We start from the raw sequence: 56,291 nt of genomic DNA, 5'->3' as shown, positions 1-56,291 counted from the left end.
TACGACTGGACACTCTCGCTCGCTTCCAGAAAATCCGCTCAATGGTGGCTCGCCTTCATCGCATTCATCGAAAGCTCGGTCTTCCTGGTGCCGGCGGATGTGCTGTTTCTGCCCATGGCGCTGGCGCGTCCCGAGCGCGCCTATCGTTATGCCCTGATCGCCACCATCGCCTCGGTTCTGGGCGGCATCGCCGGCTGGTATCTCGGCTACTACGCCTATGAATCCATCGCCAAGCCCGTCCTCGAAATGTACGGTAAGCTCGATACGTTCGAGAATTTGCGCGGCTCCACCAGCGCCGACGCCATCCTTTTGATGCTGATCACCTCGGGCCTCGCCCATCTGCCGCCGATCAAGGTGGTGACGATCCTGTCCGGCGCGGTGGGTGTCAATATCTGGCTGTTCATCGTCTCGGCCATCGTCGCGCGCGGCGCGCGTTTCTTCTTCCTTGCCTGGCTGCTCCGGCGCTATGGAGAGCCGATCCGCGAATTCATCGAAAAGCGGCTGGGGCTAATCGCCGGCATGATAGCGGTTGCCATCATTTTGCTGTTTGTCGCGGTGAAATACCTGAACTAACCATTCGAACCGGAAGGAACGGTCCATGTCTCTCGATATCGCCTCGCTCCGGGCGCCTGTGGGCCGCATCCAGGCAGTTGCCGCCGCGTTTCTCGCCGTGGCCATGGCCGCGACTGTCGGCGGGGCGCTCGGCTTCGAGCATCTGGGCGGCTTCCTCCCCTGCAAGCTCTGCCTCGAGCAGCGCACCCCTTATTATATCGGCGCGCCGCTGATGATTCTGGCCCTCCTTTCCCATGGCCTCAAATGGCCGGGCTGGCTGACACGCGGCCTTCTTCTCATCGGCGCGCTGCTGATGACCTATGGCCTTGCGCTGGCGATCTTCCATTCGGGCGTGGAATGGAAGTTCTGGGCCGGGCCAACCGACTGCTCGGCGGCAACCATGTCGATCACCACCGATGCCGGAAGTCTTCTGAGCGATCTCAATGCGGTACGTCCGGCCGCATGCGACACGGCGGCGGGGCGCTTCCTCGGCCTTTCCTTCGCCGGCTGGAATGCCGTGGCAAGCCTCATCCTTCTGATTGTCGGCTTCTACGCCGCCTTCGCCCGCCCGGACAAAAAAGCGTAAATATCAAGGCTCCAGTTCGACATCCCAGTAGAGATAATCGAGCCAGCTTTCATGCAGGAAGTTCGGCGGGAACGACCGGCCATTATTGTGCAGATCGTGCACGGTCGGCGGAAAAGGTTTCTGCCTCGGCCACATCTTGGCTTCGGCGGGCATCATGCCGCCCTTGCGCAGATTGCACGGCGAGCAGGCCGCCACGACATTTTCCCATGTCGTCTCGCCGCCATGACGGCGCGGTACGACATGATCGAAGGTCAGTTCCTCGTGCGAACCGCAATATTGGCATTGAAAACGGTCACGCAGGAAAACATTGAAGCGAGTGAAGGCCGGATTGCGCGATGGACGCACATAGGTCTTGAGGCTGACCACGCTCGGCACGCGCATGGCAAAGGAAGGCGAAGCGACTTCATGATCATATTCGGCAACGATATTCACACGGTCGAGAAAAACCGCCTTGATCGCGTCCTGCCAGGACCAGAGCGACAAGGGATAATAGCTAAGCGGACGGTAATCCGCGTTAAGTACCAGAGCGGGCAACCCGCAGGGCGAGACGGCGACCGTCAAAGAAACACCTCCTTTGGTCCAACCAGCCGACCCGGATAATGTAAGCTGGAGGTGACACTATTGTGAAGCGCAAAACGACGAGCGGGCCGCCAGGCATTTGAATCCCCCTGTTTTTGCGCTTTCACAGCAAGGGTGTGGCCTCCCTGCCGCGAATGGTCGCATAATAAGCCCAGAACAGGCGCGCCGCCACGCCCCGCCAGGGCGACCATGCCTCGGCGAAGATGCGCAGATCCGCCGCCCCCGGCCGTGATTCGTGGCCGAACGCATGCCCCACCGCGCTTTGCAGCGCCACGTCGCCCGCCGGAAACACATCCGGATGCCCCGCCGCGAACAGGAGATAGACTTCCGCCGTCCACGGGCCGATCCCCTTGATCGCCGTCATCGTGGCGATCGCCTCCGCCGCCGGATGGGCGCACAGGCCGAGAAGGTCGAGTTCTCCCTCAATCACCGCCTTCGAGACATGAACGAGCGTGCTCTGCTTGGGACGCGACAGCCCGGCGAGACGCCAGGCTTCCTCGCCGCATCCGAGATAATTCTCGGGCGTCAGTGGATCGACATGCGTCTTGAGCCGGGCCCAGATCGCCGCGGCACTTGCCGTCGAAACCTGTTGCGCCACAATGATCGAAGCGAGGCTTTCGAAGCCCGGTTGCGAGCGGCGCAGCGGCACTGCGCTTACCATGGCATGAATCGGCGCCAGCCGCGCATCGGTTGCGATCAGCGTCCGAACGCCTTCTTCTATGTCGTCCAGCGTATCGATGCGCCGCATTCGCCCTTCCTTTTCATTCGCCGCTTTTCGCTTTAAAGCGGAAAGCACCCTATCCACGGTCAGATGGAATGATCAACCGACCCGTTTTCCGCTTCGCACCCAGTCCTAACGGTCTTTTGCATCTGGGGCACGCCTATTCGGCGCTGCTCAACGCGCGCATGGCTGCGGAAAGCGGCGGGCGCCTTCTCCTGCGCATCGAAGACATAGACACGGCCCGCTGCACGCCGGAGCTGGAACGACGGATGATCGACGATCTGCGCTGGCTCGGGCTTTCCTGGGAGGAGCCGGTGCGCCGCCAGTCGCAACATTTCACGGATTATCAGGCAGCGCTCGACACGCTCATCGAAGCAGGATTGGTCTATCCTGCCTTCATGAGCCGGGGCGAGGTTCGCGCCCGCATCGAGGAATGGACGCGCGAGGGCCGCGAATGGCCGCATGACCCCGACGGCGTGCCGCTCTATCCCGAGGACGAGCGCACCATGTCGCAAAGCGCGCGCCGCCGCCGCATCGCCGAAGGCGGGCCCTTTGCCTGGCGCCTTAACGTGCCAAAAGCGGTGGCCCGCTACGGCAAGGATTTGTTCTGGGACGAAAGCGGCGCGGGACCGCAGGGCGAGACGGACCGCATCGCCGCCGATCCGGCGCGCTGGGGCGATGTCGTCATCGCACGCAAGGAAACCCCGACCAGCTATCACCTCTCGGTCGTGATCGACGATGCGCTGCAGGGGATCACCCATGTCGTGCGCGGCCGCGATCTCTTCCATGCGACGGCGGTGCACCGGCTCCTGCAGGAAATTCTTGGCCTGCCCGTGCCGCTTTATCATCATCACGACCTGATCCTGGATGAGCACGGGCGCAAGCTCTCCAAGAGCCGGGGCGACACCGCACTTGCCGCGCTGCGACAGGCAGGCATGCAGCCGGAAGACATCAGGCGGCAGGTTGGCCTGTGATGGGCGAAACGCCCTCTGCTCACTGGAAAGTTTTTCCGCCATGCGCTAACCCTTCTCGCGAAACAGGCGAGGAGCGATCGTGAAAGCGGATGCAGCGGCAGGCGGCGCGCAGGCGGGGGATGAGCGCGATGCGCTCTTTCTCGGCATAGACACCGGCGGCACCTATACGGACGCCGTTCTCTGGTCGCAAGCGAAGGGCGTCGTCGCCAAGGCCAAGGCGCTGACCACCCGCCACGATCTCGCCGAAGGCATCGCCAATGCTGCGGACCGCGTGATCGCAACGGCTGAAATCGATTCCGGCATCATCCGCCTCGTGTCGATGTCGACGACGCTCGCCACCAATGCGCTTGTCGAGGGCCAGGGCGGGCGCATCGCACTCATCATGATCGGCTTTGCCGAAGCGGACTTGGACAAATCAGGCCTGCGCCAGGCGCTCGGCTCGGATCCGGTCGTCTTCATCGCAGGCGGCCATGATGTGCACGGCCAGGCAAGGGCGATCGACATAAAAGCGCTGAAAGCGGTGCTACCGGACCTCGCCAAGACCGTATCGGGCTTTGCCGTCTGCGCCTATTTCGCAGTGCGTAATCCCGCGCATGAGCTGGCGGTGCGCGACATCATCAGGGAGAAAGCCGGCCTGCCGGTGACATGCAGCCACGAGCTTTCGGCCAAGCTCAACGGGCCGCGCCGGGCGCTGACCACGGTGTTGAACGCCCGGTTGATCGCCATGATCGATCGGCTGATCACGGCGACGGAAGGCTTTCTCGACAAGCGCGGCATTCACGCGCCTTTGATGGTGGTACGCGGCGACGGCGCGCTGGTTTCAGCCGCCTTTGCCAGAACCCGGCCGATCGAAACGATCCTGTCCGGGCCGGCGGCAAGCCTCGTCGGCGCGCGCCATCTGACTGGCCTCGACAACGCGCTTGTCTCCGATATCGGCGGCACCACCACCGATGTCGCGGTGCTCGACCGTGGCCGACCGCGGCTCGATCCCGAAGGCGCGACGGTCGGCGGCTTCCGCACCATGGTCGAAGCGGTGGCGATGCGCACCTTCGGCCTTGGCGGCGATTCCGAAATCGCGCTGAACGATCAGGCCCTGATACCGAAATTGAAACTGGGCCCGCGCCGGCTCGTGCCGCTTTCGCTGCTGGCGAAAAATCATGGGCCTGATGTCATCGGGCATCTCGAACGGCAGATGAAAGCGCCGCAGCCGGGCCGTCTCGACGGACGCTTTGCCTTGCGTACCGGCGTGCCGGCAGCACTTGCGGCTGGATTGACCGCTTCGGAAGCGGAGCTTCACGATCGCATCTCGCAAGAACCGCAGCCGCTCGACCGGCTGCTTTCCTCCACATCCCAGACCGCAACCCTCAACCGGCTGGTGGCGCGCGGCCTCGTGCATATTTCGGGCTTCACACCCTCCGACGCCTGCCATGTGCTGGGCCTCCAGCAAAACTGGGATGCCGATGCCGCCCGCCTTGGCGCAGCCCTCTTCATCAGGCGCAAGGACAGCATCGGGCGTCCCCTCGCCGAAACGCCGGAAGCGCTCGCCCGCCAAGTCCATGACGCCCTGATCCGCCGTTCGTCCGAAGTGATCCTCGAAACCGCCTTCGCCGAGAACGGGCTCGACGGCCCGCATACAGTAGCCAGTCCGCTCATCGAGCGCGCCCTTTCCGGAAAAAACGGCATCGCCGGCGTCAGGATCGCGGTCGACCGCCCGATCATCGGCCTCGGCGCATCGGCGCCGATCTATTATCCGGCAGTGGGCGAAATGCTCGGCGTCGAAGCGATGGTCCCTGAAGATAGCGACGTCGCCAATGCCATCGGCGCCGTGGTCGGCCAGGTCCGCGTTTCGCTCACGGCCGAGGTCAATCAGCCGGTGGAGGGCCGCTTCCGGGTCAGCGCCGGCGAAACGATCCGCGATTTCGACGACGAAGACACCGCCCTTGCCTTTGCCGCCGCGACATTGCGCGAACAGGCCGCCGCCCGCGCCGCGCAAGCCGGAACCGATGAAGCCGAGATCACCGTCAGTCACGACATCCGCGCCGCCACCGTCGAAGACAAGCGCGTATTCGTCGAGGCGACCCTGACCGCGACCGCCAGCGGCCGCCCACGCATCGCGCATTGAAGCTTGAGGGTCTTTTCCCCGGCGTTGAAAATGATATCCATTTTTGACGGATTGACGAAACGCGTGCAACGGGTTTCAACCATGCATAATTCATGAGACAAAAGCCGGACCAAGGAGTACCTGCCATGAGCAAGCGCATCGAGATCGACGGACTGAAGGTCGCGAAGGAACTCTATGATTTCATCAACAATGAGGCGATCCCCGGCACCGGCGTCGAGCCTGCCGTGTTCTGGTCGGGCTTCGCTGAGATCGTGCGGGATCTTGCGCCCAAGAATCGCCAACTTCTCGCAAAACGTGACGCGTTTCAGGCCAGGATCGATGCCTGGTACAAGGCCAAGCGCGATACCGGCTATTCCCCGGCGGAATATCAGGCCTTCCTGAAAGAGATCGGCTATCTCCTGCCCGAAGGCGAGAAATTCTCTGTCTCCACCGCCGATGTCGACCCCGAGATCACGGTAACGGCGGGCCCGCAGCTCGTCGTTCCCGTGATGAATGCCCGCTATGCGCTCAACGCCGCCAATGCCCGCTGGGGCTCGCTCTATGACGCGCTCTATGGCACCGATGCGATTCCTGAGACGGATGGCGCGGAAAGAGTCAAGGGCTACAATCCGAAGCGCGGCGAAAAGGTCATCGCCTGGGCCAAGGCATTTCTCGACGAAAGCGCGCCGCTAGCCTCGGGCAAATGGCAAGAGGTTTCCGGCATTGCCGTCGAGGATGACACGCTGGCCCTCAAGCTTGCCGGCGGCCCGACCACGCGCCTTGGGGATATCGGCCAGTTCGCCGGCTATCGGGGCGAGCCAACGTCTCCTTCCGCGATTTTGCTGGTCAAGAACGGCGTTCATTCCGAGATCGTCATCGATGCGGCCCATCCGATCGGCAAGACCGACCTGGCGCATATCGCCGATATCGTGCTCGAATCCGCCCTGACCACCATCCAGGATTGCGAGGATTCCATTGCCGCCGTCGATGCCGAAGACAAGGTGGTCGTCTACCGCAACTGGCTCGGCCTGATGAAGGGCGATCTGGAGGATACGTTCGAGAAGGGCGGCAGGCAGATGACCCGCCGCCTCAACGCCGACCGGGACTATACTGCGCCGAATGGCAAGCCTCTCGCCCTCCCCGGCCGCTCGCTGATGCTGATACGCAATGTCGGCCACCTCATGACCAATCCGGCGATCCTCGACGCCGACGGCAATGAAGTTCCCGAAGGCATCATGGATGCCGCGTTCACTGCGCTGATCGCGCTGCACGATGTCGGAGCGAATGGGCGTCATAAAAACTCCCGCGCGGGCTCCGTCTATATCGTCAAGCCGAAGATGCACGGGCCGGAGGAAGTCGCCTTCGCCTCGGAACTCTTCGCGCGTGTCGAAAAGCTGATCGGCATGAAGCCCAATACGCTGAAGATGGGCATCATGGACGAGGAGCGCCGCACCACGATCAATCTCAAGGAAGCGATCCGCGCCGCGCGCGAACGCGTCGTCTTCATCAACACCGGCTTCCTCGACCGCACCGGCGATGAAATCCACACCTCGATGGAAGCCGGCCCGATGATCCGCAAGGGCGACATGAAGCAGGCCGCCTGGATCAGCGCTTATGAAAACTGGAACGTCGATATCGGCCTCGAATGCGGGCTTTCCGGCCATGCGCAGATCGGCAAGGGCATGTGGGCGATGCCCGACCTGATGGCGGCGATGCTCGAGCAGAAGATTGGCCATCCCAAGGCCGGCGCCAACACCGCCTGGGTGCCGTCGCCGACGGCGGCAACACTCCACGCCACCCACTACCACAAGGTCAATGTCGCCGAGGTGCAGGACAGGCTGAAAAGCCGTCCCCGCGCAAAACTCGACGATATTCTCTCCGTCCCCGTGGCGAGCCGCCCGAATTGGACGCCGGAAGATATCCAGCATGAGCTCGACAACAATGCGCAAGGCATTCTCGGCTATGTCGTACGCTGGATCGACCAGGGCGTCGGTTGCTCGAAAGTGCCCGACATCAACAATGTCGGCCTGATGGAGGACCGCGCCACCTTGCGCATCTCCTCCCAGCACATCGCCAACTGGCTGCACCATGGCGTGGTCACGACTGAGCAGGTGATGGAGACGATGAAACGCATGGCCGCTGTCGTCGACAAGCAGAATGCGGGCGACCCCGGCTACCGCCCGATGGCCGGTAACTTTGACGGCTCGATCGCCTTCCAGGCCGCCTGCGATCTGGTGTTCAAGGGCCGCGAGCAGCCGAACGGCTATACCGAGCCAGTGCTGCACGCTCGCCGGCTGGAGTTGAAGGCGAAGAACCCTGCCGCCTCGCCCAACGCCTGACGGGAACATCATGCCCCGCATCCGCCATGCAACCGAAGCCGATCTGCCGGCCATTCTCGCCATCTATAATGATGCGGTGGAACACACGACAGCCATCTGGAACGAAAAGCTCGTCGATCTCGAAGACCGGCGCGCGTGGCTGAAAACGCGGAACGAAAGCGGCTTTCCCGTCCTCGTCGCGGAGCGCGACGGCAGGACGATCGGCTATGCCAGCTATGGCGCATTTCGCCCCTTCGACGGCTATCGCCATACTGCGGAACTCTCGCTCTATGTCGACAAAAGCGCGCGTGGAGGTGGTGTCGGTCGCCTTCTCCTGAGCGAACTGATCGAGGAAGCAAAGCGGCGCAATGTGCATGTGCTGGTTGCCGGGATCGAAGCCGGCAATGCCGCTTCCATCGGCCTCCACACCTCCCTCGGCTTCAAGGAAACCGGACGCCTGGCCGAAGTCGGCCGCAAATTCGACCGCTGGCTCGACCTCGTCCTCATGCAACGGATTCTCTGATTCCCGACGCAGCCATGCATTCCCGTATGGATATGCTGCGTCTTCGCATATTGACTTTTCACGGCAGCGGATTAAATTTAGAATAATTCTAAACTGGAATTCCGCATCATGTTCAGCCGCTTTTTCCGCATGGGGCGCCGCCCGTTCGACACGCTTTCCGAACAGGAGATCCTGGCGCTCGCCATCTCATCCGAGGAGGATGACGGCCGTATCTATCTCGCTTATGCCGACGGCCTGAAGGACGAGTTTCCGCAGACGGCGCAGATTTTCGAGGAGATGGCGGCGGAAGAAAACACCCATCGCGAGCGGCTGATCGAGATGCACCGCAAGCGGTTCGGCGATCGCATACCGCTCATCCGGCGCGAGCATGTCAGCGGCTATTACGAACGCAAGCCCGACTGGCTGGTGCGACCGCTTGGCATCGACAAGGTGCGCGAGACGGCCGAAGCCATGGAGGATCAGGCCTACCGCTTCTATATCGAGGCATCCAAACGGGTCAGCGACGCGTCGATCCGCAAGCTGCTCGGCGATCTCGCCATGGAGGAAAAGCAGCACGAATCGCTTGCCCACCGCCTCGGCCTGAAATTCGCTCCGACTGATGTCAGGGAAGAGGAACGCGAGACCGAACGGCGGCAGAGGATCCTGACCTATATCCAGCCGGGTCTTGCCGGGCTGATGGACGGTTCGGTATCGACGCTCGCGCCGATCTTCGCCGCCGCCTTCGCGACGCAGGATACATGGCAGACCTTCCTGGTCGGCCTGTCGGCGTCGGTCGGCGCCGGCATCTCCATGGGCTTCACCGAAGCGGCGCATGACGACGGCAAGCTCTCCGGGCGCGGCTCACCGCTTAAGCGCGGCATCGCCAATGGCACGATGACCATGCTCGGCGGTCTCGGCCATGCCCTGCCCTATCTCATCCCGGATTTCTGGACGGCGACGAGCATCGCCATCGCCGTGGTCTTCGTCGAGCTCTGGGCGATCGCCTATATCCAGAACCGCTTCATGGAGACCCCCTTCCTGCGCGCCGCCTTCCAGGTGGTGTTGGGCGGCGCACTGGTTTTCGCAGCCGGTGTTCTCATCGGCAATGCGTGAAGGGGTCAGTTCCGTCATTTCTGCAAGATAACGTTGCTCTCGCCCTTTTTGACCTGGTCAATAACCAGCAATTTGACGGGATCGGAGCCGATATTGGCTCCTTTGTGCCATTGATTGATTGATTCAATGATGAAATCGCCTGGCTTGAAGACCTGGGTTTTTCCCGTATCCTCGTTGGAAACACGCAGCGTACCTTCCAGAACATAAGCATAACGCGGGTAGAGATGCTTATGCACCGGCAATGTCGCTCCCGATGCGATCTCATACTTGGAGACACTGACTTGCACATCCCCCTTCGGCAACGTGATCGGCTGTCCCGTTATCGTTTGTTCGGATTTCAGGACGGGCGTTACCGTCACATCTTTGTCCTGCTTCATCTCCTTGGCCTGAACCGAATATGCCAAGGGGATGAGCGCGAAAGCCAAAATGGATCTCTTCATGGGAACAACTCCTGCCCAATGCAGCACGTCTCAACAAATAGTATTCCAGACAGCTCTTTTCTAGCTATGGCTGTTTAGTGGGCGTTTGCCGTTCCCCGATTATGCGTCCGCTCGTAAAGCGTGCGGATGATTCCACTTGCCGTCTTTTCGAACAGGAACGGCAGGAGCGCATGGATCATTGCAGCGAAGGCAGCGGCAAAGAGCTTGGCCGAGAAACCCGCCGCAAAGGCCATGTGCTCGAAATAGGTTTCGTCCACGGATGCCGGATGCTCGGTAAAAAGGCGGCTGATGCGCGTCGTCATGATTGTTCTCCCTTTGATCCCTCTGAAACGTTGATTTTTTGAATTTTAGCAATGAACCGCGAGCGATATGTCCCAAACTGTCCTTGAAAATCAGCAAAATTTGGGACAATCATCCCAACATGATCGTAGAAATCGATGAGCTTGACCGCAGGATTCTGGCTGAGCTGCAACGCGACGGCACGCTGTCGGTGGATGCGCTCTCGGAACGGGTGAACCTGTCGCGCAATGCCTGCTGGCGGCGCATGAAGCGGCTGGAAGAGGAAGGCGTCATCATGGGCCGCGTGGCGCTGGTCGATGCCGACCGCGTCGGCCTCGGTCTTTCCGTCTTTATCCTGGTGAGAACATCGAACCACGATCCCAACTGGCTGAAGCAGTTCCGCGAGGCCGTCTCCTCGCTGCCGGAAGTGGTCGGCGTCTATCGCATGACCGGCGATCTCGATTATGTGCTGCGCGCCCGTGTCGCCGACGTGAAGGGTTATGACCGGCTCTATCAGCGGCTGATCGCCAAAGTGCCGCTTTCCGATGTCTCCGCCTCCTTCGTCATGGAGGAGATCAAGGAAACGACAATCGTGCCCTTGGAAATCCGGTGACTGTCCTTTATTGCGGTTGACGATTTCAAACCGCTGGTGAAAAAGTCCCCGCATGTCCACCATATCGAATTCCGATTCCGCTCCGCGCCTTGGCATCGTGCGTCTTCAGCATGGCGAGGGTCTCGATCTTCCTTCCTACGAAACCGCCGGCTCGGCGGGGCTGGATCTGCGCGCCGCAGTTCCCGAAGACCGGCAGATCGTGCTTCTGCCCGGTCGCCGCGCCCTGATTCCGACCGGGCTGATCTTCGAATTGCCCCCAGGTTACGAGGCACAGATCAGGCCGCGTTCCGGCCTCGCCTTCAAGTACGGCATCACCTGCCTCAACACCCCCGGCACGATCGATTCCGATTATCGCGGTGAGATAAAGGTGCTGCTGATCAATCTCGGCGACGACGATTTCCGCGTCGAGCGCGGCATGCGCATCGCCCAGGCCGTCATCGCGCCGGTGGCGCAGGCAACCATCGAGGAACGCGACAGCGCCGGCGAAACGGTGCGCGGCGCCGGCGGTTTCGGTTCGACCGGAACGGCCTGAAAGTCTGCCATGATGGAACCGCTCGGAGTTGTCGATATGCATACCGGCGGCGAGCCGGTGCGCATCGTCACCGGCGGTTATCCGGCCCTGCCGGAAGGCACTATCCTGGAAAAGCGCAGATATGTGCGCGATAATCTCGATCATCTGCGCAAAATGCTGATGTTCGAACCACGCGGCCATTTCGATATGTATGGCGCGCTTCTGGTCGAGCCCGATCTGCCCAATGCCGATCTGGCCGTCCTCTTCATGCACAATGAGGGATATTCCACCATGTGCGGTCATGCCGTGATCGCGCTTGGCCGCTATGCCGTCGATCAAGGTTTCGTGGCTGCGGTGGAGCCCTTCACCACCGTCAATATCGAGTGCCCTTGCGGCATGGTCGTCGCCACCGTCGAGGTGAAGAACGGCAAGGCGGGCGCTGTCTCCTTCGAAAGCGTTCCCTCCTTCCTGTTTGCCGCCGACCGCATGGACATGTTCGAGAAATACGGTTCCGTGCGCTTCGATATTTCCTATGGCGGTGCGTTCTATGCGCTGGCCGATTGCCGCCAATTCGGGCTGGAGTTCGGGCGCGATCCGGTAAGCGCGTTCGTCGAGGCGGCGACCGCTTTGACCGAAGCAGCCCGACAGGGCGTACCGCTTTCCCATCCCGATCATGATGACCTGGCTTTTCTCTATGGCTCCATCCTCACCGACGGCGCCGATGCATGGTCGCCAGAGCCGACCCGCAATGTCTGTGTTTTTGCCGATGCGCAGGTCGACCGGTCACCCACCGGATCGGGCGTCACGGCCCGCCTCGCTGCCATGCATGCCAAGGGTGAGATCAGGGAGGGCCAGGTGCGCGTGTTCGAAAGCATCGTCGGCTCGCATTTCCAGGGCCAGGTCGCATCCGTCACGGCGGCGGGCAACCAACCAGCGATCATTGCCCGCGTCTCAGGCCATGCCTGGTATTCCGGCAAGGCCGAATTCATGGTCGAGGACGGCGACCCGCTCGCGCCGGGATTTCTGGTACGTTAGAGCCAATCGACGTTCCCCCATCCTTCCCAAGCTCGCCGCAATCCGTGCCTAAAAAATTTGTAATTATTATTCAGTAGGGTCCGCCGTCTACTATATGCCACACGGATCATATTCTTCACTTTACTTTGACGGTAGACGATACAGATGCCCCAGACCGCCCCAGAGCCCGAGAACGACGCCAAAACCCCGCAAAAGGCGCAGATCACCGTGCTTCCCGGTTCGGCAACGCCACCCCGTCGCAAGATACGCAGGCGTATCTGGCCCTGGCTGGCCGTTGCCGCCGTACTGGCGATTGCCGCAGCCTTCGTGATCGTCCCGCGCCTGCAGGGCCAGGAAACCGCAAGTTTCCTCAGCGAGCCGGTCACCCGCGGTGATATCGAAAACGCCATCACCGCCGTCGGCACGCTCAGCGCCATCAAGGACGTCAATGTCGGCGCACAGGTTTCCGGTCAGCTCAAATCGGTTCTGGTGGAGATCGGCGACAAGGTGAAGGAGAACCAGCTCATCGCCGAGATCGATCCTTCGTCCATTCAGACGAAGGTGGAAATCAGCAGCGCCCAGGTCGACAACCTCAAGGCGCAGCTCATCAGCAAACAGGCCCAGCTCGTTCTCAAGCGCGCCAATGCGGATCGCCAGCGCAAGCTTCTGGCGACGCGTGGCGTCTCGCAGGCGACTGTCGATCAGGCCGATGCCGATCTCACGGCCGCGCAGGCGGATGTGAAGGCGCTCGACGCGCAGATCAGGATGCAGGAAGCGCAGCTTGCCGGCGACAAGGTCGACCTCGGCTATACCAATATCTACACGCCGATGGCTGGAACCGTCGTCAATCAGACGGCGAAGGAAGGCGAAACACTCAACGCCAACCAGTCGACACCGACCATCGTCACGGTCGCCGATCTCTCGACGATGACGGTCGAGGCGCAGGTCTCGGAAGCCGATGTCGGCAAGCTGAAGATCGGCATGCCCGCTTATTTCACGCTGCTCGGCCAGCCGGGCAAACGCTTTACCGGCACGCTGCGCCAGATCAAGCCGACACCCGACACCACCAATAATGTCGTGCTCTATTACGCGCTTTTCGATGCGCCCAATCCCGATGGCGATCTGATGATCGACATGAGTGCACAGGTCTATTTCCTTCTGGATTCGGCAAAGGATGTTCTGCTGGTGCCGACGGCGGCCATCCACACCACGCGTGGTGCGAACGGCAAGCCGCAGACGACGGTCAAGATCGTCAATGCGTCGGGTGGGACCGAGGACCGCGTCGTTGAAATCGGCATCCGCAATCGCGTCCAGGCAGAGATCAAGAGCGGCCTCAAGGAAGGCGACCGCGTGGTCGTCACGTCGAGCACGGACGGAACGCAAAGCCAGGCGGGTGGCGGTTCACGCCGCATGCGCATGCGGATGTTCTGAGCATGACCAATCCGCTCATCCGGCTGGAAAACATCCATAAGACCTATTTCAACGGCGATCTCGCGGTCGAGGTGCTGCATGGCCTGTCGCTTGATATCGAGGCGGGCGAGTTTGTCGCCATCATGGGCGCGTCGGGTTCCGGTAAATCGACGCTGATGAACATTCTCGGCTGCCTCGACAGCGCCACCGGCGGCCGTTACCTGCTCGACGGCGAAGATATATCGGACCTCGATACCGACGAACTCGCCGCATTGCGCCGCCGGACCTTCGGCTTCGTTTTCCAAAACTACAATCTGATCTCCACCTCGACCGCGCAGGAAAATGTCGAGGTCCCGGCCATCTATGCGGGAACGCCCGCCGCCGAGCGTCAGGCCCGCGCGGCAGAGCTTCTGACGACGCTCAAGCTTGGCGACCGTCTGGATCATCGCCCGAGCCAGCTTTCCGGCGGGCAGCAGCAGCGCGTCTCGATCGCCCGCGCGCTGATGAACGGCGGGCGCATCATTCTCGCCGACGAGCCCACCGGCGCGCTCGACAGCCAGAGCGGCGAGGAGGTCATGGCGCTTTTGCGCGCGATGCATGCGGAAGGTCATACCATCATCGTCATCACCCATGCGCGCGAAGTCGCCGAGCGCGCCGATCGTCTCATCGAGATCCGCGACGGGCAGATTCTGTCCGACCGCACCAAGCGGCGGATACCCGACCAGACCGCCCCTCAAAGGCTGAAGCAGAATATCAGCGAAGGGGCTGCGGCTATCGCCGATTTCTCTGAAGCCGTAAAGATGTCCTTCCGTGCACTACGCGCCAATCTTTTCCGCACCATCCTGACGCTGCTGGGCATCATCATCGGCGTCAGTTCCGTCGTCGCCATGCTCGCCATCGGCACCGGCGCGCAGAAATCCATCCTCGACCGTATCAATGCCATGGGGTCGGACCTGCTCCTGATCCGGCCGAGCATGGCGAATTTCCGTGGAACAGGCTCGATCGTCACGCTCGTGCCGGAGGACGCCGACGCCATTCTGGAATTGCCCAATGTCGCGACTGCCGTGCCGGAAGTCACGGGATCTGTGACATTGCGCTACGGCAATGTCGATTACCAGTCGCAGGCCGACGGCACTGTTCCCGCCTTCACCATGGCAAAGTCGTGGCGGGTGGAGCGCGGAGACTTCATCAACCAGAACGACGTCAACACCTACGCGCCGGTTGCCGTTCTCGGAACGACCGTGGCAAAGACGCTCTTCCCCGACGGCGCCGATCCGATCGGCAAATATGTCCTCGTGCAGAAGATCCCCTTCCAGATCATCGGCGTAATGGAATCGAAGGGCGCCAGCGGTGGCGGAAACGATCAGGATGACGTGGTGATCGTGCCGCTCTCCACCGCCAATCTCAGGCTCTTCGGGCAAAAGCATGTGCGCACCATCACCGTGCAGGTCAAGGACGGCGATCTGATCGACACCACGCAGGACCAGATCCAGGCGCTGCTCGACAGGCGGCACAAGGCCGACGATACGATGATCACCAACATGTCCTCCATCCGCGAGACCGTGACAAAAACATCCAACACCATGACGCTCTTTCTCGGCTCGGTGGCGGCCATCTCGCTTCTCGTCGGCGGCATCGGCGTCATGAACATCATGCTGGTCAGCGTGACCGAGCGCACCCGCGAGATCGGCGTCCGTATGGCGACCGGCGCCCGCACCCGCGACATTCTCATTCAGTTCATCACCGAAGCGCTCGTCGTCTCGGCCATCGGCGGCGCGCTCGGCGTGGTTCTCGGATTGGGAATAGGCGTCATCGCCCGCACTCTCGGCGCGCCGATCAATTTCAGCATCGCACCGGTAGCGCTCGCCTTTGCCTGCGCCTTCGCGACAGGGCTTATCTTCGGCTTCCTGCCCGCCCGCAAGGCCTCCAGGCTGCAGCCGGCGGTCGCGCTGTCGTCGGAATAGGAATCGCCTGCCGCTCGATGGCTTATTTGAAGCGGATCGGAATGGTGAGGGACATCCGCGCCTTGGCGAGCGCCGGCGGAGGCGCCGGAAGCGGCGACGCCCGCTGCACCATTTCGACCGCCAGCCGATCAAGGGCCGAATTCCCGGAGGATCCCCGCGCCGAGAGCACATTGCCGGAAGGATCGATGCTGAAGGTCAGGCGTACCGTGCCCTTGATGCCCGGCGTACGACGCTCCAGATAACGTCTCTGGCGGTTCAGATGCGCCTGCACCTTGGCCTGCCATTTGTTGGAGCTCACCCCAGGTGAACCTGCCGTCTCGCTGTTCCGACGCGCGGCAACTTTCGGCCCGCTCCGGGCGTCCACCTGAGGAGCAGCGGCCTTCTTCTTCGGCCTGGACTTTTGAACCTTCTTTGGCTCCGCCTTCTCGACCACCTTGGGCTTTTCACGTTTTGGCTTCGGCTTTTCGACGCGTTTCGGCTTCTCGACCGGTGTCGGGATGACGACATCGGGCTTTTCCGCCTCGACGACATCAGGAACCGGCTCCTCCGGTTGTTTCATCTCCTCGACCGGCTCTACCCTGGCAATCTCTTCGGGCGGCGTTTCCGGCTGGACTTCTTCGACAGGCTCGATCGCTTCGGCCTCTTCAGTCTCGACGGGCTCTTGCGCCAGTTCCTCGGTCTCTGCCTCGGGCACCAGAGCGGCCTCTTCCACGGCCGGTGCGATCGGCTCCGGCGCAAGCTCCATCATGATGGCGGCCGGCGGCGAGCCATCCGCCTGAACGGGGGGCTGCAGATGGTGGATTGCATAAGCGCCGGCGGCATGGGCCACCAGCATCACGATACCCGCCCCGCCCCACAGCGCGACATCGCGCCAACCCGTGCGCTGCAGATCGGGAGAATGCGCCTGGATCGGAGGATGGTCTTGCGGCAGTTCGGAACGCGGGGAACGGGTCATTGTGCAGGCGCGCCTCCCGAGGCTGGCGCCGCAGCGGGTTGCATGCCGGGTGTCGCAGTGGCGTCGGCATCCGGTAACGTCTCGAGCCCGACCAGCGCTATCTTCAGATAACCCGCATGGCGCAATGCGTTCATCACATTCATCAACTCGCCATAGCCGACGGCCTTGTCGGCGCGCAGGAAGATGCGGGTATCCTTGTTATTCCCGGACAAGCGGTCGAGTGTCGCCCCGAGCGCTTCGCGCGCCACAGCGTCATTGCCGACATTGAGCACCAGATCCTGCTTCAGCGTCACATAAAGCGGCTTGTCGGGCCTTGGCTGCGATGTCGCCGAGGAGGTCGGCAGATCGACATTGATATCGACCGTCGCCAATGGCGCCGCCACCATGAAAATGATCAGCAGAACCAGCATGACATCGATGAAGGGCGTCACGTTGATCTCGTGGTTTTCCTCCAGCTCGTCACCGGCGCTTTCGCGTATCCTGCTTGCCATGACGTCTACTCCGCGGCCGAGGCTTTGCTGTCATGCGCCGCCGGCATGGCATGGATCCCGGCGGCACGGAAATCGAGATCACGGCTCACCAGCCTCTCGATGCCGGCAGAAGCATCGGCCAGAAGCTGGCGGTATCCAGTGATCGAACGGGCGAAGACGTTATAGATCACCACCGCTGGAATGGCGGCGACCAGTCCGAGCGCCGTGGCCAGCAGCGCCTCCGCGATACCTGGCGCAACGACGGCGAGATTGGTCGTCTGCGCCTCGGAAATGCCGATGAAGGAATTCATGATGCCCCAGACGGTTCCGAACAGGCCGACGAACGGGGCGGTCGAACCGATCGTTGCCAGAACGCCAGTTCCCTTCGTCATGCGCCGTCCGGCGGCGGCCTCGATGCGCGAGAGGCGCGAGGCCACGCGCTCCTTCAGCCCTTCGCCGGCGCCCTTGACCGCACCCGCCGAAAGCCGAACCTCCTCTTCAGCCGCGCGCACCAGCAGCGCGCCCGCTCCCTTGCGGGCGTGCAGCGTGCGGAATGCCTCGCTGAGGCTCTTCGCCCCGGTGATTTCCTTCAGGGCCCGCTTGGCCAGGACGCGCGCACCTGCCAGTTCCAGCGATTTGGCAAGCCACACGGTCCATGTGACGAGCGATGCGAAGGCAAGGCCGAGCATGACAGCCTTGACCACCCAATCGGCGGCCATGAACATGCCCCATGGCGATAGATCATGCGGCAGTTGCAGCTCGGCGCCTTCAACCTGATCGCCGGTCGGAGCCTGTGCCAGAGGCTGCTCCTGTACCACCGAAGGCGGGGCGGCAGGCTGGGTAGGAGCCTGCACGGCCGGCGCTTCGGGGGCTGTTACGCCGGGCTGCGGAGCCGCCGGCCCCTCCTGCGCCACGCCGGAGGCTGGAATACCGATGAGCGTAAGGCATCCGAATGCCACCGCAATGAACTTCGCCTTGAACACTTCTAAGCCCTCTTTCAACCGGTCTAGTGGAAAAGCCGGGCAGATGATGGATGCCCGCTATCGAGATTTCCCGGCAAGCCTGCCCGCGACTTGTTGGGAGGACTCTTAACCGCGCATAAGATGATAATGCAAGTCATGTTTTATGTTTAGCCCGTGACGGCGTTTTTTTATGAGACGAGATACTTGGCAGGTTCCTTGCGTTCATGTCGCAGCTTCCATATTGCGTCGCAACAGCGCGACGCCGGAAAATGACCGTTCCGCTTCGTTTTTGCGGCAATGCCTTTGTCGCGCCCGAACTATTGTGTCGCCAAACAAGGTTTGAACATGCCCGGAGGATATATGGTCGATCATTCTTACATCCTGACGCTCTCATGCGAGGATCAGCCGGGGATTGTCGCGGCGGTGACGACGGAGCTTGCAGGCGTCGGCGCGAACATCGCGGAATCCAACCAGTTCTGGGACCGCCGGACCAACCGCTTCTTCATGCGCATCGCCTTTACCGCCCCCGACAACGTTTCGAAGGACGACATCGAGCGTGGCATCAAGCCGGCGGTCGAGCGCTTCGCCATGAAGACGGCGATCGTCGACCAGGCACGCCGCCCGAAGATCATCATCATGGTGTCGAAATTCGACCATGCCCTTTTGCATCTCATCTACCAGATCCGCGTCGGCTGGCTCGATGCCGAGGTCGCGGCCATCGTCTCCAATCATGAGGATGCGCGCCGAACCGCCGAACTCGAGGGCATCCCCTATCATTGCTGGAAGGTGACCAAGGACAACAAGGCCGAGCAGGAGGAGAAGCTGATCGCCCTGGTCAAGGAGAGCGGCGCCGACCTGGTGGTGCTTGCCCGCTACATGCAGGTGCTGTCCAATACGCTGTCGAAGCGGCTCTACGGCAAGGTGATCAACATCCACCACTCCTTCCTGCCGTCGTTCAAGGGGGCCAAGCCCTATCACCAGGCCTTCGAGCGCGGCGTCAAGCTGATCGGCGCCACTGCCCATTATGTGACGCCGGATCTCGACGAGGGCCCGATCATCGAGCAGGAGACGGAGCGGGTGACGCATGCGATGAGCGCCGATGATTTCGTCGCCACCGGCCGCGACATCGAGGCCCGCGTACTGGCCCGCGCCGTCAAGCAGCACCTGGAAAGCCGCGTCATGCTCAACGGCCACAAAACCATCGTCTTCGGCTGAGGGGCAAATTTGTGATAGCCTTGCAGACGGCCGGCAAGCAGTAGCGAGCGTTGCCACGCCCGCTTTTCGCGTCTGGCCATTGAGAAAGAACGCCCCGATCCGGGAGTGGGAAGACGGGCGGTCTTGCGAACGCTCGTATGAAATAATTTGACTGCGGTCACAGGACCGCCCGTCCGGCGATTTCTGTCTCTGTCCGTTGCCTTAAGTGCTCTTTCGGCACATACCGAGCGTAGTCTCGGCAGGGTGAACCAGGACGCGAGCCTCCCCGGGCTCGCCGCTACGTCAGCGGCGAGGCGGAGGCGCCGGTTCCTCCCGCGAGACCCGCCGTCGCGAGCCGCGTTCCCGCCAGGAAGAACTGAGGGGAAGGATAAAGGCAGAGTGGAGATGGGGGATAAGTTTTTGGGAGAGTGTGTTGTGGTTGGTTTTGCCGTTCCGGAATGGATCATCGGATCAAGTCCGATGATGACGGGTTTTACGCTGCTACCAATCGCAGGCGCTGGTGCTGGTCGCAAGCGAAGGCCACCCTCGCCCGTCACGTTGGGAGCACCCGTCTTCCTCATCACCGCCCCCTTTCGTCATCATCGGACTTGATCCGATGATCCATTCCGGAACGTCACATTTCCCATCCAACCTGTCCAAATCTCTGCCCAGCCCTCGACGGCAGGACATCTTCCAAGGAACCAATTGTCTATAGGACGACGAGCAAGCGGCAATACCCCGATAGCCCTCATGGGTGGGTGCGCGGGTGGAGCAAGCGGAACGAAGCCACGAGGGCGCTTGGCGCCTCAGCCCAAAACCAATATCGCGCGCAAATCGTTGACATTGGTTCCCGTCGGCCCCGGGACAAAGAGATCGCCGATCGCATCGAAGGCGGTCCAGGCGTCATTGCCGTTCAACAGCGCCGCGCCGTCCTTATCCGCCGCAAGCAGCCGCGAAACGGTGGTACCGTCGGCGAAGGCGCCCGCATTGTCTTCCGAGCCGTCAATGCCATCCGTATCGGCGGCGAGCGCCGTGATGCCTTGCGTACCGTCGATATCGAGCGCGAAAGACAGGAGAAACTCCGTATTGCGCCCGCCCTTGCCCTTGCCGCGCACCGTCACCGTGGTCTCGCCGCCGGACAGGATCACCACCGGCTTTCTGAATGGCCGGTCTTTCGACAGCACCTCTTTGGCAATTGCCGCATGGACATGCGCGACTTCGCGCGCCTCGCCCTCGATGGCATCCGACAGGATGACCGCCTCGAAACCCCTGCGGCGAGCTTCCGCGGCAGCCGCTTCGAGCGAAACGGCGGCGGAGGCGATTACGCGCGCCTCGTGGCCGGAAAAGCACGGATCATCCGGCTTCGGCGCATGTGCCGCATCGCTCCGGAGATGCCTGAGGACAGCTTCGGGCAATTGCAGCCGATAGCGCTCGATCACCTTGAGCGCGTCGTCGCGCGAGGTCGCATCTGGAACCGTCGGCCCGGAGGCGACGAAAGCCGGGTTGTCGCCGGGAATGTCGGAAACGATGAGCGAGACGACCTTGGCCGGATGGGCGGCGGCGGCAAGCCTGCCCCCCTTGATGGTGGAGAGATGCTTGCGCACGGCATTCATCGCCGAAATCGGTGCCCCGGAGGCAAGCAGGGCCTTGTTGACGGTGATCTCGTCTTCGAGCGTCATTCCATCCGGCGGCGAAGGCAGGAGCGCCGACCCGCCGCCTGAAATCAGCGCCACCACCAGATCGTCCGCGGTGAGACCCGAAACCGCTGCAATCAGCCGTTTTGCGGCGAAAAGCCCCGCTTCGTCGGGAACCGGATGCGATGCTTCGATGATTTCGATATCGCGGCACTCGGTGCCAAAGCCATAGCGCGTCACCACCACGCCATCGAGCCGACCGTTACCTGCCTTTTCCCATGCCCTCTCGAAAGCCCGCGCCATCTGCGCCGATCCCTTGCCAGCGCCGATGACGATGGTACGCCCTTTCGGCTTTCGCGGCAGATTGGCGTCAATGACATGTTCGGGATCGGCAGCGGCAACAGCGGCATTGAAGAGAGACGTCAGAAAGGCTTTCGGATCGGTGACGGTCATCGGGCTCCTCGAAGGCAGGACATGACGGGCCGAGCGACGAGAAGGAACAGCCTCTCCCCCAGGGCCGGAATGCTCAAACACGCTTTGCCTAGTCGCACGGAAGCCGCCCCTTGTCCACAGAAGCGAACGGCCAGCACGTATCGGCGCGCATTATGCACCACAAGTGACCGGGAGGAACCAAATGTTCATCACCGGCGTTGATATCGGCCACAACGAGGGGATGATGCGACACGTTCAACCGAACCCGGCTTTCGTCAGGCTACCGCCAAAACTGGATGTCGGGGCCCTGCTCGCCATCTCCGCACGCCTGTCGATCGTGCTCCTGGCGACCATCGCGATGGTCGTCGCTCTCCATCTTGGCCGCTACATCCTTTCACCGATAGCGCTCGCCATCGTCATCGGCTTGATGTTCGGCCCCGTTGCGACCCGCCTTGAGGATCATCACGTGCCCAAGGAACTGGCCGCGATCCTCGGCGTCATCCTCTTCTTCGCGCTGATCGCCATCGGCGCGGTCATGTTTGCCGTACCGCTTTCGGTTTGGGCGGAAAAGGCGCCGGTGGTCTGGCAGGAACTGCGCCAGCAACTGATCGCATTGAAGCAGCCGCTGGAGATGCTGGGGACGCTCCAGGACCAGATCCGCAATATCACAGGCGCCGCAAGCGCTATGGCGGTGAAGGTGGAAGACGGCAGCACCGTGCAGAACATCGCCCTCCTTGCGCCGGCGATCCTCGGGCAGGTGCTGATCTTCCTGGCCAGCCTCTATTTCTTCGTCGCCACGCGCAACGAGATCAGTGCCGCCATACTGTCGATGTGCGTCGGACGGCGGATACGCTGGCGCGTCGCCCATGTCTTCCGTGATGTCGAAGCCGATGTCTCCCGCTATCTCCTCTCGATCACCGTCATCAATGCCGGCATGGGCGTCGCCGTAGGGCTCGCCATGTGGCTGGTAGGCGTTCCGTCGCCAGCCCTGTGGGGCGGACTGGCCGCGATCCTCAACTATGTCGTCTATATCGGTCCGGCGCTGATGACCGCGATCCTCCTCGGCGTCGGCCTTGCCACGTTCGACGGCTATGCCGTCTTCCTGCCGGCCGGCGCCTATCTTCTGGTCGAACTTCTGGAAGGCCAGTTCGTGACGCCCCACGTGATCGGGCGCACCATGACGCTCAACCCCTTCATGGTGTTTCTGGCGCTCACCTTCTGGCTCTGGATATGGGGTCCGATCGGCGGCTTCATCGCGGTCCCATCGCTGCTGGTGCTCTACGCGGTGACCCGCAATATCCTGCCTCATTACAGGCAGAAGCCCGCCAAGCCATTCATGCCACGCGCCCCATGAGACGGAAGCTTGATGCACAACGGAGGATCCGCCGCTCAAGGCGGATAGCATGTCAATGAAAATTCATTTGCATTGCAGCCCCAAATCACGGTCAGATAATCCCGCATCTGATCCCGGCAGGGCCCAAATGGACCTAAAATGGGAAATGTGGAGGACACGCCATGATGCACAAGGATATTCAAACGCTGGAACACGCCGCACGAACCGCGATGGCCGGCGCCTATGAGCCCGCACGGATGGACGCGCCTTCGTCGCGCGCCGCCTATATCTTGGCGGGCATTGCCGCGTTGGCGGCCGCTGCGTATTTCATGTTCGCCTGACAATGTCTGTTCGACAAGGGAACAAAAACAAAAGTTTAGGGTTAGCCTCCTGGTACAATCCGGGAGAGGAAAATGTCTCTTACAACCATTCTGATCATCATATTGATCCTGGCGCTGATCGGCGTCTTTCCGTCATGGCCCTACGCACGCGGCTGGGGCTATGGGCCAAGCGGGATAGTAGGACTTATTCTGGTGGTCCTGCTCATTCTGGCGCTGCTCGGCAGGATCTGATGTTGCGCTACCATTTCTCTTTATCCAACGTTTGACCTTCAGCCTTGCTGGAATTTAACCGCCCCTGGAGGCGAGGTGGAATTATCTCCAGGGGCTGGAGATATTCGTGGTATGGAACCCAAGCGGCAACAGGCCGTTACATCAGGCATTCAAGTCTCAATTTGCCCTAACCCCCGAAGGAGAAGCATCATGGCCCGTGCATCGACGACAATCCGCCAGCCGGAAGATATCCTCAAGGATGAGGCGTCGGATGATCTTCAGGCCCAGATCATCCGATTAAAGGAAGATATCGCCGGCATTGCCGCAACAATCGCCAATATGGGCTCGGAAAAGGTGCGCGAAGCCAAACACGGTGCAAGCGACACCTATGACAGCGCACGTCAAAGCGGCGAGGACGCCATCGGCGAACTTCGCGACCAGATCGCCCAAACGGCGCGTGACCGGCCGTTGACGACAATCGCCGCGGCGGCCGGCGTTGGTTTCCTGCTGGCATTGATGGCCCGCCGCTAAGATGCTGCGTCTCCTTCTTCCGTTCCTGACGGGCGCCGTAACCGGCGAGGTCGGCACCGCGATACACCGGACAAAACGCCGGGCCGCCACCATGCTCGCCATCGGCTTATTCGCGCTGGCGGGAGCGGCTTTCCTGCTGGTCACGATCTATTTCGCGCTCGCCCGCTACTTTGGTGACCTTTACGCCGCGCTGATTGTCGCTCTCGGCTGTTTCGCCGTAGCGATTATTGGCCTGATCGTGATGAAAATCTCCGATGCCTACGACAAGCGGCGCATGCGGGAGCGCAAGAATTTCGATGGATCGACCATTCTCACGGCAACGGCTCTGGCCGCTCTCCCTGTGCTGGCCAAACGGCCGCTCATCGCAGCCGCTCTCCCGATCATCGGCCTGGCCGCTTATGCGCTCATGTCCGACGGCACGGCTGGTGCAAAGGGTAAAACCCGCGGTGGCCCATCTGAAGACTGATCGGTTGACCTCATGTCTTGGGTAATTCGGGCACATCACTCCTTGGCACCAGGACCTTGAGCGAGCCCGGATGGATGACGATCTCAACAATTTCATCCTCGAGCGGCACCAGTTCGCCATCCACGACGGCATTCGCGTTCCTGCGCAATCGAGGGAACCGCAGAGTGACTTCCCTGGCCGTCATCTCTTCGATGTCCTTGTTGCGGCGCCAGCGTCCAAGCAGGATATCGGCCATCAGTCGTATGTAATTTTCAGAAGGAAGTGCTCGGGCAACATAGACGCCGAGATATCCGGTCTCGACATCCGGTGCATAAGGCAGCGGCGCATCGCCATAGGGATTATTGGAAAAGGCAAGAGCCGAGACATTGCGCGGCATCGTCTTTCCGGCAATCGTCAGTTCCACGGGAAAGGATGGCGGGTCGTTGATGACCATTCGGATCGCTCGCACGCTTGCGAGCATTTTGCCCAGGCGCGACTCGTAGCGAAAGTTTTTCCGGACCCTCACCATGCGCGGATGAAATCCGATCGCGAATTGGTGCACGAACGGACGGCCGTTGGCGGTGGCGATGTCGACATTGCGGATTTCCCCTGACGCCAGCGCCTCCAGGGCGGCCGTAAGCGCCAGCGGCACCTTGAGCGACCGGGCGAAGAGATTCATGGTACCGGCTGGCAGCACCGCCAGGGCAGTATCGGTTTTCCAGGCGATCTCGGCTGCCGCCGATACCGTACCATCGCCGCCGCCGGCCATCAGGACATCGCCATCGCCTTTTGTCGCCGCCTGTTCCAGTGCGGCAACGATGTTCTCCGCCGAAGTCGGACGGCAATCGATCTCATGGCCTTGACGCGTGAAGATCTCCGTTGCCGAAGCACAGAATCTTTCAATGTCCAGGGAACGGAACGTTCCGCCTTCACGATTGAGAACGGCGATGATTTTCATGCGGGACCATCCCTGGTTTGGAAGGCCACCCGCCAATCCATCAATGTTCTGACAACGCTCGGATACGGCAGAACGTTCCTGCTCGCTCTTCTCTCATTTCCGGACTTCCAGCGACGGAAAGCGGACCACCGCTCTAGTGCCGGCCCTGGTATAGGCATTGCTATCGGCATCCCCGTTGCTGCCGTAATGCGGCGTATCGCCGAATTGAACGCACAACTGCTCGATGACCAGCATTCCGAGGCCCTGGTGGCCGAGACCCTGCTGATCGTTCTTCCAGTTCCCTTGACCGACGCCGTCATCGGCGACGGTAAGAGCCAGAACCCCGTCTTCGCCGCGGCCGAAGGTGACGGATACCGTGCCCCCGCGATTATCGGGAAATGCATGTTTGACGGCATTGGTGACGAGTTCGCCGAGGATGATGCCCATCGTGGTGACGTCGCGCGCATACAGGCTGAGCGGCGCAAAGGCGGTTTCGAAGCTGATCCTGTCGCCGGACGTGAGAGAAGCCCTGATATCGTCGATCACGGCCTGCAGGAATTCATCGGCCCGCGCGGTTTCCATGTCCTCGCCAAGCCGCAAGCGGCGGTGCGCCGTCGAGATCGCCTGCACGCGGTCGCGTGCGGCGATGAGCACCCTTCGCGCATCCTCGTTGGTCGCCTGGCGCAATTGCAGCCCCAAGAGCGACGAGACGGTCGCCAGCGAGTTGCCGATGCGATGGTTGCTGTCCTGCAGCAGCACCTCGACGCGCTGGCGTTCGCGTTCCGCAAGCGCGCGCGCATTCTCCAATTCCACCGTCCGTTCCTTCACGCGCTGTTCCAGAAGGACATTTTCCGACAAAAGCGCGGACTGCCCTTCGCTAAGCTGCTTCACATAGCGCTGGACCCGGCTGAACAGGAGAGATGCAAGCATCACCGCGCTGGCGAGGGCCGCAAGGGCCGCAATCGTCAGCCAGTTGCGGGTCCGGTTTATTCTTTCGTTGCGTTCGATCAGCCGCCGGTCTTCCTCATCCATGAAGCCGCGAACCGTCTCGCGCAACTGATCCATCAGCACCTTGCCTTGATCGCTGCGGATTTTTGCAAGCGCTCTATCGAGATGACCGCCTATCGCCAGTTCGATCGTCTGTTTCACTTCCGCCTGTTTTTGTGCGGTAAGTGTCTCGATTTCCCTGACACGCGCCTCCTGTGACGTATTATCCCGCGTCATCGCCGCCAGTTGCTGCAGGGATTCGTCTATCGACAGAGAAGCCGCCCGATAAAGATCCAGATAGGAACTCTGCAAGGTCAGGAGATAACCCCGCTGGCTCGTCTCCATATTGGTGACAAGCAGCAGCGTTTTGTCCGCCTGTTGGAGCAACTGATAGGTGTTGGACACGTCGATCAGCTGTTTATTGACACCACGCGACAAAAAGACGGTGGATGCCGCCGTCAACAGCACAAGGCAGAGCGATATGATGACCGCGAGCTGCCGCCAATAGGCCCGGTGCGTCCGAAAAGCTGGCAAAGATCGCGAGGTATCGCTCATTTGAACCGCAAATTGCAAAAAGAGGCTTGTCTACGGATCAAATCATACGCTTCCGAACGTGGAAACTGAAATCCCACATTTTTGGAACGGCGGTAAAATTACGTGAAGCCATCGGTGCCTGAAGAGGCAAGCGGTCAGGCGAATGAACGTGTCGTGGTGGGTGCGGAAGTGGCGTCGGGGCCATAATCGGATTCGCCGCTGACACCCAGCAGTTCCTGGAGCCGTGCACGTGCACGGCTGACGCGGCTTTTTATGGTTCCCACCGCACAGCCGCATATCTCCGCCGCTTCCTCATAGGCAAAGCCCGACGCGCCGATCAGAATGATCGCCTCGCGCTGATCTGGAGGAAGCTGGTCGAGCGCCTTGCGGAAGTCCTGAAGATCGAGGGCGCCATATTGCGCGGGATGTACGGCGAGCTGGTTGGTAAACGTACCCTCGCTGTCCTGGACCTCGCGGCCGCGCTTGCGCATCTGGCTGTAGAATTCGTTACGCAGGATAGTGAAGAGCCAGGCCTTTATGTTGGTCCCCATCTCGAAGGATTCCTGCTTGGCCCATGCCTTCATGATGGTGTCCTGAACGAGATCGTCGGCCTTGTCCTGCTGTCCGATCAGCGAAACGGCGAACGCGCGCAAACTGGGAAGCGCCGCCAGAAGATCTCTTTTGAACTCGGTCGAGCCGTCAGCCATGGCGCTGCTCCCCATGGTACCACTCATTGACTGGAAGGATCAGGATTGCTGCGTTCAGCCTGATCGAGCTTTTCGAGAAGGTCGAGAAACCTGTCGGGAATGGTTTCTTCTTGTATCGAGGTATAAAGCGCCCTCAGTTTCGAGCCAAGTTCACTATTGGCGCCCAATTCGTCTCGGTGGGAAGAACGGTCTTCGGTTGATCCGCCGCGGCCCGCTCTCGGACGAAGATTGGATTTTTCAGTCATATTTTGTCCCAGCTATCCTTGTCTCAGCCAGCTAGCCCTGGCGTGGAATGCGCCGCACAGTTTATGCCGCATTTTCGGTCGATAATGCCGGCGAACATAAAAAGTTCCATCATTTGCGGAACTTTTTTTCCGATGTTGCGTTTCGCAACGGCTGTACCGTAACTCTTACGGGACTGAAGGGAGCTCAAAAACATGTCATTATCGACGCGTATCGCGCCGCATCTTCCATATCTGCGCCGTTTTTCTCGTGCCGTAACCGGGTCCCAGACGTCCGGTGATGCCTATGTGGCAGCAACGCTGGAAGCGCTCATCGCGGATGTTACCATTTTTCCGCAAACGTCGTCCGACCGGATCGGACTTTATCGGCTTTTCTCCGGCATGTTTGAATCCACCACGGTCCGCGTTCCCGAGCCGATGTCGGAATTCGCTTGGGAAGCACGTGCCGCAGCCAATTTATCGGCCGTCGCGCCGAGGGCAAGGCAGGCATTCCTGCTGGTTTCCGTGGAGGGCTTCAGCGAGCGGGAGGCAGCCGAGATACTGGATATCACTGAAGATGAACTTTCCTCCCTGCTCGCAAATGCCTCGCTGGAGATCTCACGGCAGGTCGCCACACGGATCATGATCATCGAGGACGAGCCGCTGATCGCCATGGATATCGAACAGATGGTGCAGAGCCTCGGCCATGAGGTCGTCGGCATCGCACGCACCCGGCAGGAAGCACTCGAACTCTATAAATCCACCAAGCCGCGCATGGTGCTCGCCGATATCCAGCTCGCCGACGGAAGCTCGGGCATCGATGCGGTGAACGACATTCTACAAAACGACACCATACCGGTGATCTTCGTCACTGCTTTCCCTGAAAGGTTGCTGACCGGCGAACGGCCGGAACCGACATTCCTCGTTACCAAGCCGTTCAACCCGGAAATGGTAAAGGCACTGATCAGCCAGGCGCTTTTTTTCGAGGAAAGTTCGAAAGTAGCGGCATGAACCATCACTTCCCCTAGGGAGAACTGGTTCTTCCCCCTAGGGAGAACTGGTTCTTCCCCCAGGGGAGAACTGGTTCTTTCCCGGGGGGAAATCCGATAGCTTCGGGGAGGCGCGCTGAGAGAGAAGAAGAACGTGAGATAAAAGGAACCTATCCTCCCCCTCGGCGTTTCGTTGAGACGAACGAGGAGGAGATTGGAAATGCTTTACTATGCACTTGTTTTTCTGGTCGTGGCGCTGGTGGCCGGCGCACTTGGTTTTGGCGGAATTGCCGGCGCATCTGCGGGTATCGCCCAGATTCTGTTCTTCGTTTTCCTCGCTCTTCTGGTCATATCGCTGGTGGCGAGCTTTATCCGCCGGGCATGAGAAACCAGAAGTGGGTGATGCTGAAGATGGAGGACAGATCGAAGCCGCTGTTCCCATGAGATTCCGGCCGCACGGCCAGCGACGCGAAACCATTGCAGGAAAAGAAAAGGCAGCCCGTGGTTTCACGGGCTGCCTTGATTCATTCCGGGCAGTTTTCCTAAGGATGATCCCCGGCGTCGCAATTATCCTCCGACCACAATTCGAGATATGACCAGCTCCATACCCACCCGTGAGCCCGACCGGAGAGATGCGAGCAGGTTGCGCGCTCTCTTGCGGGCCATACGCAACAGCAATGTCTGCGTGCTGTATCAGACTTGCGATCTGGGCTATCTGTGGGCTGAAAACCTGCCGGGTATTTGGGCGGATGCATGGCATGTGGGCGTCCATGACCACGAATTCATGCAGGACGCCATGGCGACCGAGCTCGTTGCCGCCAAACGGTCGGTGTTGGAGACGGGCGAGCAGCAAAGCGTGGAAATTGCGGTGCCGGACGGCAACCAGCTCCGCTGGTTCGAGCTTTCGATCGATTGCGACCGCGACGATGCCGAGACGATCATCGGCGTGGTGACGACGGCGGTGGATGTAACGGAGCTGAAACGCCGCGAGCAGGTTCTCAAAACCCTGTTGCGCGAGGTCAGCCACCGCTCCAAAAACCTCCTCGCCATTATCCAGAGCATAGCCATGCAGACCGCCCGCTTCACCGGAACGGTCGATGATTTCCTTTTCAAGTTCCGCGGGCGTGTGCAGTCGCTGTCCTATTCACAGGATCTGGTGACGGATTCCAACTGGCGCGGCGCTCAGCTACATGAACTCGTCCGCTCGCAAATGCAGAAATACATAGACGTCTCGGACCGGCGCTTCACCCTATCAGGGGATGATCCCTATATCTTCCCCAGCGCCGCCCTCCATATCGGTCTTGCGATCCATGAGCTGATCGTCAACTCGACATCCTATGGCGCATTGTCGAACGGTGAAGGCACCGTCGCCATATCAGGCAAGCTCGAAAATATCGGTACCGACAGGATGTCGCTGCGGATAAAATGGGACGAGAAGGTTCCCGGTGCCCTGAAGGAGCCGGATCTCAATGGCCGCTTCGGCAGCGCCGTTCTCGAGCGCATCGTGCCGATATCGGTAAACGGCACCTCCACCTACACATTAGAACATGACGGCGTGACCTATTCGCTGGACGTTCCCCGATCCCAGTTCGATCTTTGAATACGTCGCTTCGACGCATAAAAAGATCGCCACAGGGCTGGCCCATGACGATCACTGGAACTCGCACACCGTCTATATCAGGACCTGTGCATCCCTTTGCGGTGTACGATGGCCGCAAGCATTGGGGGAATGACTTACGACCTCGGTGCCCGGCATCATGAGGGGGCGGGGTCCGCCAGGCACCGATACGTCCTAAACGCGGTCAAAGGCGAAAAGTTCCGTAAAAATCAGAGGTCCGCGAGTTTTTACTCGGATATCTGCATCTTATACACGCAATCGTGAGTACATATTGAGTGGGAGCCTGCAGAACGCCTCCTGAATCGGAACCGATTAAAGAAGAATTGCGTAAAAGATTCAATATTTTATAGCGTATTTTATGAATCCTAAGGGACACCCCGCGTTGTAGAGCGGCAAACGGAACTATTTTGCCATTTTCTCCATTGATTTTGTCAAAGGAGACAGGCCATGGAACAGTTGGCTGCCATTATGCTCTTGATTACATGCTCCGACGATCTGGCCGTATGCAAGGAACGGCCGGCGCCGACCGTGTCCTATGAAACGATCGCGACATGCGAAACGGCATTGAAACCGGCTGTCCGCAATCTCGCTGCGGAAAGCTCGAAAGTCTTCGGCAAATGCGTCGAGGTCGATCCGGAAATCATGGAGCGCGATGTCGCCATTTATTGGGAAATCGATCCGAACGACGAACTCAAGATCACCATCCGTGAGGAACACGAGGACGAAAACCCTACGATAACCGCGGAAAACCACCCGCAAACGGGCACGATCCGGGCTCAAAATTAAAGAATTGACGGATTCCGCTTTCAGGAAACATCGATCCAGTTCCTGTCGCGGAACGAGCGTGCCATGGCATGGACTGTGCGTTCGATGCGAAACCCCGTTTCAAAATCGATGATATGCGCTTCCCTGTCGCCCGAAATGCAGCGGATCAATTCCCGGCATTCGATGATCTTGAGATCATTGAAACCCAGCCCATGCCCCGGCGCCGGTATGAACCGCCCGTAAGGCTCGTGCTGCGGACCGGTCAGAACAGTGCGAAACCCCTGCTCGGTGCCGCGGTCGCTGGTCAGGTAGAGCTGGAATTCGTTGAACCGTTCCTGATCGAACAGGATCGAGCCGCGCGATCCGAATATCTGCAGCGCGATACGCCCCTTGCGCCCCCACGCGGCGCGGTTGAGCTGCAACGTGCCGGAAGCGCCGTTCTCAAGCCGGATCAATACATTGGCGACGTCATAGGTCTCGACCTCGCGCTCCCCGCCATCCCCCGTCTTCCGCCGCTCCTGCGGTTTCATCATATCGCATATGACGCTTGCCACGGGACCGAGCAACGTCGTGATCAGCGATAGCGGATGGACGCCGAAATCGTCGAGCGCGCCATAGCCCGAAGCGGCCTCGTGCTTGTCGGAGAACGGCGCGTCGGGGTCCGCCATGAAATCCTCGTCCATCTCGACGCGGACATGATTGACCCTGCCGATGGCGTTCTCGCGCAGCAACCGGCCGATATGGCGGATGGCAGGGTTCTGGATATAGTTGTAGCCAAGCACGGCCACCTTGCCGGATTGCCTTGCCGCCTCCAGCATCGCCTCCGCATCCCCGAGATCGGGCGCCATTGGCTTCTCGCACCACAGATGTTTGCCTGCCCGAAACGCTGCAACGGCCATTTCGGCATGGAATTTGTTCGGCGTCGTCACCGAGACGACATCGACCTCCGGATCCTCGACAACCCTACGCCAATCACCTGACGATCTGGCGAAGCCGAACTCCGCCGCCTTGTCGCGCGCCAGTTCCTCGTTCGCCTCGCCCAGATGCACCAGAGCGATATCGGGTGTGTCACCAAAGACCGGCTTGACCGCATTCCAGGCAAGGGCATGGCATTTGCCCATATAACCCGTGCCGATCAGACCGACGCCGATCTTCTTCATGCCATTCCCTCCCAATGGGCCAATTCGGAACGATTGGCCCATACCAATAATAATTGGAATTTTTATTCCATCTCCGCCATAGTCCGTCAAGCACTGCGTATGAGCCGGGGATTTTCGAGGTAGCGGCTGGCAGCGTAAGGGCCAAAATGCAAGAACTGCCGAGGGAGGCGGAGAGACAGGATGAACATGAACAACGGCGTCAACACGGGCGACGCGCCAAGGAATTTCCATAGCCTGCGCGAACGCATTCTGGAACGGCGCGATCTCTTTCCGAAACGCCTTTCGCAGGTCGCGGCCTTCGCTCTCGACAATCCTGACGAAATGGCGTTCGGCACGGCGGCGAGTATCGCCGCGCGCGCCCATGTGCAGCCTTCCACGTTGGTGCGCTTCGCCCAGAGCATCGGCTATGCCGGCTTTTCCGATCTTCAGGCGGTGTTTCGCGAGCGCCTGCGCGAGCGCCCCTCGACCTATGACGAAAGACTGGAAGCCCTGCGCAACGACGCCAATCGCGATTCCAGCGCCGCGATCCTCGGCGGCGTCATCGCCGCCGCGCAATATTCCGTCGAGAGCGTTTCTTCCGCCATCGGCAGCCAGCCCTTTGAAAAGGCGGTCAAGACGCTTGCGGCAGCCGAGACCATCTTCCTCGTAGCGCAGCGCCGCTCATTCCCCATCGCGTCCTATCTCGCCTATACGCTCGGCAAGCTGAAGGTGAAAAACCAGCTCGTTTCCTCGCCCTTCGGCATCGAAAGCGAGCAGATGGCCTTCGCCACTCCGCGCGATGCGGCGATCGCCATATCCTTCTCACCCTATGCGGCGCCCAGCATGGAACATGCGCGCGTGCTGTCGCAGGCCGGCGTTCCGGTGGTCTCGATCACCGACAGCGCGTTCAGCCCCCTCGTGCCGCTCTCGCAGCACTGGTTCGAAATCGCCGAAGCCGACTTCGCCGGCTTCCGCTCGCTTTCGGCCAGCATCGCATTTGCCCTGGCGCTCGCCATTGCCGTCGGCGAAGAACGTACACGGACAAAGAAATAATCAGGATATCAGCCGAGTTTCACCGGTCTGCCCGTCTGATGCGCTGTCGTTGCCGCATCAGCAAGCCGCTGCGCCTCCAGACCGTCCCGGCCATTCGGGCGCGGCTGTCTGCCCTCGGCGATCGCGTCGATGAACGCTTCGACCTCCCGGGCATAGGCTTCCGCATAGCGCTCGAGGAAAAAGTTCTGCACTGGATCGGCGGTGATGCCCCTCTTGGCGGCAAGCCGCACCGTCGTTTCGTGCACATTGCCCGCCGAAATCATGCCCTCGGACCCATGCACTTCGACCCGCTGGTCATAGCCATAGGTGGCGCGGCGTGAATTGGATATCTGGCAGATCTTGCCCGAAGCGGTCTTGAGCAGCACGGCAGCGGTATCGACATCGCCCGCCTCGCCAATCGCTGGATCGACCAGCGATGACCCGACCGCATGGACTTCCACCACCTCCTCGCCGAGAAGGAAGCGCGCCATATCGAAATCATGGATCATCATGTCGCGGAAAAGGCCGCCCGAATGCTTGATATAGGAGACCGGCGGCGGCGCCGGGTCGCGCGACAGGATGGTGACGAGTTCGACCGTCCCGACCGCACCCGCGGCCACACGCGCCTGCAACGCCGCGAAATTCGGATCGAACCGGCGGTTGAAGCCGATCATCAGCGGCACGCCTGCCTTTTCGACAGCCTTCAGCGTTTCCTCGATACGCGCTGAAGAAAGATCCACTGGCTTTTCGCACAACACCGCCTTGCCCGATTTCACCGCCCGGTCGATGAAATCCGCGTGCGTATCGGTCGGTGTGGCGATCAGCACCGCGTCGATATCCCCGGCCGCCAATATGTCGTCCAGCGTGCGCACCGATGCGCCCGTCGCCTCGGCCAGCGATTCGGCCGCGCCCGGCATCGGATCGGCAATCGCCGCTAGTACCGCACGTTTCGACGCGGCAATGTTTCTCCCATGGATCTGGCCGATGCGGCCAGCCCCCAACAACCCGAAACGAACCATAATCTCCTCCAGAAAACGCTGAAAAACACCTCGACCCCGAAACGGAACATACATTCTGAATTGACTATTAAACAGAATTTATGTTTCATTTTCGAAATTCATAATAGCGTTTGCGCCGATCGTCCATCCCTTTTGCGGACGTGAACAGAAGCGGGAGAAAAAAGATGCCACGCCCACCGGAAAAAAAGCTCGATGTCATCACCATCGGGCGTGCCTCCGTGGATCTTTACGGTCAGCAGATCGGCTCGCGGCTGGAGGATGTGGCGTCCTTCGCCAAGTCGGTCGGCGGATGCCCGGCGAACATCGCCATCGGCACAGCCCGGCTCGGGCTGAAATCGGCGCTGCTCACCCGCGTCGGCAAGGAGCAGTTCGGCAATTTCCTGCGCGAGCAATTGCTGCGTGAAGGTGTTTGCGACAAAGGCATCATCATCGATCCCGCACGCCTCACCGCGCTCGCAATCCTTTCCGTCGAGAACGACAAATCATTCCCGTTGCTTTTCTATCGCGAAAACTGCGCCGACATGGCGCTCGATCCCGACGACATCGACGAGGAATTCATCGCTTCCGCCAAGGCGATCGTCGCCACCGGCACCCATTTTTCCAGGCCCAACACCGACGCGGCCCAGCGCAAGGCCATCAGGATAGCCAAGGCCAATGGCGGCAAAATCGTCTTCGATGTCGATTTCCGTCCGAACCTGTGGGGGCTGGCCGGGCATGCCGAGGGCGACAATCGCTACGTTGCCTCAGCGGAAGTGTCCAACCGGCTCAGGACCGTTCTCGCCGATTGCGACCTGATCGTCGGCACCGAGGAGGAAGTGCTGATCGCGTCGGGCGAAAGCCATCTTCTCACGGCACTCAAGACCATCCGAGCGCTCTCACCCGCCACCATCGTCCTCAAGCGCGGCCCGATGGGCTGCATCGTCTATGAAGGCCCGATCAGCGATGATCTCGAAGACGGCATCGTCGGCAAGGGTTTTCCCATCGAGGTCTATAATGTTCTGGGCGCCGGCGACAGTTTCATGTCCGGCTTCCTGCGCGGCTGGCTCGGCAGCGAGAGCCTTGAGACCGCCGCGACATGGGCCAATGCCTGCGGCGCCTTCGCCGTTTCCCGCCTGCTCTGCTCGCCGGAAATCCCGACCTTCGAGGAACTGCAATATTTCCTGAAGCACGGCAGCCCGCATCATGCGTTGCGCAAGGACGAGGATATCAACCACGTTCACTGGTCCACGACGCGGCGCGGCGATATCCCGTCGCTGATGGCGTTCGCCATCGATCACCGCATCCAGCTCGAAGATATCGCCAAACGGGCCGGTGCCGATCCCGCGCGCATTTCCGCCTTCAAGGTGCTGGCGGTGAAGGCTGCCGCGCGGGTGGCGGATGGCCGGCCAGGCTACGGCATGCTGATCGATGAGAAATTCGGCCGCGACGCATTTTTCGAGGCGGCGAAGCACGGTTTCGACTGGCTGGGCCGTCCTGTCGAGCGCCCGGGCTCGCGCCCGCTTCGCTTCGAGTTCAGCCAGGATATCGGTTCGCAACTGGTGGAATGGCCGGTAACGCACACCATCAAATGCCTGTGCTTCTATCACCCCGACGACCCCGAGGAATTGAAGAAGGAACAATCCGAAAAGCTGCGCACGCTCTACGATGCGGCTCGCAAGGTCGGCCGCGAGCTTCTGGTCGAGATCATCTCCGGCAAGCATGGGGCCCTCGATGGCAGAACCATCGCCCGCGCCCTGACCGAGCTCTACGATCTCGGCATAAATCCCGACTGGTGGAAGCTCGAACCGCAGGCCTCAACCGAGGCGTGGCGTAGTATCCAGAACATCATCGCCACGCGCGATCCCTGGTGCCGCGGCGTCGTGCTGCTCGGCCTCGAAGCGCCGCACGACGAATTGGAGGCGGCCTTCGCCGCAACTGCCGGGATCGACGTCGTCAAGGGCTTCGCTGTCGGCCGCACGCTCTTCGCCGACCCGGCGGAAAAATGGCTCGCGGGGCAAATCACCGACGACGAAGCCATCGCCGATATGGCTGCGCGGTTCGAAAAGCTGACCCGCGCCTGGCTTGACTCCAGAGGTCGGAAGGCTGCCTGAATCCGGATAGATTATACGCGGCAGAATAGATCGCGCAGGGAGGAAATGAGATGACGAAGACGATAAGACTGACCATGGCGCAGGCGCTCGCCCGCTTCCTGACGCGCCAGATGACCGTCATCGATGGCAAGACCGTACCGATCTTCGCCGGCGTCTGGGCGATTTTCGGCCATGGCAATGTCGCGGGCATGGGCGAGGCGCTCTATGCGGTGCGCGACGAACTGCCCACCTATCGCGCCCATAATGAGCAGGGCATGACCTTTGCCGCCACGGCGTTCGCCAAGGCGTCATTCCGCCGCCGCTTCATGGCCTGCACCTCGTCCATCGGCCCCGGCGCGCTCAACATGGTGACGGCGGCGGGCGTCGCCCATGTCAACCGCCTGCCGCTCCTGCTGCTTCCAGGCGATGTCTTCGCCAGCCGCATCCCCGATCCGGTTCTCCAGCAGGTCGAGAATTTCGCCGACGGCACCGCCTCCGCCAATGATTGCTTCCGTCCCGTCTCGCGCTATTTCGACCGTATCACCCGCCCCGAACAGCTTATCCCCGCACTCGCCCGCACCATGCAGGTGCTGACCGATCCCGCCGATTGCGGCCCCGTTACCCTGGCGCTTTGCCAGGATGTTCAGGCGGAGGCCTTCGATTACCCCGAGGATTTCTTCGCCGAGCGCATCTGGACGCCGCGACGCCTGCGCCCGGCGCTGGACGAACTTGAAATTGCCGCCGCCGCGCTCGCTGAGGCGAAGAAGCCCCTGATCATCGCGGGCGGCGGCGTGCTTTATTCCGAGGCGTCGGAAACCCTCAGGCAATTCGCCGAAAAGCACGCCATACCGGTCGCCGAAACCCAGGCTGGCAAATCCTCGCTTCCCGCCGACCATCCGCTCAATCTCGGCTCCATCGGCGTCACCGGCACCTCCGCCGCCAATGAACTGGCTGCGGAAGCCGATGTCATCCTTGCCGTCGGCTCACGCCTGCAGGATTTCACCACGGGCTCATGGAGCCTTTTCCGCAACGATGCCAAGACCATCATCGGCCTGAACGTCCAGCCCTTCGACGCCGGCAAGCACCGGGCCTTGCCGCTCGTTGGCGATGCCCTCACGGGACTTGGCGAACTCGCGCAGAAACTTGGATCCTACGCCGCCCCCGCCTCATGGCAGGACAAGGCCAAGACGGCGCTCGCCGCATGGAACGAGGCGGCCGACAAGGCGACTGCGCCCACGAATGCGGCGCTTCCCTCCGATGCCCAGGTAATCGGCGCGGTGCAGCGGCAATTGACCGCTGACGCAACGGTCGTCTGCGCTGCCGGCAGCCTGCCGGGCGAATTGCACAAGCTTTGGCGTCAGGGCGCACCCGGCTCCTATCACCTCGAATATGGCTTCTCCTGCATGGGCTATGAGATCGCCGGCGGCCTCGGCGTCAAGCTCGCCAAGCCCGATAAGGAGGTGGTCGTCATGGTCGGCGACGGCTCCTACCTCATGCTCAATTCCGAGATCGCCTCCTCGGTCATGCTCGGCGCAAAGCTTACCATCGTCGTGCTCGACAATCGCGGCTATGGCTGCATCAACCGGCTGCAGATGGCGACAGGTGGTGCGAACTTCAACAATCTGCTGCGTGACACCCATCACGAGACATTGCCCGATATCGATTTCCGAGCACATGCGGAAAGTCTCGGCGCCGAGGCGGTCAAGGCCTCGTCTATTGCCGAACTTGAAACCGCGCTCGAACGCTCCAAGACCGCGACGCGCACCACCGTCATCGTCATCGACACCGATCCGCTCATCACCACCGACGCCGGCGGCAACTGGTGGGATGTCGCCGTCCCCGAGGTGAGCAGCCGCAAGCAAGTCGAAGCGGCGCGCAAAGAATATGAGGAGGCCCGCTGGCTCCAGCGCATCGGTAATTGAAAACGAATTTCATAATCCATTCCCAAAGACGGAGAAAACATATGATCCGCATCGGCGCCAATCCGATCGGCTGGTCGAATGACGACATGCTGGAAATCGGCGGCAATATTCCCCTTGAGCAGTGCCTGACGGAAGCCAGGGCCGCCAGCTTCGAGGGCATGGAGCTCGGAAACAAATTCCCGCGTGAGGCCGAGAAGCTGAAACCGATCCTCGACGCCCATGGCCTCGCTCTCGTCGGCGGCTGGTATTCGACCGAGCTTCTGCTGCGCGATGTCGCCGACGAGATGAAGAACGCGCGCGCCCATATCGATCTCCTGAAGGCGATGGGCTGCAAGGTCTTCATCGCGGCGGAAACCTCCAACGCCATCCACTCCGACAAGAGCCTGCCGCTCTCCGCCCGCCCGGTTCTGGAAAAGCAAGCGTGGAAGGAATTCGGCGCGCGCTACACGCAATTCGCCGAGCTCTTGCGCGAGGAAGGCCTGCAACTCGTCTACCACCATCACATGGGAACGGTGGTGCAGAGCGAGGCCGAGATCGACCGCCTCATGGAAGTGACCGGCGAGGCGTTCCACCTGCTGCTCGACACCGGCCACGCCACCTGGGGCGGCGGCAACCCGGCGCGCATCGCCCGCCACTATCGCGACCGCATCAGCCATGTCCATTGCAAGGACATCCGCGAGAAGGTCATGTGGCAGTCGCAGAGGGGCGACTGGTCGTTCCTCGACTCGGTTCTGGCTGGCGTCTATACGGTTCCCGGCGACGGCTTCATCGATTATGTGCGCGTGCTGAAAGAACTGCCTGGTTATTCCGGCTGGGTCGTGGTCGAAGCCGAGCAGGATTCCGAAAAGGCCGATCCGGCGACCTATGCTAGACTGGGCCGCAAGAATCTTGCCGGCTTCATCGAGGAAGCCGGGCTATCCCAATGAAAGAGGCAAACTTGAGCCAGAACAATTCCCATACCTTTCTCGACCCGCTGTGGCGGCGCATCGTGCTCGTCGGCTTCTGCGCCGCCTGGAGCCTCTACGAATGGACGAACGGCGAAGCCTTTTGGGGCACGCTTACCGCGGGGATGGCCGCCTATGGCGCCTGGTCCTATCTGCTGAACTACGAGCCGAGCAGCAAAGACCCTGACGAAAAAGGAGAGTAACCCGATGTCGAAACTGCACGTCAAGCCGTCCGCCGGCACCGGCCGCATTATCGACATCACGCCGCAATCGGCGGGCTGGACCTATGTCGGCTTCGCGCTGCACCGCCTCGCGCCCGGACGCTCCGCCAGCGGCAGCGAGAGCGATCGCGAGACCTGCCTCGTCTTCGTCACCGGCAAGGGTAAAATCGTCGCCGACGGAAAAGATCTCGGTGTGCTGGGCGAACGCATGTCACCCTTCGAAGGCAAGCCCTGGTCGGTCTATATTCCCGCCGGCGCGTCATGGACGGTGGAAGCCGCCACCGACCTGGAACTCGCCGTCTGCACGGCGCCGGGCAGGCCGCACAGCCATGCCGTCCGGATCATCGCCCCGCAAACGCTCGGGCAGGAAACCCGCGGCAAAGACACCAATGTGCGCCATGTCGTCAACATCCTGCCGGAAACCGATCCCGCTGCCGATTCGCTCCTCGTGGTCGAGGTCATCACCCCCGGCGGCCATACATCGAGCTATCCCCCGCACAAACATGACAAGGACGATCTGCCGCGCGAATCCGAACTCGAAGAAACCTATTACCACCGCCTCAATCCACCCCAGGGCTTCGCCTTCCAGCGCGTCTATACCGATGCGGATGAAACCGGCAGGCGCAGGCTCGACGAGGTGATGGCGGTCGAGGATGGCGATGCAACGATGGTGCCGGAGGGCTATCACCCCTGCGCCGCCATTCACGGCTATGATCTCTATTATCTCAACGTCATGGCCGGACCGAAGCGAACATGGAAATTCCACAACGCGCCGGAGCATGAATGGCTCATCAAGGGCTGATTGCAACAGTTAGCAGCGCGGATTGAAGCGGGAAGCTCCGGAATGGATCATCGGGTCAAGCCCGATGATGACGGAGAGAGGAGCGTCTTCGCGCTTCGCCAACATTGGCGATTGACGACCGCATCAAAACAGCCGTCATCATCGGGCTTGACCCGATGATCCATTCCGTAACGTGTCCAATACCGCTACGGCCCAGAAATTCCGCGATCCTTATTTTGCCTGGCGCTTGCGCCCGTAAAGTTCGAGCCTGTGGTGCACGATATCATAGCCGAGCGAGCGGGCGATTTCTTCCTGCAGCTTCTCGATACGGTCGGAGCGGAATTCGATGACGTCGCCGGTTTCGATATCGATCAGGTGATCGTGATGCGCGCCGCTCGCCTGCTCGAAACGCGACGGCCCGCCATTGAAGGCATGGCGGTGGATGGTGCCGCGCTCCTCCAGAAGCTTCATCGTGCGATAGACAGTCGACAGTGAGATGCTGCTGTCGACGGAAACGGCGCGGCGGAAAATCTCCATCGCGTCCGGGTGGTCTTCCGTCGCGGTCAATATGTCGAGGATAACACGCCGCGGCCGGGTGATCCGAACGCCGGCGTCGCGCAATTCCTTCTCATAATCGGGCTTGTGATTCATCGTTGTCATAGAGCCGATTATGCGCCAGTTGACAAGCATTTGCAAAATTTTGCGGATGAATGGCGACGTTAATGCCCGGCCAAATAGCGATGGCGGTCAGCCGGAAGCCGTCGTGACTTTCTTGCGGGATGCTTTTGGCGGAGTTGGCGCCGGTGGCACTCCGAAGAAGAGCGTGCTTGCCACGCCCGCCGCAATGTCTAAAGCCGCTTTCCATGCCGGCTTTGGTTCGGGATGCTCCGGCAAGTCGGCCTTTTCCCGGATATCGGCCAGCAGATCTTTCGCGGCTTCATAGTCGCTATCGATCACCATGACCGGGATACCGCCAAACGCGATCATCATGTGGGGAGCATTGTTGGCAACTTCTGTCGGCGCGAAGGCATAAATTCCATGTGCCTGCAGCATCGAGACACAGATCTTGGCTTCGATGAGACTGTAATAGACCGTTACCGTGACGAGTTCTCGATCCATTTCAACCTCCTGACACTATTATGGCTGTCACGAGATGAACGAGAACTATGGCTTCCGTTCGACCGGCGCCAGCTATTTCGAAACCAGGCAAATACTGGCACGCCCAAGGGGAATCGAACCCCTGTTTCCGCCGTGAGAGGGCGGCGTCCTGGACCGCTAGACGATGGGCGCGCGGCAGCGCCGATATAATCAAGCGCTGATGAAAGCGCAATGATTATTCGGGAAAATAATGCGCCATGGCCAAAAACCTTGTCTGGCGCAGGAAAACCGCATCAATCGAGGCTGCCGAGACGCATGCGGGCGACGATGCGGGACTTGCGGAAATCATATATGACGATCTCGGTGCCCCCGTCCGGCAAAAGCGTCTCGAGCGAAACATGATCGCCGGAAAGGCTCTGCGACAAGAGACGGGTGCCGGCTGCCAGCGGAACCTCCGATTCGATGACAGCAGGCGGAATATCCTGACCGGACGCATCCTGCCCCGGGATTTCCGGGTGGGGCAGCGAGGTTTGCGTCTCGTCGGGGCGGGTGACCTTGTAGACAACCGCCGCCAGCACCGCCATAAGACCGATAAGCATGACACCGATCGAAACCGCCAGAAGCCTCATCATCTTGCGGCGCACCCGCTCCATGGCGGGATCCAGCGGCGGTTCCTCCGGATCGGCGCCGGGATAGGCCTGGCGATCAGGATATCCCTGATGATATCGGTCCTGCATCAAATGTCTCCGGTTCATACTGGGTGGCGTGATAACGAAGGGAAGAGACGATTGAAAGAGCTAATTGCCGACGCGGATGCCGCGGGAAAGCGCCTCGACCAGTGGCTGGCGGCGCAGCTTGCCCCGGATCTGTCGCGCAACCGCATCCAGTCGCTGATCGCAGGCGGGCAGGTTACGGTGGACGGTAAGCCCGTCCACGAACCCAAGCACAAGCTGCGTGAAGGCGCGTCGATCCTGCTGGAAATGCCGGAGCCCGAGCCGGCCGAACCCGAGGGCGAGGACATCCCGCTCGACATCCTGTTCGAGGATGATGATGTCATCGTCATCAACAAGCCGGCGGGGCTGGTCGTCCATCCTGGCAATGGCAACTGGACCGGCACGCTCGTCAACGCGTTGATCCATCATTGCAGCGATACGCTTTCGGGCATTGGCGGCGTCAAGCGGCCGGGCATCGTCCACCGCCTCGACAAGGAGACGAGCGGCGTCATGGTGGTGGCCAAGAACGACCGCGCCCATCGGCACCTGAGCGAGCAATTCGCCGATCATGGCCGCACGGGCGATCTCGAGCGCGCCTATCTGGCGCTGGTCTGGGGCACCACGGATCGCGCCACCGGAACGGTCGATGCCACGCTTGGCCGCTCGCACCGCGATCGCACCAAGCAAGCGGTGGTCAGCGACAGCCGCGACGATGCCCGTCATGCGGTGACGCATTATTCCGTGATCGAGCGTTTCGGCGCGAAAGAAGACGCGACCGCCCTCGCCTCGCTGATCGAATGCCGCCTGGAAACCGGCAGGACCCACCAGATCCGCGTCCATATGGCTCATATCGGACATCCCCTGGTTGGTGATATGGAATATGGCAGCGCGTTCAAGACCAAGGCCAACAAGCTGGCCGAACCCTTGAAGCAGGCAGTGACCGACTTTCCCCGGCAGGCCTTGCACGCAAGGCTGCTGAGTTTCGCCCATCCTGCGGATAATGCCGTCATGCGCTTCGAAGCGCCGCTTCCGCAGGACATGGCCGATCTGGTCGCAGCGTTTCGAACCCACGCTGGTTAAATGCGGTTCTCATTTACTGGCATCGCCGGATTTGGGCGCGATGCCGATGCAACGAACCGCTTTTGTCTAAAAGTGAAAGACCTGAGGACCAGAAAAGCCGTTCGGATTTGATTTTATTTGTTTCGGTAAAAGTGAAACTTTTCGCACCGAATTATCGTTCACTTTGATGTGACAGATTGTTTCGCGCCTTAAAGGATCGTGTTTTCGCCTAAATGATGATTATATAGGTCATCTTACGCCCGAGGTGCGAAGGGCAATCGGGCGCAACGGGTCTGCCGCGTTGGAGATCCGATATCTAAAGAGGAGGGTGCTATATGGCCCAGAGTCTTCCAAGTCTTGTTTCCGGTGATGGCGGTCTTACCCGCTATCTCGAGGAAATCCGCCGTTTTCCCATGCTTGAGCCGCAGGAAGAATACATGCTGGCCAAGCGTTATCTCGAACATGCCGACCCGCAGGCCGCGCACAGGCTCGTAACCAGCCATCTTCGTCTCGTGGCGAAGATCGCCATGGGCTATCGCGGCTATGGGTTGCCGATCGGTGAAGTCATCTCCGAGGGCAATGTCGGCCTGATGCAGGCGGTCAAGCGTTTCGAACCGGAGCGCGGCTTCCGCCTGGCCACCTATGCCATGTGGTGGATCAAGGCTTCCATTCAGGAATACATCCTGCGTTCGTGGAGCCTTGTCAAAATGGGGACGACCGCCAATCAGAAGCGTCTGTTCTTCAACCTGCGCAAGGTGAAGAGCAAGATCCAGGCGCTCGATGAGGGCGATCTCAACCCTGAACAGGTCAGCGAAATCGCCACCCGGCTGAATGTCAGCGAGGAAGAGGTGATCTCGATGAACCGCCGCCTCTCCGGCGATGCTTCGCTCAACGCGCCGATCCGCGCGACTGAGGGCGAATCCGGCGAATGGCAGGATTGGCTCGTCGACAAGAGTTCAAGTCAGGAGCAGATCCTGATCGAACAGGACGAGTTGGAAAACCGCCGTTCGATGCTGACCGGCGCCATGGCTTCGCTCAATGATCGCGAACGCCGCATCTTCGAGGCGCGCCGCCTCTCGGATGATCCGGTGACGCTCGAGGATCTGTCGACCGAGTTCGGCATCAGCCGCGAGCGTGTGCGCCAGATCGAGGTCCGCGCCTTTGAAAAGGTGCAGGATTCGGTGAAGGCGGCGGCGATCAGCCAGCAAAAGGCACTGGTCCATACCGGTGCTGCTCAATGATAAGATAACAGCCTGACACGGTTGATAAATGAAGAGGGCTCCGTCAGATAGACGGAGCCTTTTTTGCTGGAGCGGCGGCTAATTTGATGCAATCGCTTGGCCTTGCATCGTTCTGCACCGCCAGAACTATGGAACTGGCGAGACATGGATTCCTGTGACAAGCACAGGCCCGGGCACAGGAATCCATACCTCGACGATGCCGCCCGCTGCTACGGTTGGAATATGGGTACGACTGTCAAGTTCGATCAGCAGAAGCTTTCACCTGGACCCAGTGAAAGGTTCAGGTCCGGTTGACGGACACGCCGCCATCCGTAGAAAAATGAAAAGGCCCCGCAATAATAAGCGGAGCCCTTTCATTTTCTGCAAGTTTCAAGCAACCGTCGCAGGCGCGGTCGTCAGCCTCCGGTATTGCCGTCGCCGTTGCCCGTGTTGCTCCAATCCTTCAGCACCTCGTCGAAAACCTTGTCGCCGGGCACGCCCTTTTCAACGGTGATGAGCGCGCGGCGACCCGTCCGGTAGGTGATCGGGATGTCGATCCATTGCTGGCGGCGCATGAGCGTCATGTTGGTATCCACGGCGGTGCGTGCATCGTTCAGCGCCACGATGAAGAAATTGTCGGCGATCTTCGCTGGAATGGCGATCAGCGGGCTTCCGGCGGACTGTTCGGTGTCCTTGAACGTCACACGCTGCACATTGTCGATCGCACCACCGGCAAAATCATCCGGCACGGTGAAGATCATTTCAATCAGATGGCTCGCCGGCAGCGACTTGTCGGTATTGCGGCGAATGAGCATGCGCAGGTTGAGATTGCCTTCCGGCACCGTGACATCGGCCCGGATCGCCGGCTCTTCCGGTTCACCCTCACCGGGCGATTCCTGCACGACGGACCAGACGACGGAACCCTTCTTCGCCGAGCCCGCGTCCTGGCCACTGCGTTCCTCATAGAAGAAAGCCTGCTGCCCCACTGGAACCGCAGCGGGCTTTTGCGGCTGCGCCTCATCGCTGGATGCGGTAACCGACGTCCCCTCGCCCACTCCGGGCTTGTCGCCCGCCGGGCCCGGATCGACTTCCGAACCATCCGGCATCAAGCGCTGTGTCAGCTTCGGCTGTGCCGCTGGCTGCTGGCTGGCGTCGTTTTCCGGGGGCGGCGCAGGTGTTGTGTCTGCCGGCGCTGGCTGCTGCTCCTCTGCGGGCTGCCCCTCCGAGGCCGCCGGCGCCGGTTCGTTGGCGACGTCACCACTTCCGTTGAACCGGTCCATGATACCAGTCATATAGGTCTGCAACTGTTCCGTGTTGCTCCAGGCGGCATATCCGATACCGCCGAGCACAAGCAGCGCGATCAGACCGAGGATCAGCCCCCGGACCGGCCCGCGCCGTTCCTCATTGACTTCATATGGTGCAGCGCGTGCGAAAGCGTCTTCCTCCGCACGATCCTGGCGCCATTCGTCACGCTCGCCGCGATCGATCGAAAGCACCGGGTCATCCTCGTGCGAAACCGGTAGTCGCGATGCCGCTGGGCCTTCCGCGGTGAAATCCGGCATCGTATGGGAGGAAGGTATCGGGGCAGGCTGAGCACCCCTCAGGAACTCCTCAAGCGGATCGGAGGACTGTTCCGCCTCACCGACGGGCTCGGCTTCCGGCACGCTCGTTTCTTCCGCAGCGGCGGTTTCTTCTACGGGATTTTCTTCGACAGCAGGCTCTTCCGCGACAGGTTCCTGCGGAATGACCTCGGGCGCCTCATCTATCTCGGGCGTCTCATATTGAGCTTCGACTTCGCCAATGGCCTCTTCCAGCGCCTTGCGCTGACGGTTGGCGACAGCGGCCGGCGCATTGGCGGAAACGAGCTTCTGCTCGATCGTCGCACGTGCCTTGGCATAGACGCGCTGCCGCAATTCGGGCGTTGGATGCGCCTGTCCGTCTATGGTCTTTTTCAGTACCGCTGCGAAATCTGCCATGCCGTAGTGCTCGTGATCTGCTAATAAGTGTCGCTATTAAAGTGCTCAATAATCACAATAATCAAGCAAAAGCAAAATTTCCGGGATGATTTCCCTTCCATAAGCACCCACGCGTTCGGCGGCTGTAAAGATCAATCCTGGAAGGGATCCGTCACCAGGATCGTGTCCTCGCGTTCCGGGCTCGTCGAAAGCATCGCCACCGGAGCCCCAATCAGTTCCTCGATGTAGCGGACATATTTGACCGCCTGAGCCGGAAGCTCGTTCCAGGACCGCGCCCCCGCCGTCGTCTCGGTCCAGCCGGGCAGCGTCTCGTAGATCGGCTTGACACGGGTCTGCGCGCCCATCGAAGCGGGCAGATAGTCGATCCGCTTGCCGTCCAGCTCATAGGCGACGCAGATCTTGATCTCTTCAAGCCCGTCGAGAACATCGAGCTTGGTCAGCGCAATGCCGGTGATGCCCGATGTGCGAACCGTCTGGCGCACGATGACCGCGTCGAACCAGCCGCAACGACGCTTGCGGCCCGTCACCACCCCGAATTCATGGCCGCGCGTGCCGAGAAAATTGCCGATCTCGTCATCGAGTTCGGTCGGGAACGGCCCTTCGCCGACGCGCGTCGTATAGGCCTTCGTGATGCCCAGCACATAGCCGATCGACGTCGGTCCAAGCCCAGAACCTGCGGCGGCCTGCCCGGCAACCGTGTTGGACGAGGTCACGAAGGGATAGGTGCCATGATCATTGTCGAGCAGCGCGCCCTGAGCACCCTCGAACAGGATGCGATCGCCCGCCTTGCGGCGCTCGTCGAGCACGCGCCCGACCTGATCGATATAAGGCAGGATCTCGCCCGCCACCGAGGTCAGCTCCTGCATGATGGCTTCGACCGCGATTTCGTCCAGCCCCATGCCGCGACGCAGCGCGTTGTGGTGGGCGAGCAGGCGCTCCACCTTCGGCTGCAACGTTTCCGGCTCGGCAAGATCGATGACGCGGATGGCGCGGCGGCCGACCTTGTCCTCATAGGCAGGACCGATGCCGCGCTTGGTGGTGCCGATTTTCAGGCCGGAATTGGAACCTTCGCGTATCGCGTCGAGGTCACGGTGCAGCGACAGGATCAACGGCGCGTTCTCGGCAACCCGCAGCACATCGGGCGAAATCTCCACCCCCTGCGCCCGCAGCTTGACCACTTCGGCGACGAAATGATGCGGGTCGACCACCACGCCATTGCCGATGACGCTGAGCTTGCCGCGCACCAGGCCGGACGGCAGCAGCGAAAGTTTGTAGCTGACACCGTCGATCACCAGCGTATGCCCGGCATTATGGCCGCCCTGATAGCGCACGATCACATCGGCGCGTTCCGACAGCCAGTCGACGATCTTACCCTTGCCCTCGTCGCCCCACTGCGACCCGACGACAACCACATTGGCCATGAAGAGATTCTCCGCTCCGGGCGGAACTCCGCCCGCCATGAAATGACAAACGTGAGCCTCTATATAGGCTCAACCCCCAAAGCGCGACCTTTTCTTTTAGAGTCTGTCAGGGCTAGCTTGAAATAGCCTCCCCCTCGCCGTCATTCGAAGTCCTCGGGTTAAACCCGAGGATGTCCCGAGAATCTGCCGTGGCTGATCGGCGAGGGCCGTATTTTCTTCTCTTTTTTCTTATGGCAGATCCTCGGGACAAGCCCGAGGATGACGGCAGAACATGGAGCGTTGTCCTGCCAATGTTTCAATCAAACCATGACAGACTCTAATGTCACACGGTGGAAAGCGTCCGCACCATATACCGCGCATCATCGGAATAGCTCAGCAGCTTGGGCGCCAACTCCGGCACGTCCACAATGGAAAACCCCTGCTTCCGCCAGAACCCCGACGAACCATTGACCGCCACGAGCGACATCGATCCGAAGCCGTCGCGCATCGCCTGTTCGGCCATCATCGTCACGATGCGACCGGCGAGACCGCCGGAGCGGGCTTCCGGCATGAGGGCGATATCATGCAGATAACAGGTGCCTGCATCGGGGGGAATGGTCCCCAAAAGCGTGTTCAGCTTGGGGACATGCCCCCTCATCCAGGGGTGGCTCACCCCATATCCGGTGACCCCTCCCGCGCCTTCAAGCACGAAACAGCCGGCGGGATAGAGGCTGAGCCGTTCGATATAAACGGCGTCATCCTCGAAGAAATCCGTATGAATGGCGGCGGCAATAGCGCTGACGCGGGGAATATCCTCCCCGCGCATCAGCCGCCAGTGCCGACCGCCAGCCATTCTTCTTTAAGCCTCGGCCACATCGAATTGCAGTGGCCGAGCGGAATTGATCGCCGTATGCGAGCGCAACTCCTCCAGAACATTTTCGGGGACCCGCTCATCCAGATAGAGCAGCGCAATCGCATCGCCGCCCGGATGATTACGGCCCAGCGAGAAGTTGGCGATATTGACGCCATGCTTGCCGCAGACCATGCCGAGCATACCGATCATCCCCGGCGTGTCGTTATTGGTGGTGTAGAGCATGTGCTGGCCGACCTCGGCATCCAGATTGATGCCCTTGATCTGGATGAAGCGCGGCTTGCCATCGGAGAAGCAGGTTCCGGCGATAGACCGGGTGCGCTGCGTGGTTTTCACCGTCAGCTTGATATAGCCGTCGAACACGCCGGACTTGTCGCGCTTGACCTCGGAAACGATGATGCCGCGCTCCTTGACCATGATCGGCGCGGAAACCATGTTGACGTCCGACATCTGCGGACGGATCAGTCCGGCAAGTGCGGCGCTGATCAGCGCCCGCGTGTTCATCGCAGCGGTAATGCCGTCGAACAGCACTTCCACTTCCTGGATAGGCTCATCGGTCACCTGGCCCACGAACGCGCCCAGCACTTCCGCCAGCTTGACGAAAGGTTTCAACCGAGGCGCTTCCTCTGCCGTGATCGACGGCATGTTGATGGCGTTGGAGACGGCGCCCTTGATCAAATAATCCGACATCTGTTCCGCGACCTGCAACGCAACGTTCTCTTGCGCCTCCGAGGTCGATGCGCCCAGATGCGGCGTGCAGACGACGTTTGGCAGGTGGAACAGCTCGTTCTCCGTCGCCGGCTCCACCTCGAACACGTCGATGCCCGCGCCCGCGACCTTGCCGGACTTCAGCCCCTCAATCAGATCCTTCTCGACGATCAGCCCGCCACGCGCACAATTGATGATGCGCACGCCCTGCTTCATCCTGGCAATGGCGTCGGCATTGATGATGTTGCGGGTCTTGTCGGTGAGCGGCGTATGCAGCGTGATGAAATCGGCGCGTGCAAAGAGTTCGTCGAGCTCCACCTTTTCCACGCCGATCTCCTGCGCGCGGGCTTCGGACAGGAACGGATCGAAGGCGACGACATGCATCTTGAGGCCAACGCCGCGCGTCGCCACAATCGAGCCGATATTGCCGCAGCCGATCACGCCCAGCGTTTTGCCGGTGATCTCGACGCCCATGAAGCGGTTCTTTTCCCATTTGCCCGCGCGGGTGGAGACATCGGCCTCCGGCATCTGGCGGGCAACGGCGAACATCAGCGCGATGGCATGTTCGGCGGTGGTGATCGAGTTGCCGAACGGCGTGTTCATGACGATGATGCCGCGGCGCGACGCCGCCGGGATATCGACATTGTCGACGCCGATGCCGGCCCGGCCGATCACCTTGAGCTTCGTGGCGGCGGCGATCAGCTTTTCCGTGACCTTGGTGGCCGACCGGATCGCCAGACCGTCATACTGGTCGATGACTTCGAGAAGCCTATCCTTGTCCTTGCCGAGATCGGGCAGATAATCGACTTCGACGCCGCGGTCTTTGAAAATTTGAACGGCGGTGGGGGAAAGTTTGTCTGATACGAGAACGCGAGGCATTGTGATATCCTTGAATGTGGTGCGCTTCACCCTCGCCCTTCGAGGCTTCGTTCCGCTTCGCTCCACTACGCACCTCAGGATGAGGGTGAAGGACAGCACGCTCCAACAGCCTCATGGTGAGGATGAAGGACGGTGGCGCTCCAGTAGCCCTCATGGTGAGGTGCGAATGGAGCGCAGCGGAATGAGCCTCGAACCACGAGGGCGCTTGGCGCAGTTTCCAAATGAAAAGCGTCAGGCCGCCTTTTTCAGCGCGGCCTTCTGATTGGCAAAGGCCCAGTCGAGCCAGCCGGTGAGCGCTTCGAGATCGGATGTCTCGATGGTCGCGCCGGCCCAGATACGCAGGCCCGAAGGCGCATCGCGGTAGGCGCCGATATCATAGGCGACGCCCTCCTTGTCGAGCGCCGAAACGATGCCCTTGGCGAAGGCGGCTTGAGCATCCGCATCGAGCGCCGTCACGTCTGGGTCGACGATGGTCAGGCACACGGACGTGTTGGAGCGCGTAGCCGGATCGACCGCCAGATTGGCGACCCAAGGCGTCTTCTCAACCCAGGCGTCGAGAACCGCAAAGTTCCTGTCCGCACGACCGATCAGCGCATCGAGCCCGCCGATGGACTTCGCCCAATTCAGCGCATCGAGATAATCCTCGACGCACAGCATCGACGGCGTGTTGATCGTCTCGCCGGCGAAGATACCCTCGATCAGCTTGCCGCCCTTGGTCATGCGGAAGATTTTCGGCAGCGGCCATGCCGGCTTGTAGCTCTCAAGCCGCTTGACGGCGCGGGGCGACAGGATCAGCACACCATGCGCGCCCTCACCGCCCAGCACCTTCTGCCAGGAGAAGGTGACGACATCGAGCTTGGAGAAATCAAGACGTTGCGCAAACGCCGCCGAGGTGGCGTCGCAGATGGTCAGGCCCTTGCGGTCGGCGGGGATGAAATCGCCATTGGGGACGCGAACGCCGGAGGTCGTGCCATTCCAGGTGAACACCACGTCGCGGTCGAAATCGACCTTGGCGAAATCGACGATCTCGCCATAAGGCGCCTCAAAAATGCGCGCATCGAGCTTCAACTGCTTGACCACGTCGGTCACCCAGCCAGCGCCGAAGCTTTCCCAAGCGACCATATCAACGCCGCGTTCGCCCAGCAGCGACCACAGCGCCATTTCAACGGCGCCGGTGTCCGATGCCGGCACAATGCCGATGCGGTAATCGGCGGGAACCTGCAGGATTTCGCGGGTAAGGTCGATGGCGTCCTTCAGCTTGGTCTTGCCGATTTTCGCGCGATGCGAACGGCCAAGAGGCGCATCGGCCAGCGCTTCAAGCGACCAGCCGGGACGTTTTGCACAGGGACCAGAAGAAAAATTGGGAGTGGCCGGACGGGTGTCCGGCTTGGTGATATCAGTCATTTTATCCTATCCTCTCAGATAGCACGCCTTTCGGTGGGGAAAGGTGGCCCGCTTCGGGAATTAGGAGAAATGTCGCATCCAGTCAAGAAATTTGTTTGACCGCGACGCCAGTTTTGCGGGGAGAACAAAATAGCGCGTGCCTGTGAGACCAGCTTGAAACGCCCCCTATAGCGGCTCCCGTTTTGATGGAATCGCTTGCACCATGCCCCTCACCCTTACCCTCTCCCCGTCAAGAACGGGGAGAGGGGGCCATGGACGTTGCCACCTCCTCCTTCTCCCCCCGTGCGGGGGTGAGAAGCGGTCCGCGTAGCGGACAAAAAGCCAACGATTTGGCTTTTTGAGCGACGAACGCCCGGAGCCATAGCGTAGGGCCGGGCAGGAGCCGGCAGGCGGATGAGGGGCATTCCAGCTACATCAACGCTTCTACCTCACCGACCCTTCAAAACGCGGTCGACCAGACCCCATTCCACCGCCTCCTCCGCCGTCATGAAATGGTCCCGGTCCATCGCCCGCTCGAATTCCTCATAGGAGCGCCCGCAATGCTCGGCATAGAGCCGTGTCATGCGCTGCTTGGTTTTGAGCGTTTCCTCGGCATGAATCAGGATATCCGACGCCTGCCCCTGAAAACCGCCCAACGGCTGGTGGATATGGATACTGGCGTTGGGCAGCGCGACACGCTGTCCCGGCTCGCCCGCCATCAACAGGAACGACCCCATCGAACGCGCCGTCCCCATGCAAAGCGTATGCACCGGCGCCTGAAGAAATTGCATGGTGTCGTACATGGCAAGGCCGCTCGTGACCACGCCGCCCGGCGAGTTGATGTAGAGATTGATCGGCTTCTTCGGATTTTCCGCCTCGAGAAACAGCAATTGCGCGCAGATCAGCGATGAGATCGTATCGTTTACCTCACCCGTGAGAAAGATGATCCGCTCACGCAGCAGGCGGGAGTAAATGTCAAAAGACCGCTCCCCTTTGCTGGATTGTTCCACGACCATAGGGACGAGCTGCATCGCTTCGCGCATCGGCGAACTCCAATGTTTTCTGGTGTTTTGTTTCAGGTATTTTCAGGTATTTAGAGTGTGTTAGACCAGACTAGAAACAGCTTCCCACCCTGACCGTCATCCTCGGGCTTGTCCCGAGGATCTGCCGACGGATGGCCTGTCAGGACGGTAATCACTTTTCTTCTTCTTATGGCAGATTCTCGGGACAAGCCCGAGAATGACGGCAGAACAAGGGGCCCTATTCTGCCAGTGTTTCAATTAAACCATGACACCCTCTAGAAAGACCCTGCCGCGTCAGGCGGCGAGCATGAGGGGCGGACTGTTGCCGTTTGCGGCAACCATCCGAACGAGCCTCGAATCGGTCAGTTCATGGACAACCCGAAGGCACGTCCCGCCGGTATCGTTCGGGGCGACCGTGAACGTCACGGTGCTTTCGAGGAATGGCGGGGCGTCATCGCGCATCGTGTATCGAACGGCCTCGCCGGGCGTGACGGTGGTCGCTTCCGCCTCGGCCAAAGCCTCTTTCGGCAGCCAGTTTTCGCGAAACTCAGGAATGCTGATGGCGCGCCAGACCTTTTGCGGTGCCTCATCCAGGTCGAATTCCAGCTCGATGCCGTCGCTCAGTTCGTCGTTCATTGGTCCATATCCCTAAGCAAGACCTTGAGCGCTTCGATGCGCTGCGGCCAGTAGGCGCGATATTTCGCCAGCCACTGCGCGATGAGAGCCAGCCCGTCCGGATTGACTTCGTAATGCACGAACCGCCCCTGCCGCTCTTCCCGCACGAGATTGGCGCTACGCAGCACCTGTAGGTGTTGCGACATGGCCGGCTGGCTGATCTCCATGCCCTCGCGCAAGGCGCTGGCATTCATGCCGCCGCCGGCCAGCTTCTCGAAGATCGCGCGGCGGGTCGGGTCAGCCAAAGCTTTGAAAATATCATTCTCGATCATGGATAACAGATAAGCATACACTTATGCGATTCGCAAGCCTGCTTCTGACCGAGCTAAAAAGAAAAACCGCTCGCAACATCCCTGTTGCAAGCGGTTCCGTATTTCAACCCGGTCCGTTGACCGGGCTTCTTATTTGTAAACCGGCGCCGGACCTTGATCGTAAACCGGCAGCGGTTCCGGCTGATAGACCGCCGATTGCGGGCCGCCGAACTCGTAGCGCAGGCCGACACGGACCTGGTGCACCGAGAAGCCGTCATCGTAGCCCTGCGGTCCCGTTGCGCCGGCGGCCTGATCGAACGCATCCCAGCCAAAGGCCTTGCCGCCCCTGACGTGCGAATAGCGATAGCCGAAGTCGAGCTTGGTATTCCTCGTGATATCGACCGATGCACCGGCCATCAGCGCCCAGGTGAAGCGCGTCGATGTCAGCCCGCCATGATCCGCTTCATAGCTGTTGCCGCATATGGAGGGATCGTAGCAGAAGGCCCGGTTTTTCAGCGTGCCGTATTTGACGCGCGTGAAGCCGAGACCGCCGCCGATATAGGGCGTGATTTTGCCGAAAGTGACGAGGTCGACATAGGCGTTGGCCATCATCTCCCATGCGGTTATCTTCGACGTATCATCGAAGAAGAGCACATCGCTGAATTCTGTCGAGCCGTAAACGTCGCGCTTCCAGAAGCCAAGCGTCGCATCCGCCCGCAGATACCGGTTGAAGCGATAACCGGCGCCAACGCTGAAATCCGTATTGCCGCGCAATTCGATCGTGTCGTAGTCGCGTTCGGTAATGATGCCGCTGTCAAGCACACGATAGTGCCCGTCGGTCTCGGAATTGAAGCTGTGGCCGACATCGCCACGCAGATACCATCCGGATGCGACCGCAACGGGAGCGGGCTCCACGATGACCGGGACAGCTTCGGGCTGCGCATAGACCGGGCCGTAATCGGCGGCGAAAGCCGCGCTTGCCATGGGCCCCGCCATGAACGCACCGGACAATGCAGCCATCAAAATACGCTTGTTGCTCGTCATGTAGAATCCCCACGGAACGTTGCAAAATCGCTTTTGCCGTCATTCTCCCGATCATTAACCAAAAATCTTAAGCAGCCGTTAAGTATACATGCGCCCCAGGCAAATAAGCCGAGAAATCCATCCGGATCTTCATACGCGAAGAAAAAAGCCCGAACGAGTCGGGCTGCTGGAGATTTGGAAATGTCAGGGTTATTTGTAAACGGGCAGTGGTTCCGGCGCATAGGCGACGGCGGACGGTCCGCCGAACTGGTAGCGCAGGCCGAGGCGGACATCGTGCAGCGACAGGCCGTCATCATAGCCCTTGCCGACAAAATCACTGCCGGCGAACATGTTGCCGCCTTCGACCCGGCGATAGCGGTAACCGGCATCGAGCTTGAGGTTTTGCGCCAGATCGATGGAGACGCCTGCCATGAGTGCCCAGGTGAAGCGCCAGCTCGCCGCGCCATCATGGTGCTCCGTGCCGCTCTGATCGAAATCGCCGCCGATGGTATTTTCCAAGGCCGACCATTTGACCCGCGTGCCGCCGATACCGGCACCGACATAAGGCGTGAAGCCGTTGAAATTGCCGAGATCGACATAGGCGTTGGCAAGGATCGACAAGGCCGAGAGCTTGCTGCTGTCGTTCGACGTACAAGCGAATTCCGCACCGCCTGATGTGCAGGTGCCAACGGTGCTTCCGGAGAATTTGGAGCGGGTCAGATAATCCGCGGTCAGGTCGGTACGAAAATAATCCGTCACCTGATAGCCGATGCCGCCGCCAATGAGGAACGATCCCTTCAGATCGCCATCCAGTTGGTTCTCGCCAATGCCGCTGCCGCATTCGTCGCAGCCGAAGGTGGCATAAGAGGCATCGCGAAACTTGGCCCAGGAATAGCCGACATCGCCACGCAGATACCAGCCGCCGATGGAAGGCGGAACCACGACTTCAGGAACGTACGGCGCTTCGGGCATCGGCTCCATGAAATCCGCTGCGAAAGCGGACTGAGATGCCCCGGCGACGGCCAGAAGTGCCGCGCCAGCGATGAAGGATCTTATCTGATTGTGCATGGTCGCTTTCCCATCGGACTTTCTGGCGCCCGCGCGCCGTATCCCCGTTGACTTCAATTGCTAGAAATAGACAGGAAAAGTTAAGCTCAGCTTAACCCTGTTTTTTCATCATTCTTATCAAGAAAATGCCGGCTATCGCGGATATCTGGAGCATCCGCCGGGATCATGCGGGCCAAAGAAAAAGGCTCCGTTCAGGAGCCTTTTCGAAGCAAGTTGGAAGCGGAGAACACACGTCAAGCAGCGGTGCGGACACCGGAGAGCACGTTGACGATATCATTGACGACGGTCTCGACGAGATCGCGGTCGTCGCCTTCCGCCATCACGCGGATCAGCGGTTCGGTTCCCGATGGCCTGATGACCACACGTCCGGCTTTGCCGAGCCTGTCGCGGGCATCGTCGATGGCGATCTTGACGCCCTTGTCCTCGAGCGGCTTGCCACCGGTGGTGCGCACGTTCTTCAAAAGCTGCGGCACCGGCTCGAACTTGCGGCAGACCTCGCTCAGGGGCCGCTGCTGTTCCTGCATGACGGCAAGGATCTGCAATGCCGATACGAGACCGTCTCCCGTGGTCGAAAAATCGGAAAGCACGATATGGCCGGATTGCTCTCCGCCCACATTGAAGCCATGCTCCCGCATATGTTCCACGACATAGCGGTCGCCAACCTTGGTGCGCGCCAGCGTCAGCCCCATATTGCCGAGGAAGCGTTCGAGACCGAGATTGGACATGATGGTGGCGACGATACCGCCGCCGGTCAGCCTTCCCGAATTGGCCCAGGATTCGGCGATCACCGCCATGAGCTGGTCGCCATCGATGACATCGCCATCTCCATCGATCAACAGCACCCGGTCCGCATCGCCATCGAGCGCGATACCGAGA

At 60.7% G+C, this 56,291-nt stretch carries 58 protein-coding genes and 1 tRNA gene (2 of these 59 only partly in view); 30 read left to right on the top strand and 29 right to left on the bottom strand.

The genetic code is table 11. The features are described 5' to 3' along the window. Both C5748_RS09265 and C5748_RS09260 read left to right on the top strand, forming a co-directional pair. On the top strand, positions 1-573 hold the 3' portion of the coding sequence (locus C5748_RS09265; RefSeq protein WP_105741640.1) for a YqaA family protein. It extends 15 nt beyond the left edge of the window; only the last 573 of its 588 coding nucleotides appear in the window; its start codon lies off the left edge, out of view; it ends in the stop codon at positions 571-573. 37 nt (positions 574-610) lie between these two features. After that, complete coding sequence (locus C5748_RS09260; RefSeq protein WP_199194747.1) at positions 611-1,138, top strand: disulfide bond formation protein B; 528 nt, start codon at positions 611-613, stop codon at positions 1,136-1,138. Positions 1,139-1,141: 3 nt separating this feature from the next. Here C5748_RS09260 and C5748_RS09255 read toward each other — a convergent pair whose 3' ends face one another. Then, positions 1,142-1,699 carry an HNH endonuclease gene (locus C5748_RS09255; protein ID WP_105741638.1) on the bottom strand — a complete coding sequence of 186 codons (558 nt, stop codon included), beginning with the start codon at positions 1,697-1,699 and terminating at the stop codon, positions 1,142-1,144. Positions 1,700-1,820: 121 nt separating this feature from the next. Then, positions 1,821-2,465, bottom strand: coding sequence for a DNA-3-methyladenine glycosylase family protein (locus tag C5748_RS09250; protein WP_105741637.1), 645 nt, complete (start codon positions 2,463-2,465; stop codon positions 1,821-1,823). Between the two features lie 71 nt (positions 2,466-2,536). Here C5748_RS09250 and gluQRS point away from each other — a divergent pair, with 71 nt between their 5' ends. From gluQRS to mbfA, 5 genes are all read left to right on the top strand, one after another. Then, positions 2,537-3,412 (top strand): tRNA glutamyl-Q(34) synthetase GluQRS, encoded by an 876-nt coding sequence (gluQRS, locus tag C5748_RS09245; protein WP_105741706.1) that lies wholly within the window; start codon positions 2,537-2,539, stop codon positions 3,410-3,412. Between the two features lie 79 nt (positions 3,413-3,491). Continuing rightward, a complete protein-coding gene (locus tag C5748_RS09240; RefSeq protein WP_105741636.1) occupies positions 3,492-5,534 on the top strand; it encodes a hydantoinase/oxoprolinase N-terminal domain-containing protein in 2,043 nt (680 codons plus the stop codon). A gap of 125 nt (positions 5,535-5,659) precedes the next feature. Beyond that, on the top strand, positions 5,660-7,852 hold the full coding sequence (locus C5748_RS09235; protein WP_105741635.1) for a malate synthase G: 2,193 nt from the start codon (positions 5,660-5,662) through the stop codon (positions 7,850-7,852). Between the two features lie 10 nt (positions 7,853-7,862). After that, on the top strand, positions 7,863-8,354 hold the full coding sequence (locus tag C5748_RS09230; RefSeq protein ID WP_425350229.1) for a GNAT family N-acetyltransferase: 492 nt from the start codon (positions 7,863-7,865) through the stop codon (positions 8,352-8,354). 108 nt (positions 8,355-8,462) lie between these two features. Then, positions 8,463-9,446, top strand: coding sequence for an iron exporter MbfA (gene mbfA / locus C5748_RS09225; protein WP_105741633.1), 984 nt, complete (start codon positions 8,463-8,465; stop codon positions 9,444-9,446). Between the two features lie 14 nt (positions 9,447-9,460). Here the strand turns inward: mbfA and C5748_RS09220 are convergent, their stop codons facing one another. Then, a complete protein-coding gene (locus C5748_RS09220; protein ID WP_105741632.1) occupies positions 9,461-9,886 on the bottom strand; it encodes a cupin domain-containing protein in 426 nt (141 codons plus the stop codon). 74 nt (positions 9,887-9,960) lie between these two features. After that, positions 9,961-10,188 carry a DUF6356 family protein gene (locus tag C5748_RS09215; protein ID WP_105741631.1) on the bottom strand — a complete coding sequence of 76 codons (228 nt, stop codon included), beginning with the start codon at positions 10,186-10,188 and terminating at the stop codon, positions 9,961-9,963. Positions 10,189-10,307: 119 nt separating this feature from the next. On the opposite strand from C5748_RS09215, the gene C5748_RS09210 reads away from it, so the two are divergent. The 5 genes from C5748_RS09210 to C5748_RS09190 all read left to right on the top strand — a co-directional run bounded on the left by C5748_RS09210 (position 10,308) and on the right by C5748_RS09190 (position 15,677). Beyond that, positions 10,308-10,778 (top strand): Lrp/AsnC family transcriptional regulator, encoded by a 471-nt coding sequence (locus C5748_RS09210; protein WP_105741630.1) that lies wholly within the window; start codon positions 10,308-10,310, stop codon positions 10,776-10,778. Between the two features lie 52 nt (positions 10,779-10,830). Then, positions 10,831-11,310 carry a dUTP diphosphatase gene (gene dut, locus C5748_RS09205; RefSeq protein ID WP_105741629.1) on the top strand — a complete coding sequence of 160 codons (480 nt, stop codon included), beginning with the start codon at positions 10,831-10,833 and terminating at the stop codon, positions 11,308-11,310. 9 nt (positions 11,311-11,319) lie between these two features. After that, positions 11,320-12,324: a proline racemase family protein gene (locus tag C5748_RS09200; protein WP_105741628.1), complete on the top strand. Its 1,005-nt coding sequence runs from the start codon at positions 11,320-11,322 to the stop codon at positions 12,322-12,324. Positions 12,325-12,468: 144 nt separating this feature from the next. Further along, a complete protein-coding gene (locus C5748_RS09195) occupies positions 12,469-13,734 on the top strand; it encodes an efflux RND transporter periplasmic adaptor subunit (protein WP_105741627.1) in 1,266 nt (421 codons plus the stop codon). 2 nt (positions 13,735-13,736) lie between these two features. Continuing rightward, the gene (locus C5748_RS09190) at positions 13,737-15,677 is read left to right on the top strand and encodes a MacB family efflux pump subunit (RefSeq protein WP_105741626.1); all 1,941 of its coding nucleotides are present in this window, start codon (positions 13,737-13,739) and stop codon (positions 15,675-15,677) included. A gap of 22 nt (positions 15,678-15,699) precedes the next feature. On the opposite strand, the gene C5748_RS09185 is transcribed toward C5748_RS09190, so the two are convergent. Genes C5748_RS09185 through exbB form a run of 3 tightly spaced genes read right to left on the bottom strand, consistent with a single transcriptional unit; the run spans position 15,700 to position 18,130 of the window. After that, on the bottom strand, positions 15,700-16,632 hold the full coding sequence (locus tag C5748_RS09185) for an energy transducer TonB family protein (protein ID WP_105741625.1): 933 nt from the start codon (positions 16,630-16,632) through the stop codon (positions 15,700-15,702). Continuing rightward, positions 16,629-17,123, bottom strand: coding sequence for a TonB system transport protein ExbD (gene exbD / locus C5748_RS09180; protein ID WP_105741624.1), 495 nt, complete (start codon positions 17,121-17,123; stop codon positions 16,629-16,631). Before exbD ends, C5748_RS09185 begins: the two co-directional genes overlap by 4 nt. 5 nt (positions 17,124-17,128) lie before the next feature. Then, complete coding sequence (exbB, locus tag C5748_RS09175) at positions 17,129-18,130, bottom strand: tonB-system energizer ExbB (RefSeq protein ID WP_199194746.1); 1,002 nt, start codon at positions 18,128-18,130, stop codon at positions 17,129-17,131. A 294-nt stretch (positions 18,131-18,424) separates the two neighbouring features. Here exbB and purU point away from each other — a divergent pair, with 294 nt between their 5' ends. Beyond that, on the top strand, positions 18,425-19,279 hold the full coding sequence (gene purU, locus C5748_RS09170; protein ID WP_105741623.1) for a formyltetrahydrofolate deformylase: 855 nt from the start codon (positions 18,425-18,427) through the stop codon (positions 19,277-19,279). Positions 19,280-20,064: 785 nt separating this feature from the next. Here purU and C5748_RS09165 read toward each other — a convergent pair. Continuing rightward, positions 20,065-21,345, bottom strand: a complete 1,281-nt coding sequence (locus tag C5748_RS09165; protein WP_105741622.1) for a glycerate kinase type-2 family protein — start codon at positions 21,343-21,345, stop codon at positions 20,065-20,067. A 181-nt stretch (positions 21,346-21,526) separates the two neighbouring features. Between C5748_RS09165 and C5748_RS09160 the strand changes: the two genes are divergently transcribed. The 5 genes from C5748_RS09160 to C5748_RS09145 all read left to right on the top strand — a co-directional run bounded on the left by C5748_RS09160 (position 21,527) and on the right by C5748_RS09145 (position 24,205). Beyond that, positions 21,527-22,678, top strand: a complete 1,152-nt coding sequence (locus C5748_RS09160; RefSeq protein ID WP_245428911.1) for an AI-2E family transporter — start codon at positions 21,527-21,529, stop codon at positions 22,676-22,678. A gap of 161 nt (positions 22,679-22,839) precedes the next feature. Further along, complete coding sequence (locus C5748_RS28535; RefSeq protein ID WP_199194741.1) at positions 22,840-22,998, top strand: hypothetical protein; 159 nt, start codon at positions 22,840-22,842, stop codon at positions 22,996-22,998. 72 nt (positions 22,999-23,070) lie between these two features. Next, positions 23,071-23,229, top strand: a complete 159-nt coding sequence (locus tag C5748_RS09155) for a DUF3309 family protein (protein WP_105741621.1) — start codon at positions 23,071-23,073, stop codon at positions 23,227-23,229. 189 nt (positions 23,230-23,418) lie between these two features. After that, on the top strand, positions 23,419-23,739 hold the full coding sequence (locus C5748_RS09150; RefSeq protein ID WP_105741620.1) for an ElaB/YgaM/YqjD family protein: 321 nt from the start codon (positions 23,419-23,421) through the stop codon (positions 23,737-23,739). Between the two features lies 1 nt (position 23,740). Beyond that, the gene (locus C5748_RS09145) at positions 23,741-24,205 is read left to right on the top strand and encodes a hypothetical protein (protein WP_105741619.1); all 465 of its coding nucleotides are present in this window, start codon (positions 23,741-23,743) and stop codon (positions 24,203-24,205) included. A 10-nt stretch (positions 24,206-24,215) separates the two neighbouring features. Here the strand turns inward: C5748_RS09145 and C5748_RS09140 are convergent, their stop codons facing one another. From C5748_RS09140 to C5748_RS09125, 4 genes are all read right to left on the bottom strand, one after another. Beyond that, positions 24,216-25,142 carry a diacylglycerol/lipid kinase family protein gene (locus tag C5748_RS09140; RefSeq protein ID WP_105741618.1) on the bottom strand — a complete coding sequence of 309 codons (927 nt, stop codon included), beginning with the start codon at positions 25,140-25,142 and terminating at the stop codon, positions 24,216-24,218. 93 nt (positions 25,143-25,235) lie between these two features. Beyond that, entirely contained in the window at positions 25,236-26,663 is a 1,428-nt protein-coding gene (locus C5748_RS09135; protein ID WP_105741617.1) for a sensor histidine kinase, read from the bottom strand. Positions 26,664-26,797: 134 nt separating this feature from the next. After that, positions 26,798-27,376 carry an RNA polymerase sigma factor gene (locus C5748_RS09130; RefSeq protein ID WP_425350228.1) on the bottom strand — a complete coding sequence of 193 codons (579 nt, stop codon included), beginning with the start codon at positions 27,374-27,376 and terminating at the stop codon, positions 26,798-26,800. Next, positions 27,373-27,594, bottom strand: a complete 222-nt coding sequence (locus C5748_RS09125) for a NepR family anti-sigma factor (RefSeq protein ID WP_105741615.1) — start codon at positions 27,592-27,594, stop codon at positions 27,373-27,375. The genes C5748_RS09130 and C5748_RS09125 overlap by 4 nt, the downstream gene beginning before the upstream one ends. Positions 27,595-27,786: 192 nt before the next feature. Between C5748_RS09125 and C5748_RS09120 the strand changes: the two genes are divergently transcribed. The 4 genes from C5748_RS09120 to C5748_RS09105 all read left to right on the top strand — a co-directional run bounded on the left by C5748_RS09120 (position 27,787) and on the right by C5748_RS09105 (position 30,963). Beyond that, entirely contained in the window at positions 27,787-28,581 is a 795-nt protein-coding gene (locus C5748_RS09120; protein WP_105741614.1) for a response regulator, read from the top strand. A 198-nt stretch (positions 28,582-28,779) separates the two neighbouring features. Further along, entirely contained in the window at positions 28,780-28,944 is a 165-nt protein-coding gene (locus tag C5748_RS09115; RefSeq protein WP_105741613.1) for a DUF1328 domain-containing protein, read from the top strand. A 207-nt stretch (positions 28,945-29,151) separates the two neighbouring features. Further along, the gene (locus C5748_RS09110) at positions 29,152-30,159 is read left to right on the top strand and encodes a sensor histidine kinase (RefSeq protein ID WP_105741612.1); all 1,008 of its coding nucleotides are present in this window, start codon (positions 29,152-29,154) and stop codon (positions 30,157-30,159) included. A 465-nt stretch (positions 30,160-30,624) separates the two neighbouring features. After that, complete coding sequence (locus tag C5748_RS09105; RefSeq protein WP_105741611.1) at positions 30,625-30,963, top strand: hypothetical protein; 339 nt, start codon at positions 30,625-30,627, stop codon at positions 30,961-30,963. Between the two features lie 20 nt (positions 30,964-30,983). On the opposite strand, the gene C5748_RS09100 is transcribed toward C5748_RS09105, so the two are convergent. Beyond that, on the bottom strand, positions 30,984-32,102 hold the full coding sequence (locus tag C5748_RS09100) for a Gfo/Idh/MocA family protein (RefSeq protein ID WP_105741610.1): 1,119 nt from the start codon (positions 32,100-32,102) through the stop codon (positions 30,984-30,986). Between the two features lie 186 nt (positions 32,103-32,288). On the opposite strand from C5748_RS09100, the gene C5748_RS09095 reads away from it, so the two are divergent. Next, a complete protein-coding gene (locus tag C5748_RS09095) occupies positions 32,289-33,134 on the top strand; it encodes a MurR/RpiR family transcriptional regulator (protein ID WP_105741703.1) in 846 nt (281 codons plus the stop codon). A gap of 8 nt (positions 33,135-33,142) precedes the next feature. On the opposite strand, the gene iolG is transcribed toward C5748_RS09095, so the two are convergent. Next, positions 33,143-34,132: an inositol 2-dehydrogenase gene (iolG, locus tag C5748_RS09090; protein ID WP_105741609.1), complete on the bottom strand. Its 990-nt coding sequence runs from the start codon at positions 34,130-34,132 to the stop codon at positions 33,143-33,145. Positions 34,133-34,296: 164 nt separating this feature from the next. Between iolG and C5748_RS09085 the strand changes: the two genes are divergently transcribed. From C5748_RS09085 to iolB, 5 genes are read left to right on the top strand one after another with little or no spacing between them, the layout of a single operon-like run. Then, positions 34,297-36,222 carry a bifunctional 5-dehydro-2-deoxygluconokinase/5-dehydro-2-deoxyphosphogluconate aldolase gene (locus C5748_RS09085; protein ID WP_105741608.1) on the top strand — a complete coding sequence of 642 codons (1,926 nt, stop codon included), beginning with the start codon at positions 34,297-34,299 and terminating at the stop codon, positions 36,220-36,222. Between the two features lie 50 nt (positions 36,223-36,272). Next, entirely contained in the window at positions 36,273-38,123 is a 1,851-nt protein-coding gene (gene iolD / locus C5748_RS09080; protein WP_105741607.1) for a 3D-(3,5/4)-trihydroxycyclohexane-1,2-dione acylhydrolase (decyclizing), read from the top strand. Positions 38,124-38,164: 41 nt separating this feature from the next. Then, a complete protein-coding gene (gene iolE, locus C5748_RS09075; RefSeq protein ID WP_105741606.1) occupies positions 38,165-39,049 on the top strand; it encodes a myo-inosose-2 dehydratase in 885 nt (294 codons plus the stop codon). A gap of 11 nt (positions 39,050-39,060) precedes the next feature. Then, complete coding sequence (locus C5748_RS09070; protein WP_245428909.1) at positions 39,061-39,270, top strand: DUF3329 domain-containing protein; 210 nt, start codon at positions 39,061-39,063, stop codon at positions 39,268-39,270. A 4-nt stretch (positions 39,271-39,274) separates the two neighbouring features. Continuing rightward, positions 39,275-40,090: a 5-deoxy-glucuronate isomerase gene (iolB, locus tag C5748_RS09065; protein WP_105741604.1), complete on the top strand. Its 816-nt coding sequence runs from the start codon at positions 39,275-39,277 to the stop codon at positions 40,088-40,090. A gap of 210 nt (positions 40,091-40,300) precedes the next feature. Here iolB and C5748_RS09060 read toward each other — a convergent pair whose 3' ends face one another. From C5748_RS09060 to C5748_RS09045, 4 genes are all read right to left on the bottom strand, one after another. Further along, complete coding sequence (locus tag C5748_RS09060) at positions 40,301-40,729, bottom strand: Fur family transcriptional regulator (RefSeq protein WP_245428907.1); 429 nt, start codon at positions 40,727-40,729, stop codon at positions 40,301-40,303. A gap of 87 nt (positions 40,730-40,816) precedes the next feature. After that, a complete protein-coding gene (locus C5748_RS09055) occupies positions 40,817-41,188 on the bottom strand; it encodes a putative signal transducing protein (protein ID WP_105741603.1) in 372 nt (123 codons plus the stop codon). Positions 41,189-41,283: 95 nt separating this feature from the next. Then, a tRNA-Glu gene (locus C5748_RS09050) sits at positions 41,284-41,359 on the bottom strand. Between the two features lie 101 nt (positions 41,360-41,460). Next, positions 41,461-41,904 (bottom strand): hypothetical protein, encoded by a 444-nt coding sequence (locus C5748_RS09045; protein ID WP_105741602.1) that lies wholly within the window; start codon positions 41,902-41,904, stop codon positions 41,461-41,463. 3 nt (positions 41,905-41,907) lie between these two features. Between C5748_RS09045 and C5748_RS09040 the strand changes: the two genes are divergently transcribed. Next, positions 41,908-42,960: an RluA family pseudouridine synthase gene (locus C5748_RS09040; protein ID WP_245428932.1), complete on the top strand. Its 1,053-nt coding sequence runs from the start codon at positions 41,908-41,910 to the stop codon at positions 42,958-42,960. Positions 42,961-43,274: 314 nt separating this feature from the next. Then, complete coding sequence (rpoH, locus tag C5748_RS09035; protein ID WP_105741600.1) at positions 43,275-44,180, top strand: RNA polymerase sigma factor RpoH; 906 nt, start codon at positions 43,275-43,277, stop codon at positions 44,178-44,180. Positions 44,181-44,575: 395 nt separating this feature from the next. Here the strand turns inward: rpoH and C5748_RS09030 are convergent, their stop codons facing one another. From C5748_RS09030 to glmM, 11 genes are all read right to left on the bottom strand, one after another. Beyond that, positions 44,576-46,135, bottom strand: coding sequence for a prolipoprotein diacylglyceryl transferase (locus C5748_RS09030; RefSeq protein WP_105741599.1), 1,560 nt, complete (start codon positions 46,133-46,135; stop codon positions 44,576-44,578). Between the two features lie 131 nt (positions 46,136-46,266). Then, positions 46,267-47,556, bottom strand: a complete 1,290-nt coding sequence (locus C5748_RS09025) for an adenylosuccinate synthase (RefSeq protein ID WP_105741598.1) — start codon at positions 47,554-47,556, stop codon at positions 46,267-46,269. Between the two features lie 322 nt (positions 47,557-47,878). Then, the gene (locus C5748_RS09020) at positions 47,879-48,388 is read right to left on the bottom strand and encodes a GNAT family N-acetyltransferase (protein ID WP_105741597.1); all 510 of its coding nucleotides are present in this window, start codon (positions 48,386-48,388) and stop codon (positions 47,879-47,881) included. A gap of 6 nt (positions 48,389-48,394) precedes the next feature. Next, positions 48,395-49,993: a phosphoglycerate dehydrogenase gene (serA, locus tag C5748_RS09015; RefSeq protein WP_105741701.1), complete on the bottom strand. Its 1,599-nt coding sequence runs from the start codon at positions 49,991-49,993 to the stop codon at positions 48,395-48,397. 231 nt (positions 49,994-50,224) lie between these two features. Continuing rightward, positions 50,225-51,397, bottom strand: a complete 1,173-nt coding sequence (locus C5748_RS09010; protein ID WP_105741596.1) for a phosphoserine transaminase — start codon at positions 51,395-51,397, stop codon at positions 50,225-50,227. Between the two features lie 428 nt (positions 51,398-51,825). Further along, entirely contained in the window at positions 51,826-52,419 is a 594-nt protein-coding gene (locus C5748_RS09005; RefSeq protein WP_105741595.1) for an ATP-dependent Clp protease proteolytic subunit, read from the bottom strand. A 273-nt stretch (positions 52,420-52,692) separates the two neighbouring features. Beyond that, positions 52,693-53,034, bottom strand: a complete 342-nt coding sequence (locus C5748_RS09000) for an SRPBCC family protein (RefSeq protein WP_105741594.1) — start codon at positions 53,032-53,034, stop codon at positions 52,693-52,695. Next, positions 53,031-53,345 (bottom strand): ArsR/SmtB family transcription factor, encoded by a 315-nt coding sequence (locus C5748_RS08995; RefSeq protein WP_105741593.1) that lies wholly within the window; start codon positions 53,343-53,345, stop codon positions 53,031-53,033. The genes C5748_RS09000 and C5748_RS08995 overlap by 4 nt, the downstream gene beginning before the upstream one ends. Positions 53,346-53,474: 129 nt before the next feature. After that, a complete protein-coding gene (locus tag C5748_RS08990) occupies positions 53,475-54,368 on the bottom strand; it encodes an outer membrane protein (protein ID WP_105741592.1) in 894 nt (297 codons plus the stop codon). A gap of 189 nt (positions 54,369-54,557) precedes the next feature. Further along, positions 54,558-55,415 (bottom strand): outer membrane protein, encoded by an 858-nt coding sequence (locus tag C5748_RS08985; RefSeq protein WP_105741591.1) that lies wholly within the window; start codon positions 55,413-55,415, stop codon positions 54,558-54,560. A gap of 233 nt (positions 55,416-55,648) precedes the next feature. Next, positions 55,649-56,291, bottom strand: the end of a protein-coding gene (gene glmM / locus C5748_RS08980; protein WP_105741590.1) for a phosphoglucosamine mutase. The gene runs 710 nt beyond the window's last position; only the last 643 of its 1,353 coding nucleotides appear in the window; the start codon falls outside the window, past its right edge — the gene reads right to left on this strand; it ends in the stop codon at positions 55,649-55,651.

This window comes from Phyllobacterium phragmitis (genome assembly GCF_002980495.1).
Lineage (GTDB): Bacteria > Pseudomonadota > Alphaproteobacteria > Rhizobiales > Rhizobiaceae > Paramesorhizobium > Paramesorhizobium phragmitis.
Note: the sequence above shows the minus strand (reverse complement) of the source record. Positions and strands in the feature narration are given on the sequence as shown.

Bases quoted from the DNA above. Each gene is read 5' to 3' on its own strand.
- C5748_RS09010 (WP_105741596.1), bottom strand. From the start codon at position 51,397: ATGACTGATATCACCAAGCCGGACACCCGTCCGGCCACTCCCAATTTT.
- C5748_RS09165 (WP_105741622.1), bottom strand. From the start codon at position 21,345: ATGACCGTCACCGATCCGAAAGCCTTTCTGACGTCTCTCTTCAATGCC.
- C5748_RS09005 (WP_105741595.1), bottom strand. From the start codon at position 52,419: ATGCGCGAAGCGATGCAGCTCGTCCCTATGGTCGTGGAACAATCCAGC.
- rpoH (WP_105741600.1), top strand. From the start codon at position 43,275: ATGGCCCAGAGTCTTCCAAGTCTTGTTTCCGGTGATGGCGGTCTTACC.
- C5748_RS28535 (WP_199194741.1), top strand. From the start codon at position 22,840: ATGATGCACAAGGATATTCAAACGCTGGAACACGCCGCACGAACCGCG.
- exbD (WP_105741624.1), bottom strand. From the start codon at position 17,123: ATGGCAAGCAGGATACGCGAAAGCGCCGGTGACGAGCTGGAGGAAAAC.
- C5748_RS09045 (WP_105741602.1), bottom strand. From the start codon at position 41,904: ATGCAGGACCGATATCATCAGGGATATCCTGATCGCCAGGCCTATCCC.
- iolG (WP_105741609.1), bottom strand. From the start codon at position 34,132: ATGGTTCGTTTCGGGTTGTTGGGGGCTGGCCGCATCGGCCAGATCCAT.
- C5748_RS09130 (WP_425350228.1), bottom strand. From the start codon at position 27,376: ATGAGTGGTACCATGGGGAGCAGCGCCATGGCTGACGGCTCGACCGAG.
- iolD (WP_105741607.1), top strand. From the start codon at position 36,273: ATGACGAAGACGATAAGACTGACCATGGCGCAGGCGCTCGCCCGCTTC.
- C5748_RS09140 (WP_105741618.1), bottom strand. From the start codon at position 25,142: ATGAAAATCATCGCCGTTCTCAATCGTGAAGGCGGAACGTTCCGTTCC.
- C5748_RS09150 (WP_105741620.1), top strand. From the start codon at position 23,419: ATGGCCCGTGCATCGACGACAATCCGCCAGCCGGAAGATATCCTCAAG.
- C5748_RS09190 (WP_105741626.1), top strand. From the start codon at position 13,737: ATGACCAATCCGCTCATCCGGCTGGAAAACATCCATAAGACCTATTTC.
- iolB (WP_105741604.1), top strand. From the start codon at position 39,275: ATGTCGAAACTGCACGTCAAGCCGTCCGCCGGCACCGGCCGCATTATC.
- C5748_RS09215 (WP_105741631.1), bottom strand. From the start codon at position 10,188: ATGACGACGCGCATCAGCCGCCTTTTTACCGAGCATCCGGCATCCGTG.
- C5748_RS09115 (WP_105741613.1), top strand. From the start codon at position 28,780: ATGCTTTACTATGCACTTGTTTTTCTGGTCGTGGCGCTGGTGGCCGGC.
- C5748_RS09085 (WP_105741608.1), top strand. From the start codon at position 34,297: ATGCCACGCCCACCGGAAAAAAAGCTCGATGTCATCACCATCGGGCGT.
- C5748_RS09230 (WP_425350229.1), top strand. From the start codon at position 7,863: ATGCCCCGCATCCGCCATGCAACCGAAGCCGATCTGCCGGCCATTCTC.
- C5748_RS09000 (WP_105741594.1), bottom strand. From the start codon at position 53,034: ATGAACGACGAACTGAGCGACGGCATCGAGCTGGAATTCGACCTGGAT.
- C5748_RS09135 (WP_105741617.1), bottom strand. From the start codon at position 26,663: ATGAGCGATACCTCGCGATCTTTGCCAGCTTTTCGGACGCACCGGGCC.
- C5748_RS09100 (WP_105741610.1), bottom strand. From the start codon at position 32,102: ATGAAGAAGATCGGCGTCGGTCTGATCGGCACGGGTTATATGGGCAAA.
- purU (WP_105741623.1), top strand. From the start codon at position 18,425: ATGGTCGATCATTCTTACATCCTGACGCTCTCATGCGAGGATCAGCCG.
- C5748_RS09155 (WP_105741621.1), top strand. From the start codon at position 23,071: ATGTCTCTTACAACCATTCTGATCATCATATTGATCCTGGCGCTGATC.
- C5748_RS09235 (WP_105741635.1), top strand. From the start codon at position 5,660: ATGAGCAAGCGCATCGAGATCGACGGACTGAAGGTCGCGAAGGAACTC.
- C5748_RS09220 (WP_105741632.1), bottom strand. From the start codon at position 9,886: ATGAAGAGATCCATTTTGGCTTTCGCGCTCATCCCCTTGGCATATTCG.
- C5748_RS08990 (WP_105741592.1), bottom strand. From the start codon at position 54,368: ATGACGAGCAACAAGCGTATTTTGATGGCTGCATTGTCCGGTGCGTTC.
- C5748_RS09105 (WP_105741611.1), top strand. From the start codon at position 30,625: ATGGAACAGTTGGCTGCCATTATGCTCTTGATTACATGCTCCGACGAT.
- mbfA (WP_105741633.1), top strand. From the start codon at position 8,463: ATGTTCAGCCGCTTTTTCCGCATGGGGCGCCGCCCGTTCGACACGCTT.
- C5748_RS09110 (WP_105741612.1), top strand. From the start codon at position 29,152: ATGACCAGCTCCATACCCACCCGTGAGCCCGACCGGAGAGATGCGAGC.
- C5748_RS09025 (WP_105741598.1), bottom strand. From the start codon at position 47,556: ATGGCCAATGTGGTTGTCGTCGGGTCGCAGTGGGGCGACGAGGGCAAG.
- C5748_RS09210 (WP_105741630.1), top strand. From the start codon at position 10,308: ATGATCGTAGAAATCGATGAGCTTGACCGCAGGATTCTGGCTGAGCTG.
- C5748_RS09055 (WP_105741603.1), bottom strand. From the start codon at position 41,188: ATGGATCGAGAACTCGTCACGGTAACGGTCTATTACAGTCTCATCGAA.
- C5748_RS09185 (WP_105741625.1), bottom strand. From the start codon at position 16,632: ATGACCCGTTCCCCGCGTTCCGAACTGCCGCAAGACCATCCTCCGATC.
- C5748_RS09120 (WP_105741614.1), top strand. From the start codon at position 27,787: ATGTCATTATCGACGCGTATCGCGCCGCATCTTCCATATCTGCGCCGT.
- C5748_RS08985 (WP_105741591.1), bottom strand. From the start codon at position 55,415: ATGCACAATCAGATAAGATCCTTCATCGCTGGCGCGGCACTTCTGGCC.
- C5748_RS09145 (WP_105741619.1), top strand. From the start codon at position 23,741: ATGCTGCGTCTCCTTCTTCCGTTCCTGACGGGCGCCGTAACCGGCGAG.
- C5748_RS09160 (WP_245428911.1), top strand. From the start codon at position 21,527: ATGTTCATCACCGGCGTTGATATCGGCCACAACGAGGGGATGATGCGA.
- C5748_RS09030 (WP_105741599.1), bottom strand. From the start codon at position 46,135: ATGGCAGATTTCGCAGCGGTACTGAAAAAGACCATAGACGGACAGGCG.
- serA (WP_105741701.1), bottom strand. From the start codon at position 49,993: ATGCCTCGCGTTCTCGTATCAGACAAACTTTCCCCCACCGCCGTTCAA.
- dut (WP_105741629.1), top strand. From the start codon at position 10,831: ATGTCCACCATATCGAATTCCGATTCCGCTCCGCGCCTTGGCATCGTG.
- C5748_RS09250 (WP_105741637.1), bottom strand. From the start codon at position 2,465: ATGCGGCGCATCGATACGCTGGACGACATAGAAGAAGGCGTTCGGACG.
- C5748_RS09200 (WP_105741628.1), top strand. From the start codon at position 11,320: ATGATGGAACCGCTCGGAGTTGTCGATATGCATACCGGCGGCGAGCCG.
- C5748_RS09020 (WP_105741597.1), bottom strand. From the start codon at position 48,388: ATGGCTGGCGGTCGGCACTGGCGGCTGATGCGCGGGGAGGATATTCCC.
- C5748_RS09125 (WP_105741615.1), bottom strand. From the start codon at position 27,594: ATGACTGAAAAATCCAATCTTCGTCCGAGAGCGGGCCGCGGCGGATCA.
- C5748_RS09040 (WP_245428932.1), top strand. From the start codon at position 41,908: ATGTCTCCGGTTCATACTGGGTGGCGTGATAACGAAGGGAAGAGACGA.
- C5748_RS09060 (WP_245428907.1), bottom strand. From the start codon at position 40,729: ATGACAACGATGAATCACAAGCCCGATTATGAGAAGGAATTGCGCGAC.
- iolE (WP_105741606.1), top strand. From the start codon at position 38,165: ATGATCCGCATCGGCGCCAATCCGATCGGCTGGTCGAATGACGACATG.
- C5748_RS09095 (WP_105741703.1), top strand. From the start codon at position 32,289: ATGAACAACGGCGTCAACACGGGCGACGCGCCAAGGAATTTCCATAGC.
- C5748_RS08995 (WP_105741593.1), bottom strand. From the start codon at position 53,345: ATGATCGAGAATGATATTTTCAAAGCTTTGGCTGACCCGACCCGCCGC.
- C5748_RS09195 (WP_105741627.1), top strand. From the start codon at position 12,469: ATGCCCCAGACCGCCCCAGAGCCCGAGAACGACGCCAAAACCCCGCAA.